The following is a 57671-nucleotide window of genomic DNA, read 5'->3' on the forward strand; positions in this document are numbered from 1 at the left end:
AATAGCCCGTGTTCTGCGCCCCGGCTGTGCAGTTCTCCCGTCCGGGTGGGACTCCCGGGGCCGAGGTCTCCCTGTCGCTATAGCCTGCTCCCGGGGGTAGGCAAACCCAATCCAGAAAGGAGCGAAAACCTGGTCATGGGGAGGCCGGGTTCACAAAAACTAACAGCTTGTTAGGTATTGTGAGCTTTTTTGAACCAGGTGAATGGGATATGTATGCCCGGTCAAGCGGAATAAAGACGGGGTGGAACAATTTCTGGTCCGGGCTGCGCAACGGCCTGGCCCCCATGCTGGGGAAGGAAATGCGGTCCCGCACCAGGGGCTGGCGGTCCCCGGCGCTGCTCACCCTGTACCTCGGCTTGCTCAGCGGGGGCACGGTGGCCTTTCTCTGGCTCAACCTGGAAAAAAGCAGCCAGATTTTCCCCCAGGTGGGACTATCCTTTTACGGTATCCTGGTTTTCGGCCTGGTGCTGCTGCTGGCGTTCATCGCCCCCGCCGTGTCGGCAAGCGCCATCAGCGGCGAGCGGGAACGGCGTACCTACGATTTGCTGCTGGTGACCAGGGCGTCGCTCACCGGCATCGTGCTGGGCAAATGGCTGGCTTCCGTGGCCTACCTGCTGTTCCTGGTGCTGGCGGCGCTGCCCCTGCTGGCCCTGGTTTATCTTTTCGGCGGGGTGCCCCTTTCCTCCATGCTCATGGCGGTGCTCATCTGCATGCTGACCGGGCTTGGTTACGGCGCCCTGGGGTTGTGCCTGTCCGCCCTGCTGAGGCGCAGCCAGGCCGCCACCATCGTTTCGCTGGTGCTGGTATTTCTGTTGATTTTCGGCACGCTGGTGGTGGCCGGTATCAGCGCCGGGGGCAACCCGTACGAGGGACCGCGCCCTTATCCCGGTGAGCCCGGTTTTCAGCCGCCGGGAGTACCCTGGTACGTGTACATGAGCCCGTTGTCCGCTTTGACGGACGCCCTGCCGGGCACCGGTGATATCACCCCGGGGGGCGGCATCCCCCTGATCAGCTCGGTGATGAACGAGTTGATGCGCCAGATCCAACCCGGGTACATGCGGGAATACGCCATGAAGATGGGCTATTCCCGCGGCTATGCCGGACCCGGCGCGGGGACGGAGGAAAAACCCGCCGGTATGGCGGCCTGGCCCTTCTGGGCCCGCTTCGCCCTGAACCAGGCGGTGCTGGCCCTCGCCGCCCTCGTCATTGCGGTGGTGGCCATCGCCCCCCGCAAGCCCTGGCACAGGGGTCGGGCCTTGAATAAGTAATAGCGGGGGATGATCGCGTGTTTAGAACAAGCGGTAAATTAAATCCGGGTGGCGGGCGGGGCCGCTGGCCCGGCCGGGAGCTGGCCCGGGCGCTCCGGCCGCTGGGCGACAGGATCTTCGCCCGTTACTGGGTGGAAAGCCTCCGGCTGGCGTTGTTGTGGGGGCTGGCTGTGTCCTGCGCCGCGCTGGCCTTGTCCTGGTTGTACCCGCTGTACCCGCCCGCCGCCGCGTTATTGGCCGGCGGGGCGGCGGTGCCCGTGGTGGCGGTGCTGCGCTTCCATCGTCGCCCGGACGCGCTGGCGGTGGTGCGCGTGGCGGACTTGCTGGGCGCCGGAGGCGCCGCCGTAACAGCTTACCGGCTGTTGGAAGCCGGCGCGACCGATGCCTGGTCCCGGGCTGCGGCGGCCGGGGGAATCAGCGCCTGCGCCGGGATTAATACGGATCAGCCCGGGGTTTACCCGGTAATCCCCCGGTGGCTTCCCTGGCGGGACGTGGCGCTGCTGGCGGCGCTGCTGTTGGTGATGCTGCTGGTGCCCAACCCGCTGGGTTCCTACTGGGCGAACGTCAAAGAGGAGCGGGAGGCGCTGGCCGCGGCGGCGGCAAAGACTAAAGCCACCGTGGAGCGCGTGCGTAATCTCAAGGTGAACGGAGAAAACGTGCTGCCCGAGCAAGTGAGGAAAGAACTGGCGGGACTGCCCCGCGAGGTAAAAAATGCCGGGGACCGGCGGGAAGCCGCCGACCGGCTGGAGCGGGCCCGCTGGCGGCTGGACGAGGCGCAGGCCGTCACCGGTACTTCGGCGCAGCGTGACTTGAGCCGGCTGGCCGCCGCCTGGGGAAGCATGAACGGGAAAGAGTGGCACAAGCTGGCCGGGGCGTTACAAAAAGGCAGCCGGGATGATATCCAAAAAGCGGTGCGGGATTTGACGGGGGCGCTGCAAAAGGCCGGGGCGGAAGAAAGAAAGCAAATTGCCGGCGTTCTGTTCAGCAGTGCCGCCGCGGTTGACGACCCCGCTTTACGGCGGGCGCTCCAGGAAGCCGCCGGGGCCGCGCTGGGCGGCGGTAACCAGGCGGCCGGTTCGGCCGCGGGCAACGGTGGTTCCGGGCCGGGTGGCGCGGAGATGGCCGCGGCGGCGGATGCGCTGGCCGGGGCGCTGGCGGGCATGGCCGAAGCGGCGGTAGCCGGCAACGCGCTGGGCGGCGCGTCAGCCAGCCTGGCCGCGCTGGCCGGTGGTCTGACCGGCGCCGGTGCAACCGGGGGAACGGCCGTGGCCGTCGGGAGCAGCGGTGGTTCCGGCGCCGGTAATACCTCCGCGGGCGCGGGGAATGGCGCCAATTCAGGCAACGGCAACGCGCCCGGCAGCGACGGCCAGGGCAACGGAGCAAGCGGCGACGGCAACGGCGGGTCCGGCAATTCCGGCGGAAAGGGAAACAACGGCAACAGCGGCACGGGCAACGGCGGCTTGGGCAGCGGCGGACCCGGGGCCGGGCGCACCGGGAGCGGCATGGATATGGTGTACACCCCGTTTTTACCGGACGCCGGCGGCGAGGAAACCCGGGTGCCGGGCCAGGTCCGGCAGGGTGAGCGGGGCAGTGCAATCGGGTTGAACCGGTCCCCCACCACCCTTGGGGCGGTGCGCCCCTATACCGAAGTATACGGTCGTTACCTGGCGGAGGCGCACGATTCATTGAGCCGGGCGCCTCTGCCGCCGGACATGGAAAACCTGGTCTGGCGGTACTTCAACGCCCTGAACCAGGAAGAGGGTGAAAAGTGAACTTCCTCCGGGACAAGCCCGGGGGTTTCATCCGGAAAGTTTCTCATGTCATTGGAACGCTGCCTGTCAAAGTGCAGATCTTACGCTTTCCTTGTGAGCTACATCCCGGCATTTACCGGGAGGCCCGGTCTATAGGTATTTACTTTCATTCTTACGGTACAAGGCCGTAGGTTTTCAGAGGCGGTTTTCGTTAAAAAAATACGAAGGGAGCGAAAGGAACTACCGGAGTACCACATGCAAGTTACGGGTAATCCTTTTCAGGGTTGTTTTGAGATAGGAGAGAGATAGTATTGAAGGAACAAGATGCACCGGTAATAAAAGAGCTGAATGAACCCGCTCCGGCGGTTTCCCAACCGGATCGTGAGGCTGTTGAGGCCGTCGAACGGGCCCTGGGGGACGTCACCCGGCGTTTACGGGAAATGGAGCAAGCTATCGGCGCGATGATCGTGGGGCAAAAAGAAGTTGTCCACCAGGTGCTGGTCGCCATGCTGGCCGGTGGTCACGTGCTGCTGGAGGGTGTGCCGGGCCTGGGCAAAACCGCGCTGGTGCGGGCGGTGGCCGGGGTGACGGGGTTGTCTTTCCGCCGCATCCAGTTCACCCCGGACCTGATGCCGGCGGACATCACCGGCACCCAGGTTTATGATGGGAAGATCGCCGGGGAGCCGTTCCGGTTTGCCCCCGGCCCCGTGTTCGCCAATATTCTGCTGGCGGACGAGATCAACCGGGCCACTCCCAAAACCCAAAGCGCCTTGCTGGAGGCCATGCAGGAGCGGACCGTGACCGTGGGGGGGACCAGCTACCCGCTGCCCAGGCCGTTTTTCGTGCTGGCCACCCAGAACCCGCTGGAAATGGAGGGCACCTATCCCTTGCCCGAGGCCCAGCTGGACCGCTTTTTGTTTAAAGTCAACGTGGACTTCCCCTCGCCGGAGGAACTGCTGGCCATCGGCGCACTGACCACCGGGGCCGAAGAGCCCGGCGTTAAAACGATCCTGCAGCCCGGCGAAATTGAATACTGGCAGGGGCTGGTACGCCGGGTGGTTGTGGTCAAGGACATCATGGATTACGCCGTGCGCCTGGTGCTGGCCACCCGCCCGGAAACTGCGGAGGCCATCCCCGGGGTGCGCCGGTTTGTCCGTTACGGTTCCGGCCCGCGGGGATTGCAGGCTTTACTGCTCGGCGCCCGGGCCGAAGCGCTGCGCGCGGGGCGCCCCGGTGCGGGCTATGAGGACGTGCGCAAGGTGGCCCGGGCGGCCCTGCGGCACCGCCTGATCCTGAACTTCGAGGCCGCCGCCGAGGGAATCACCCCGGACGACCTCATCGAAGAACTCCTCTCAGGGGTCAGGCCTTGAATAACTGTATTAACTATATAATCAAGATATTAAGATAAGCTTTAAGGCAACCAATTTGAGCCGTCAAATGCGGGACATATAATTGCGCTTGCGGTTGTTGGCATCCATTATTGTTGGAGCCGGGGCATTTGAAGGTTTTACAAGTATAACAGTAGCCGTGCCGAGTTGGATAAAAGCCTTACTGGAAGGTGACGCCAGGTGGATAAAAATTACCTGTTGGACCCCGGCCTGCTGGGGCGGTTGGAAAGATACAGGCTGGCGCGGCACCGTCCCGTACCGGACGGTCACGCCGGCCCAAGGCGCTCGCCCCGGAAGGGCGGTGGGGTGGAGTTTTCCGATTTTCGAGAATACACGGCGGGGGACGAGCTCCGGCGGGTCGACTGGAAGGCCTACGCCCGGCTGGGCCGGCTCTACGTGAAGGAATACCGGGACGAGCGGCAGGACTCGGTTCTTTTTATTATTGACACCAGCGCTTCCATGGACTGGGGCGGCGGGGACGAGCACAAGGGGCGCTGCGCCCTGCGCATTGCCGCCGGCCTGGGCGCCTGTGCCCTGATTGGAAACGACCGTCTGGCCGTGGTGGCCGGTTCCGGACCCGCGACGTCAAACGATATTGCCGGTGCCGGCGAAGAGGGAGGCACGGGGGATAACCTGGTTCGGGATTTTTCCGGCATACCGGAGGAATCCGGCAATGTTCACGAAAGCGCGGGTTCACGTGGTGACTTGCAGCTGGGAAAAAACACCCGTATGCGTGTATTTCCTTCCCGGGATGGAAGAAGGTATTTGCCCTTGCTATGGAGCTGGCTGGCGGAAGCCGCTTTCGGTGGAGGCACCGATCTGGCGGGATGCCTGCGGGCTGGACTTGCCGCCATGCCCGGCGCTGCAAACCTTTACGTTTTTTCCGACCTGCTGGATCCCCGGGGGGTGGAGGAAATGCTGCGCCAGGCGGCCGGCCGGGGATTGGCCGTCACCCTGCTGCAGGTGCTGGCGCCCGGCGAACTCCAGCCGCCGGGTGAGGGAGAGTGGACAATGGTGGATATGGAAACGGGGGAGCAGGTTGAAGTATCCCTCACCCCGGCGGCGCTGCAGGATTACGGCAGGCGCCTGGCGGGCTTTTTTGATGCGCTGGATCATAGCTGCCGGCGCTGGGGTGCCCGGCGGGTATTGATTGATAGCGGGCAACCGCTGCCCGAAATCCTTTTGCGCAACCTGCCCGCAAAGGGAGTGCTGACAATTACGGGAGGATAACCTTATTCAAGGCCTGACCCCGGAGGTGGGTGGAGTGGCGTTTAATCATCCCTGGTTGTTCTGGCTGGCGCTGACCCTGCCGGCCATACTGGCTTTATACATACTGCGGCCACGGCGCAGGCAAACCTTGATCCCCAGCACGATGCTGTGGCGGCCGGTGGCCGCCGACCTGGAGGCCAGTCGCCCCTGGCAGCGCCTGCAGTCCCGCCTGTTGCTATGGCTGCAACTGCTGGCGGCGGCGCTGCTGGTGCTGGCGGCCACCGGGCCGGTTTGGCTCGCCCCGGTTTCCTCCCGCAGTGCCATTGTGCTGCTGGACACCTCCGCCAGCATGCGGGCGGCCGAAGGGAACGGCACCCGGTTCGACCGGGCCCGGGCCGAGGTGGTGTCGCTGGCCGAGGGATTGCGGGGCGACGCCTCCATCACGGTGATTGCCTTTGACCGCGAGCCCCGGGTCCTGGTACGGGACGGCACGGACCCCGGTGAAGTGCGCCGGGCGCTGGAGAAAATCACTCCCTCCGCCTGTGCCGCCGACCCGGGCCCCGCTTTTTCGCTGGTCCGGGCCCTGGTGGAGCAGTACGACAACCCCCGGGTGGTGCTCGTGAGCGACGGGGGTTTTGAGCCGCCGGGCGACGCCGCCGTGGCGTTTGATTTTATCCCGGTGGGCGAGGGAGACGCCAGCGTGGCCATCGCGGCCCTGAACCTGCGCCCCGGGGATTCCGGGCAGGCTGCCCAGGTTATGGTGGTGAACCACGGCTCCCGCCCGGCATCGGGCACCGTCTCCCTGGCGACGGGGAATTACCCCGCGGGCAGCCGGAAATGGAAGCTCGGTCCGGGACAGGCTGAATACCTGCTGTGGCCCGATTTGCCCCGGGGCGTTACCGTGGCGGCGGAGCTGAAGCCGGATAACCCCGCCATGGACCTTCTGGAGCTGGACAACCGGGCCTGGGCGGTTCCGGCCAACCAAACCAAGCGCAGGGTTTTACTGGTTTCCAGCGGCAATCTATTTCTGGAGCGCGTGTTGACCTTAATGCCCCGAACGGAAGTTTACCTGGCCGACAGAGCGCGCTACGAGCTATTGTTGCAGGGCGCCTACCCGTACGACATTACCGTGCTGGACGGCCTGGCCGGGCCGGTGCCGCCCGGGGCCGCCCTGCTGGTCGATCCCCCGGCGGGCTCACCGGTGCCGGGGCTTACCATAGGCGCCGCCGTGGACCGGGTCCGGCCGGTGCCGCAGCCCGGCAGCCCGCTTTTGAAGTACGTGGACCTGGGCGGGACAAACATCAGGGACGCCCGGGCAATCCGGGCCGGCGCGGGTTGGACTGCGGACATCGTTTCGGGCAAGCACGTGCTGTTTGCCCACGGTGAAGCGGAGGGGCGGCGTATGGCCGTGTGGTCCGTAGACCTGCACCGTTCGGATCTGCCGCTGCGCCCCGCCTTCCCCGTATTGATGCAGAATACGCTGGACTGGCTGCTGCCCCCGGGGTTGGGGGTGCCGCAGCGCGTGCGGCCTGGCGACGAGGTGAAAATATTGCCCCCGCCCCGGGCCACGGGTATGACGGTGGAAAGCGACAACGGCGCGGCGTGGGAGCTGGCCCCGCCCTTTCCGCCCTCCCCCTGGACCCCCGGTGAACCCGGCTTGTACCGGCTGATTGCGTACCGGGAAGGCGGGAGCTCGGTGTACGAAATAGCGGTAAACGGTTATCACGCGGCGGAGGCCGACCTGCGGGTGCGCGACCCGCGCCGTCCCGAAGCCCCGCCGGGATCAGGGGAACAGGCGGGACGCGGGTCCGGGCGGGCGCTGCCCCTGGCCCGGTGGCTGGCTATGGCTGCCCTGCTGGTGATTATTGCGGAATGGGGGGTGACCAGTCGTGGGCGTTAGTTTTACCGATCCACTTTGGTGGTTGATCCTGCCCGCGCTGGGGCTGCTGGCCTGGTACCTCAGGCTGCCCTGGTTGCGCCTGGCCGGTTCGGCGATCCAGAAACGACGGGAGCGCAGGCGGCTTTATACCCGGCTGGCGCTGCTGGCGCTGCTGGTGGCGGCGCTGACCGGCCCCGGCCTGGTCAGCCTGATCCACCGGCAAGCGGTGGTGCTGGCCCTGGACAAATCGGCCAGCGTGGGCCCCGCCCTAAGCGAAGGGGAGCGGTGGATCAGGGAGACGCTGGCGGTCAAGCCCGGTGACGCCACGGTGGGTGTGGTCTCATTCGGCCGGCAAGCCCTGGTGGAGGAACCGCCCGGCAAGCGGCCCGATTTCTACCGCGCCGCCACCGACCCGGGCGAAGAGGCCAGTAACATCGGCGAGGCGCTGCGTTTCGCCCGGGCCATTATGCCCGGGGACGCCAGGCAGAGGGTGGTGCTGCTTACCGACGGCCGCGATACAGGTAACGGTGCCGTGGCCGCGGCCAGGGCGCTGCGCGCCGAAGGGGTGCGGGTGGACGTGGTGCCGGTGGGAACCGGCGCCGGCGCCGACATCCGGCTGGATGCCATGCACGTAGCCCCCCGGGCCCGGGTCGGGGAAAACACCGTGGTCGAGACGGTAATCCGTTCGGACGTTGCCGCCGCGGCCAGGCTTTTCCTGGAACGGGACGGTGAGCTGCTGGCCGCCCGGGATGTAAACCTGCGGCCGGGAGAAAACCGGCTGGCCATGCCGGTTCCCGCGGGCGATGCCGGTATGCACCGCTACCGGGTCCGGGTTATGACCGAAAGTCGCGCTATCGACGCCTTTGCCGCCAATAACGAGGCCGGGGGCGTCCAGGAGGTGGCCGGCCCGCCCCGGGTGCTGGTGCTGGCGCAGCGCGCCGGTGAAGCCCGGGCGCTGGTGGAGGCGCTGCACGCCTCCGGGCGGGTTGAGGTGGATGTGAAGGAACCGGGCGCGGCGCCCCGGGGCCTTACCGGCTGGGCCCGCTACCAGGCGGTTTTCCTGGTTAACGTGCCCGCCTTCAGCCTGGGCGAAGGGGTGATGCGCGAGCTGGAGACCTACGTGCGGGACGCCGGCGGCGGGCTGGTCATGACCGGCGGGCCGGACTCCTACGGGCCCGGCGGTTACGCCGGCACGCCGGTGGAGCGCGCCCTGCCCGTGCACATGGATATCAAGGGGCGGGGGGAACTGCCCTCGCTGGGCCTGGTGCTGGTGATCGACAAGTCGGGCAGCATGGATGCGCCGGCCGGTGGCGCCGCAAAGATCGCCCTGGCCCGGGAGGCCGCCGCCCGCAGTATTACGGTGTTGACCGAGCGGGACCGCGTGGGCGTGCTGGCCTTTGACAGCCTGCCCTGGTGGGTGGTGCCCCCGGGTCCGGTGGAGAACAAGGAGCACCTGCGCCGGCAGATCGGGAGCATCCAGGCCGGCGGCGGCACGGAAATTTACCCGCCGCTGCTCGCGGCCTACCAGGCTTTGCGGGACCTGCCCACCCGGGTGAAGCACATTATTTTGCTTACCGACGGTATCTCGGCCAGCGGCGGCGACTACCAGGCGCTGCTGGCCGACATGAGGTCGGCCGGGATTACGTTGAGCACGGTGGCCGTGGGTGCCGAGGCCGACGGCGGGATGCTGCGGGCTTTGTCCGAGCTGGGCCGGGGCCGTTTTTACGCCACGGCCGACGCGGATAGCATCCCGTCCATCTTTACCAAGGAGACCCTCATGGCCACCCGTAGTTTTGCGGTGAACGAGCGTTTTTATCCCCGGGTGGCGACAGCCGGCATACTGCTGAGGGGCATTGAGGCGGTGCCCCCCCTGGACGGGTACATTGCGGTTTCTCCCAAAGACCTGGCGGAAACCCTGCTGGTATCGCCCCGGGGCGACCCCGTGCTGGCGGCCTGGCAGTACGGGCTGGGCCGCGCGGTAGCCTGGACGCCCGACACGGGCGGGCGCTGGAGCGCCGCCTGGTCCACCGGAGATATTTTCCCGCGCTTGTGGGGGAACGTGCTCTCCTGGATTCTCCCCGCGGACAATTCCGGCGCGCTGCAGGTGCGGGCCGAAGTGGTTTCCTCCGGCACCACCGCGGGCGGGCAATTGTTGCAAATTGACGTGGAAGACTCGGGAAACTGGCGGGAGGTGCGCCATTTAAGCGCCCTGGTTACGGGACCGGACGGCGGTACCCGGGAGGTGCCGCTTGAGCCCGCCGGGCCGGGTCGTTACGAAGCCCGTCATGCAGTGGACAAACCGGGCGCCTACCTGGTCACCGTTACCGGGACGGGCAAAGACAATGGCCAGGTGCTGGGCCGCGGTGGCGCGGTGGCGCCCTACCCGCCGGAATACCGGGAAACCGGCGTGGACATGGACGCCCTTGAGGCCATCGCCAGGGCCGGGGGCGGCACCGTGTTGGAACAGCCCAAGCAAGCCTTTGCCGATAACCTGCCCCCGGTGCGGGCCCGGCGGGATTTAACCGCCGCTCTGCTGGCCCTGGCCGCGCTGCTCTGGCTGGGGGACGTGGCGGGGCGCCGCCTTGCGCTGGGGCAGGAGGAACGGGCCGTGCTGCGGCGTTTCGGGCTGCGGCTGCGGCAGCGGCTAATGCCCGGGCGAGCCCGGGATGGCGGGCAGCCCGCCTGGACCGGTGATACGCTGTCCCGGGTGCGGGATCTGCGCCGCCGCCGGGTTGCCGGGCCCGAAGGCGCGGCGGGCGGGGAAAAAGAGGGCGACCTTTCCAAGGCACCATTCGCCACATCCTCCGTTGCAAGTTACCGGACCCGGCCATCCCGGAGTGACTCGGCCGGGCCCGGAGCGGCGGCGCCGGGCCACGATGAAACCGCCCCCGGCCGGGCCGCCGGGCCGGAAAAAGCAACGGGGCAAGCCGGGCCGGGCGAAAATGCAAAAACCAGGCCGCGGGATACGGCGTCCCGCTTGTTGGACGCCAAGCGCCGCGGGTTTAAATAGTAACACCAGTATAGGATAAACAAAAGAGGGGGAGGCCATGTAAATGGTTTCCCCCTCCTACTCGATCCCAACGCCACCACTTAATTTTTACCGGGAGTTAACCCTGTAAAAACATCCATTAAATTAATATTTAAGCCCTGCAAAAGCGGGGAGGATAAAGTTTCCTTTTGGTTATATGTGCCGGCAATTTGCCAGTATTTTTCGCCGGGGGTAAGTATCTCGACCACCATACTATCGGGGTCGACAATCCAATATTCTTTTACTCCGTGGGTAAAATACAATCTGCTTTTTTCCACACGATCACGACTTGCTGTTGAGGGGGAAAGTATTTCTATAATTAAATCGGGTGCGCCGTCAACATGTTGTTCTTTAATAATGTCCAGGCGATCTTTTGCAATAAAAAATATGTCCGGTTGGGGTTTATCTTTTTCGGTTAGTAAAACATCGACGGGTGCATACATTACTTCGCCCAGTTTATTGCTTAGTACAAATTCCGAAATAATGCGGTACAATCTACCACTTATTCGCTGGTGGTATGTTTTAGGCGCTGGAACCAATATCAATTCACCCCCAATTAGCTCATACTGGTTATCGCCCTTTATCATAAGGTAGTCGTCGTATGTGTATAAACGGGTGATAGTTTCTGTTTGCACCATTAAAAACCCCCTTCCTTTAAAGTAACTATAACAGATGTATTATTATATTGGTAGTATTTTGGAGTACCGGTCACCCTAAACCGTTTTCCGCCATTTAATGAGGTAATGAACGGCAAACCAGAAAGAAACCGCCAGTAGTAAGTAAATAATGACGCCCGGGGCGGCACCTGTATGCCCGCTGTGGGGGAAAAACAACCGCATTGCCAGTGGCCCTCCGAGCAGGGTAAAACAAAGAGCCGTACCAAGTTTAAAGAACCACTCAAACTGCTCGAACACCAGCACTTCCCCGTTTTTCTCCAGGTGATTTTTGTTGAACAAATACTGGGTCAGCTGGTACAGGCCGCCGGTCAGAACCAGCAAAACCCCGTAAACCAGCGGCAGGTTTTGCTCGAGAAGAACATCATCCTGCATAATGTAGGTGGGCACGGTGAGCAAAAGGACAATATCGGTGTTCAAAAAAAGCGCGTGTCTGAACATTATGTTCCAGTAATTCAAATTAAACATGATTAATAAGGATAGACCCAGTGGAAAGTACAAAAATATCATTGCCAGTAACCCGTTGCCGAACGTTGTGCCGCTGATGCTGGAAATCGCCATGGTAAAAGAAAACACGAATCCCAAAACCAGTATGTTTCTTAACGCCCAGGCCCAGATGTCCGCGGCGTGAAAGGGGAATTCAATGCCGGGAACGGTCCATAACAGCAGGGTCATGATTAAAGCGTTGAGGCCAAAGATGGCCGCAATTTGCGTCCAGCCGTACATAAATTTATTGTAGATAATTTCGCGCCGGGAATAGGGCATGGCCAGCAGAAAATTAAAGGAGTTCAGGTCCCGCTCCCGGCCCAGCATGGTGGCCGCCAGCATGATGGTGATGAGAACCGAACCAAAACCGGCGCTCGCCTCGTTAAAAGATAGCAAGCGGGCGATATCATACATGCCGTAAAAGGTGTCCGCCATCTGGTGGTTGTTCATTCTTTGCCAGTCCAGATAGGTCAATATTTCCTTGATCAGCTTAAAGCTGGCGCCAAAGGTGATGTAACCGAAAAACGCGGCGGCCATTACCCAGCTGTTTTTGGATTCCTTCCAGAGCAGGGTCTTATTGGGCAATAGTTTGTTCCAACCCATAACCCATCCCTCCCATCCGGTAAATAAAGATGTCTTCCAGAGACATATCAATGGTTTCCAAAAGCAGGGGCCGGTACCGTTCAAGTTCTGCCATTACTCCACCGGGATTTTCCCGCACCACGATAGTATATACCCGGCCCCGCCGCTCAACTTTGAGAATGTTCGCTTGTTTGAGGAACTCTTCGGGCAGCGGCTCGTTCACGGCCACCTGGATTTTACGTACATTTTGCTTCATTTCTTCCAGACTTTCGTTAAACAACACCCGGCCGTTATGGATGATGCCGATCCGGTCGCAGATCCTTTCCAACTCATTAAGATTGTGGGTGGATATCAGGATGGTGGTCTGGCGATGGGCCACCTCGTCCACTAATATGTTTAACAACTGCCGGCGCAGCACGGGATCCAGCCCGGAGGTCGGTTCGTCCAACACCAGTACCGCCGGCGCGATGGACAGGTTCAACAGCACGGCCAGCCGGGTGCGCATGCCTTTGGACAGGTGTCTGACCCTTTTACCTTCCGGTAGTGGAAATAAATGCCAAAGCTCCTGAAACCGCTTTTCATCCCAGTTGACGTAGGTATTCCGGTAAAACTTGATCATATCCCGGACCTTGAAATGGGGGTAAAAGCCTTGATCATCGGCCACATAGCCAACGCGGGCTTTGATCCCGGGGTTCCGGTGCACGTCGTGGCCGTCGATGAGCACCCGTCCCCGGTCGGGCAGCAATATGCCCATGATGGTTTTAATCAGCGTTGTTTTGCCTGCACCGTTCGGCCCCACAAGGCCGAAGACGCTACCCGGTTGCACCTCGAAATCGATATTGTCAAGCGCCGGGTATTCCCCGAAGGTTTTGGTTAAGTGCTCCACCCGGATCAATTTTGCCCCTCCTTTATGTTTAATTCTTCCAGCAGTCGGGTTACCAGTTGGAGAATCTCCCCGTGTTTCATCCCCAGGTAATGGGCTTCCACCAAAATGTTTCTCAGGTTTTCTTTTAAAACGGTCAGTTTTTCCTTGTCTACGCTGGGTTTATAATTCAAGCTGACAAATGTGCCCTTGCCCCGCAGCGTTTCAATCACTTTTTGTCTTTCCAGCTCCTGGTAGGACTTTTGGATGGTATTGGGGTTGATCGTCAATTGTACCGAAAGTTCCCGCACGGACGGCAGTTTATCTCCCGGTTGTAAAATTCCTTTCAGGATGGCTTCCTTGATTTCCTGGACCAGTTGCTGGTAAATGGGCGTACTGCTGCGCTGGTCTATTTTAAACACCGCATCACCTCCCGGGATGTATTAGGTGTACTACATCAACTAATACACATATAGCATATCACAAACTTCAGGCTATGTCTATCATAATTTATTTGCCGGTAAGGGATTGTTTTTGGCTTGACTTGCCGGGTCAAAAGTTTTATTTTGGGGTGGAAAGCGGGGGGTGGAGAGATTGTGCCGGCTGCCGTTGCCGAAAAACCTGGTGAAGGCCCGGTTTGTGGATCGCAAGAACAGGTTTGTGGCCCTGGTCAATGTGGACGGCAGGGATGCCCTTGCCCACGTGCCCAGTTCGGGCCGGATGCGGGAACTGCTGGTACCCGGCGCCGCAGTTTACCTTGCCCCGTCCGGGGGGCCGGGGCGACGGACGGAGTTTTCGCTGCTGCTGGTGGATTACGGTGGAATCCTGGTATCGGTGGATTCCCTGCTCCCCAACCGGCTGCTGGACCACGCCTTCCGGCAGGGGGCGCTGCCCGGTTTTGAAAGATATACGGGCGTGCGGCGGGAGTTTCCTTACCGGGAGGGGCGGGTGGATTTTTTGCTCACCGGTAACAGAGAGCAATGCCTGGTGGAAGTAAAATCAGTGACCCTGGTGGAACAAGGGGAGGCGCGCTTCCCCGACGCACCCTCGCTGCGCGGGGCCAGGCACCTGGATGAGCTGGCGCTGGCCCGGCGCGAGGGATACCGGGCGGCGGTGATTTTTGTGGTGCAGCGGCAGGACGGCATTTACTTCACCCCCAACGACGGCACTGACCCCCGTTTCGGCCGGTCCCTGCGCCGGGCCAGCGGCGCAGGGGTGGAGATTTACGCCCTGGGGTGCCGGGTGGGGCTGAAGGATGTTGAAATTTATGGTGGCATACCTGTATTATTGTAGTCGAAATTCTCATCCTTTCCATAAGATTTATCGCTTGAATTCTATGAACTAAATGAATATCCGGTAGGGTGCTGTTTTTGACATTTGGGAAGTAAATAGGCTAAATTTTTAGATAATTAGCATACAATAGAGCTAAGACTATCCAAACGGGGTGTTTGAATTGATCAGAGACTTCTTGGATCGGGTGGAAAAAGAAGTAACGAGCCGGGATTACCGGGTTACCGGTATTGAGCTGGTTTGTTGCAACGAAAAGCGCAACAGGGTGCACTTGGTGGTTTCCGTAGCCCGGGGAGAGAGGCAGGAGATAAGGTTGCCGGTGTCGATTTCCATGGAAAACGTTCAGGCGGGCAACCTGTACCGGGCGGCGGGGTTAATTCTCCAGGCGGTGGATCTTGGCACGTGGGGCCCGCGTGATTTCAAACGGGTGCGGGATTCACTTTCGATAACGGCATAATACTTTTCACGGGGTCAGGCCTTTCCTAATTTCTTAACTCCATTATTTATATATATAAATTTTATAGTTAATATAGTTAAGACAGGCCTGACCCCAGAAACGAGGTGTTCCTAATGCTGGAGGACAAGCAGGTTATAGTTGAAATTACGGGCATCAATCATGACGGTGAGGGCGTGGGCCGGGTGGGGGGCGCCGTGGTATTCGTGCCCGGCACCGTCCCCGGGGAGCGGGTGGCGGTTCAAATCAGCGAATTGCGGCGGAACTACGCCCGCGGTGTGCTGCTGCAAATTCTCACCCCCTCGCAGCACAGGGAAGAACCAGCCTGTGGCTTATCGGCGCAATGTGGCGGCTGTAGTTTACAACACGTGGCTTACAAGGAGCAGTTGAGGCTGAAGACCGAACTGGTCAGGCAAAATTTGGCCCGCATCGGGGGTGTAGCCGGGGCGAACGTGCGGGAAATGATCGGCATGGAAGATCCCCGGCATTACCGCAATAACGTGCGTTTCAAGGTGCGCCGGCATTCCGGTGGAGTGGCCCTGGGGTTTTTTGCCCCGGAGTCGCACCGGCTGGTGGCCGGTATGGAAAATGACGGCGGGGATTTATGCCTGCTGGCCCACCGGGAACTTAACCGAGTTGCGACGGCGGTGCGGGAAATACTTGAAAACAGCCCGGCAGGCGTGGACCTGCCCGCGGAAGTCATGCTGCGACGGGGCGGCACCGGTGAAATCATGGTCGTGCTGGTGGGAAATAAGGGTGAGGCAAGGGGTTTTAATCATTTGGGCCTCCGTATTGCCGGCATCCCCCGGGTGGTGTCGGTAATGGCACTCACGCGCGCGGGTGGAAAAAAGCCGGGCGGCAGATATAAAGTGCTGGCCGGCAGGGATTACATCCTGGACGAACTGGACGGGTTGGTATTCCGGATTTCCGCGGCGTCATTCTACCAGGTCAACCCCCGGCAAACCGGGGTGCTTTACCGTCAGGCCCTGGAGTACTGCGCCCTGCGGGGCGGCGAGGAAGTTGCCGACGCCTACTGCGGGGTGGGCACCATCACCCTGTACGTCGCCCGTTACGCCGGTGCGGTGCGGGGATATGAGGTCGTGCCCCGGGCGGTGGAGGACGCCCGGGCCAACGCCGCCCTCAACGGGGCGAATAATGTCCGGTTTTTCCGGGGCGCGGTGGAACGGGTGCTGCCGGAACACGTTGCCGTGGGCTACCGCCCGGACGTGGTGCTGCTGGACCCGCCCCGCGCCGGCTGCCGTCCCGAAGTGCTGGACGCTGTGGCCAGAAGCGGGGCCCGGCGGGTGGTTTACGTGTCGTGCAACCCGGCCACCCTGGCCCGGGATATCGGCCGCCTGGCCCGATTGGGGTACGAATTACAGGAGGTGCAACCGGTGGATATGTTCCCCCATACCAGCCATTGTGAGGTCGTCGCGAGGATTGAGAGGGTGAAAGGCTGATAATTTTTATGGGATTTGCCCAAGATGCCGGGAAAGGGACGGAAGCAAAAACCAGTAAGTTCATAAAATTAAGGGCTGAGCCTATTTATCTAATAGACTCGGCCCTTATCCATCTCGCAGGATATTTTCTCAAATCTGTTGATTAAATATTAAAGTATGCTGTTTTTACCTGTTTTTCCTGCGGAATAAGATATTTTTAAGTGATTTCCACATCTTTTTAATGCTATTCATTAATTTCACCTCCTTGCTGGCACGGGCTATTTTTTCAAGTTCGACGTTAGTGCCCGTTGTAATTGGATTATTCGCATTTCCGGCATGCGCTTTGTGCCTGGTGCCCGCTCCTGCGTTTCTCCCAAATGGCATTGCAAACGGCTGCCCAATTTTTTGCCTTCCGGTCCAGGGATTCTGCTACAAGCCCTTCCAGCACCGTTTCGGCTCCCGGGTGAGTGGGACGGGCCCCCGACTCGGCCACGATTGCCCGCAGCGCATCCGGATTGTCGATAACCGGGCAGGGCCGCAGGTGATTTTCACAGAAGGGCTGGCGCTTTTGAAAGGAGGCGAATAAAGGTGACCGCAGGACTTCCAGCAGGGTCTTGTCCTTGATGTTGTCGACGGCGAAGTGGACGAAGGCGCAGGGCTCCACGTCTCCGGCGGCGTTGATGTGGAAATACCGCCGCCCGCCGGCGATGCAGCCGCCGGTCATTTCACCGTCGTTCCAGAAGTCGGCCAGCATGATCGGTTTGTGGGTGCGGATGTAAGGAATGCGCTCGGCCAGGTAGGCCCGCTGTTCCGGTGTCACCATCAGTTCCGGATCTGGATCCCGCCCGATGGGAATATAGTGAAAGAACCAGCCGTAAGTAACTCCTTTGTCGACCAGGAAGTCGATAAAGTCGTCGCTGGTGACTTCCATTACATTATCCCGGGTAACGGTAATCGACACCCCGAATATGACTCCCCTTTCCTTCAACAAGTCCATAGCACCTATTACTTTGTCAAAGGTGCCGGCGCCGCGGCGGGCGTCGGTGCGTTCCCGCCGGCCTTCCAGGCTGATGGCGGGTGACAGGTTCCCCACCTCCACGATTTTACCGGCCGCCTCCTCGTTGATTAGCGTGCCGTTGGTATAAACCATGAACGCCATGTCGCTGTGCTTACCGGCCAGTTCGAACAGGCGCGGGTAAACGAACGGCTCCCCGCCGGACATGACCGCCCAGTAAATGCCCAGTTCCTTGGCTTCGGTAAAGAGACGGTCCAACCTTTCGAAACTAAGCGAATTCTTTTTCGCGTACTTGCCGGCCCAGCAGCCCTCGCAAGCCAGGTTACAGGCGCCGGTCGGATCCACAAGGAAGAAGTTTGGTACATGTACCCCGTGTTTTTGCGACATCTGCGTCTGTTTTGGAATGCCGAAAATCATGGCGTTGATGAACCAGTTATAGATCAGGCGGTGCTTGATGTTGGGATGTGTCGCGACGAACAGCCGGTTGACGAAAGTCCGGATGGCCGGGTTTTGCCGGTAGGCCAGGGCTACCTGCTCCACCTGTTCCTTGTGTTCCTTCTTAATGGCAAGCAATTTTACCAGGTTGAGAATTTTCGGCAAGTTTACTTCGGGGTCTTTTTCGAGGTAGCCCAGAGCCTGGCGGAGGACCTGTTCCTTTACAAAGTTTTTGGCGAAGTCGAGATTTGCCGTTTTCCACTGCATTCCTCTGATACCTCCATATTAGTATAATTTTCTCTTCCTTTTGTGGTTGTTAAAGAAAAATTATATGCAGGGTCACCTCCCTGACGCGAGTTTAGTAAAGATGCACCCACATATCTTTGGGGTTTACCAATAAAACACAAAACGCCAAAAAGACCAAACTACTGCCCAAAAAAATTTTATATTGACCGTTCTAAAGCATCACTCAAAAATTTTACCAGCAATTTATTTTCTTTGGCGCTAAATTCAGAGATATATTTTTGGAGCCGGCCCACTTCATCGGCCAGCCGGCCGTTTATGACGTCATGCATATTTTTGACCGTTGCTCCCAGCACCGTGCCCGCGAACAGGCTCAGGATCAGTTCGGGCCTGAGGGCCGGCTGCAGCAGATTTTTTATCATTTTTACGGCTTTTGCACCCAGGTTTTGAACGTAAACAATCAATACGGCTATTATATATGTGCTGATTATTATCGGCGCCTCGGTGGCCGGCATCTCTTTCAGGAGGTCATCGATAATTTTTTTCGAGCCGTGCTTTTTAACATCTTCAAATATTTCGAGAAGTTTTTCCCGGGCAGCGTGCCATTCTTCCATGTGGTCGATTTCTTCTTTTTCTCTCAGGAATAATTCCCCGGCTTTTGGGGTTGGAAGAAATAGAAGAACCGAACGTCCCGAGTACCTTTCTTCACGGCTTACGGAATATTCGCTGCGCAAATAACCTTCTTTCTCCAGTTCCTTTAAGATATCGTATGCTGTCCACTTGCTGACCCCCAGCGCTTCGGCTACGGTGATATAATGTACGGGTGTACCGGTATTTTCGTATATTTTTTTAATCTTGTGTAAAAATTCTTTTCTTCGCCGGGTCAAAGTCATCTATCTCACTCCGGTTATAAATATTGCCCCAAAAGACCCAAAAATCTATGCATATAATAACCCGGTTTATAGAAACCTGTCAAGTGGGATTTACGGGTGCGTTGGGGACATTCCTCCGAAGGAGGTGTGTCCCCTTTCCGCCCCCGGTTCCGGTGTTCCATGCGGGTATTGGACCAATACGCGACAGGATTGACCGAAATATCGTCGAAGTAAATAATACAGTTTTAATAAATAAGTTACTATTCACCAAAACATTAGACTGCTGTGGTATTGTACATAAGCGAACTGCTTGCGTAGTAGCGGTAACAGCACCCGGCGAGCTTTGGGTAACCGGGTAGCGGAGCGAAACCAGCAGCCCACTGACAGGCTTTGATCTATCCAGGAGGGGGTTAAGATGGCAAGGAGTAGAAAATACGGCAAGACCTGGTGGGGCAATGCCTGGGTCGAAGCAATGGAAAGAATAGACCATAACACTAATCGCCTGCCCCGGGGGAGAAGTTATGCCAACGGCGGCAGGGTGAGTGAGATTAGTATAGACGTGTCGGGAAGAGTGCGGGCCAGGGTGAGAGGCACCCGCCCTACTCCGTACAAAATCGAGATCAAGCTTAAGGAATTTTCACGACAGGAAAGGGAAACTGCCGGAGCCATAGTATCCGGGGACCCGGCCCTGGCTGCCGAACTGTCTATGGGCCGGCTTCCTGAAAAAATCCTGCAGCTTTTGGAGAAAAATAATATTTACCTTTTACCGAAAACTTGGAGTGACATAACCGCCCACTGTTCCTGCCCGGACTGGGCCAACCCGTGCAAGCACCTGGCGGCGGTTTATTATATCATCGCCAACGAAATCGACAAGGACCCGTTAATCTTGTTCAAATTGCGTAATGTCGAGGCCCGGGAACTGATGCAGGAGGCAGGTTTTATCAATCGGGAGCCGGCGGCCGAACCCGCTTCCGCCCCGGCTGAAATGATGGCCGCCGGCGCGCCTGTTTTTGTGCCTTATCAAGAAGTTATTCCTTCCTGGCCGAAAAGCGGGGCAGCGGCGCAAAACACGGAACAGGCAGCACAGGCGGCGGGGGAAATACCTGTCGACTTAAGTGCCTTGGCTGACAGCAGGGAGAGCGAATCCATATTCGCTCTTCTGGACGACGCGCCCCTTTTTTACCCCGGTGGAGACTTTAAGACCCTGTTCTTAAAGGCTTATAAAAACATATCCAATTCCATGGCCAACCTTGAGCTGCTGGTGGAAAACCGCTTTTCCTTCAAGGATATGGCCTTTACCCTCATTTACCCTTCTACCGCTGAACTGAAAAAATTTTTGCTTGAAAACCACGGGAAGCAGCAGTTCCGGCAGGCAATTTCCGTTTTTACTACCTTGCTGCCTACTGCCGGAGAGGGAAAGATTGACCCCGCCTTTCAGTTTTCCCCGGCCGGGGAGGAAAAAATGTTGGATCTGCCCCTGGCGGCAGGTGAGAAAATAATCTTAAAAAGAAAAAAGGGCCTGCTGCTGCCGATGGGGGCTGTTTTAGATCTGTTCCTTTCCCTTCCCTTCAAACTGCCCGTTAACCGGACATCCCCCTGGGCGGATTTTTTAAGCGCGGCCACTGCAGTTGCCCAGGCGCTGGCCAGGTCGTTATCTTTTATACCGGTTTTGAGAAACTTGGATGCAGATAAGGCCGACACCGGCGGGTGGGGTAATTTTTATGTTGTTTACCGGCCTATGGACCGGTTCGGAAAATTGCGGCAGGTGGTGGAGTATCTCGCTTCAATAATGCCACCCGGCATGATCTTTTGCCGGAAGGAAAAGGGGATTCTGGACGGTCCCGCAGCCGTGGAGGAATTTCTTACTTTGGTCCTAACCCACCTGGTCAATCGCTTTGCCGGGGTTAAACCGGATGCCGGTGATAAAACGGCCAGGGCTTTTTTCTGCGGGGAGCCTTACTTGGTGGAAAAATTCGAAGAAGAACAAACAGCCAAAGCCATATCCGACTGGCTGGGCTGGCTCAACCTGCACCCCGCCGAAATTGCTCCGGTGCTTAAAATAGGATTGCCCCGCTCCGGCAGGGAAAAATTCACCCTTAAAGTGTATATCGAGAATAAAAATGACCCGCTGGCACCGGTGCTGCCGTTGAAAGAAGCGTTTTCCAACCAAGGGGAGCTGTACTCTTTGCCTGTTGCATATGTCCGCCGGGAAGTGGCCCGCCAATTGACCATTGCCGGGGAGCATATTCCCATCCTGAAAAAGCTTTTAAGCCATAAGGGAAATAAACAGGCCAACCTTTCCCCGTCCGCCCTGGCCGAGTTTGTCACCGGGGGACAACAGGTATGTTCCCTGCTGGGAATCAGGGTGATGATCCCCAAAGAATTGAAGCAAATGGCCGTACCCCGGCTGGCGCTGGCGGCCAGGAAGACGCAGGGTGATGAAAAATCCGTCTCCTATTTCAATTTGGATGAGATGCTGGAATTTGCCTGGCAGGTGTCCCTGGGTGATGTTACCATGACCGGGGAAGAATTTCGCCGGCTGGCGGAGTCTGCATCGGGTGTGGTGAAATTCAAGGAGCAGTACCTGCTCCTGAAACCGGAAGAAGTTGAAGGTATTTTAGCCAAACTGCGCAGCCCGGCGCCGCGCCTTTCCTCAATGGAGGTGCTGAGGGCCGCGGTTACCGGTGAGGCGGCGGGGGCGGTTTTCAACCCTGACCGGTTGTTGCGGCAACTGGTGGACGACCTGGGTGCGCCGGGGGAAGTCCTTTTGCCGGCGGGCTTGCAGGCCAACCTGCGCCCCTACCAGCAAAGGGGCTTTAAGTGGCTGTATCATCATGTCGTCAGGGGGCTGGGGTCCTGCCTGGCCGACGACATGGGCCTGGGCAAGACGCTCCAGGTGATCGCCGTGCTCTTAAAGCTAAAGGAAGAAGGGAGGCTTGTCAGGCCCGCCCTGGTGGTGTGCCCGACCACCCTCATCGGCAACTGGGTCAAAGAATGCAGCAAATTTGCTCCCTCACTGAAGGTGGCCGTCTACCACGGCAGCGGCCGCAGGTTGAACATCAAAGGCGTGGACCTGGTTATTACCTCTTATGGCGTCCTGCGCCGGGAAAGAGCTAAATTTCAAAGAAGTAAATGGGGTCTGGTGGTCGTTGACGAGGCCCAGAACATCAAAAACCCGGATAGTGATCAGACCAGGGCGGTTAAGTCCCTGGAGGCCGGGAGCCGTATCGCCCTAAGCGGCACCCCGGTGGAAAACAGGCTGATGGAGCTGTGGAGCATTTTTGACTTTATCAACACCGGTTATCTGGGCGGGCAAAAGGATTTTGTCGGCAACTACGCCCTCCCGATAGAGAAATACAGGGACAGGGAGAAAATCGACCGGCTGAAAAAAGCCACCGCTCCTTTCCTGCTGCGCAGACTTAAAAGCGACCGGTCTATTATCAAGGACTTGCCCCCCAAGGTGGTTAAGGAAGAAAACTGTTATTTAAGCAAGGAACAGGCGGCCCTGTACCAGCAGGTGCTGGAACAGGTGATGGGTGAGATAGAACAAAGCGAGGGCATCACCCGCAAAGGCCTGGTCTTTAAGTTGATGACCTCGCTCAAACAAATCTGCAACCACCCGGTGCAATATAGTAAAAAGGGTAAGGTTACCAGGGAACATTCAGGCAAGGCCGATAAAACGCTGGCCCTGCTGGAACAGATTGCAGCTGCCGGGGAAAAGGCCCTGCTTTTCACCCAGTACAGGGAAATGGGCGAACTGCTGGTGGAACTGATCCGGGAGGAGCTGCAGGTGGAGGCCCTTTTCTTCCACGGCGGTGTTCCCCGGCAAAAGCGGGACGCAATGGTGGAAAAATTCCAGGGGGACCAAGATGCCGCGCCAGTTATGGTGGTTTCCCTCAAAGCCGGAGGCACGGGGCTGAATTTAACGGCGGCCACCCACGTGATCCACTACGACCTCTGGTGGAACCCTGCCGTGGAAGACCAGGCCACCGATAGAACCTACAGGATCGGCCAGACCAGGACGGTGCTGGTGCACCGCCTGATCAGCCTGGGTACCTTTGAAGAAAAAATCAATGCCATGATGGCAGCCAAGAGGGAACTGGCCGAGCTGGTGGTTGCCGCGGGCGAAAGCAGCCTCAGCGAGCTTTCCAATGCGGAACTGAGGGAACTGTTCAGGTTGGAAAGCTGAAGACCGGCCGGCAGCTTATGTCATTGCCCAGCATACCCACCCCATGCCGGCAGAGGTCTTGGACCTGGCGGCGGTAAACCGGGTTATGCATATACCCCATCATCTACCCTTAAACCGTTTACGCAAGCAAAGCGGCTACCACTCCAACCAGGAAAATGCCGTCAAATACTCCGGCCCCGCCGATACTCAGGGCGTGGGTGCCCAACTCCCTGAACCGGGGGTAATTCAACAGGTCCGCGCCGATAAGGGTGCCCCAGACCCCGGAAATGTAAGCAACCGGGGCGGCGTTTTCCCCGGCAAGGATCAGCGCTGAAGCGGCGGCTACCAGCGGGGGGATAAAGGCCGGCAGGGTTATGCCCACTCCCCGTACCGGGCGCGCCAGAGCCTTTGCCACCGCGGCCACGACGGCTGTGGCAATGAGCGCCGGCAGAAAAGGCGCGCGCCCCAAAAGGTAAAGGCTGAAAATCACCGGGATTACAGCGCCGCCCACATTCACTGCAATGACCTGCTCCTGTACCCGTGGCGGGTAGTAAAAGAAAAATGGTAAGGAAAAGTGCTGTTGCTTGATAAGATATCTTTTTCGTACCGGGATGTTTATCACGCTGCCGATAATGGACAGGCTAAAAAGCAAAACCGCTCCCTCCGGTGATAACCCGAGCTTGGTAAAAGAGAAGGCGGCCACCTGGAAAAAAAGGATGAAAATGAAAAAAGGTAAAAGGAGTATAAGGAAAACGAGCCACATCAATGGCATAAGCAAACCTCCGTTTGATAATAAAAATTACTAATCGTCTAACATTATTTTATCATATCTCGGCATAATGCACCCACCTCTAAAGAGGGTGATGAATGCCAGCCACCTCGAGAAACAATACCTGATGGTGGGCAATGATGTGGAAAAGGACATCCTACCCGCCGCCGCTGCAGCATGACCAACTGCATTGTCCTTGACCCCTTTTCCTAGGACAGCATTGAAACGAGGCAGTATTTTTTACAAAAACAAATGATGCATATGCAGCTTTAAGGAAAATGCTGAAGCCTGGCAAGAAGAAGTTAAAGAGCGTGAAGCATGGGATCTAGAAATGAGGATGTCCATTGGGATGAAGATCAAAACCCCAGTACCCTTCATTGTCCCTTGCGACGGTATACAATACCCTTGAAGTATTGGCTAGAGCAGGGGAATTGCAAGAGATAAGGATAAAGGCAGATAAAAGGCATTTTGATCCGAACCCTGCCCCCCATGGCCATTTTTTATGCCGGATTTGCGGATCCATTTATGATTTGGATGCCGCTCCTTTGGAAATAGAAACTCCATTTAACATAAAGGGCTATCTGGTGGAAGAATATACACTTTATTTTTATGGGATTTGCCCAAGATGCAGGGAAAGGGACGGAAGCAAAAACCAGTGAGTCACTAAATAGAAGTAAGTGCAATTACCAGGGAGTGGTTAAAATGTAGGTTCTGATAATTTCAGGAAAAATAGTTTCAAAAAAAGTATTTTTGGAAGGGTGATCGCAACAAGACCTGTTGAAATCAAACCGAACATCTATTGGGTTGGCGGTATTGACTGGGATTTGCGTTATTTTCACGGCTACCTGACGCCCAGGGGAACCACCTATAACGCTTATTTGATTGTGGATGACAAAATTGCGCTGGTCGATACCGTAAAACACTACCTTTTGGACGAGATGCTTGAACGCATTAAAGTTATCGTGGACCCCGCAAAAATTGATTGACTCGCCGGTCAGCTATATTCCGGAAGAAAAACTGCTCCTGCCCAAAGAGGTTTTAAATTTTTCCAGGGAGATGGCCAGTAAGGTGACTGACCCGAAGTAAAAAGGGTTTTTGAACTCCTGTCGGACGAGGAGGAAAAACATTACAACGTTTTTGAAAAAATGATGCTGGAAATGAAAACATGCGGCCCGCCCGAGTATTATATGGATGAGTGAGTCTGACGGAGCTTAAGAAGAAGTTGACGGAGGGTGCAGGTAATTCTGTTTAAAAGGGGATTGTATGGTATGGAAAAATGGGTCTGTGAAGTTTGGCGGAATTAAAAAAACTTTTTGCCTGGAGAAACCGGATTTAATATTCAAACTTTTCAAGGAGATAAATGCTATGAAAAAATGGCGCTGTACAGTTTGCGGGTACGTCTACGAAGGGGAAACACCACCGGAAAAATGTCCTAACTGCGGAGCCCCGAAGGAAAAATTCGAGCTGTTGACCACCTCCGGCCCGGATCTTGTGGACTGGAATAAAATAGGTGTGGCGAAAGGCTCCGGTTTTGAAAAGGATTTAGACATGCAGTTCAGGGGAGAGTGCATGGAGGTGGGAATGTATATCGCTATGGCCCGCCAGGCCGAGCGGGAGGGCTATCCGGAGATAGCCGAAACAATGAAGCGGATAGCCTGGGAAGAAGCTCACCACGCAGCTCGCTTCGCCGAACTCCTGGGGGAAGTATTAAGCGAAAGCACGGAGGAAAACCTGAAAAGGTTGGTAGATGGCGAAGCCGGCGCCAACCGCGGGAAAAAGGAAATCGCCATCCGCTCTAAAAAGGAAGGACAGGACGCTATCCATGATGCCATTCATGAAGCGTGCAAAGACGAAGCCAGACATTGCATGGCTTTCTACGGTCTCTTAAAAAGGTACTTCCCAAAAGCTTAAAATGTTCAAAAAACCCAGGGCGTTAAATGGTGCCCCGGACTCTCTCCGCCAAGCCATACAAATCAAGGGGTTTCGCGATCTAACGTGAAGGTGAGTTCATAAAATTAAGGGCTGAGCCTATTTATCTAATAGACTCGGCCCTTATCCATCTCGCAGGATATTTTCTCCTGAGTTTATCAGTTCATAACGATTTTTGCCCATTTCGACCCTAAAAACCCAGCAAAATCAAGGCCAAAACTTTTTCGTCGAAAAAATTGTAGTGGCAATGTTGATATTCGAGATGCCCTTCACTGCTTGCACATAGCTAATTTTAGTAGTATAATCAAGCCATGTTTATCAAGATTACCAAATCAGGCCAACACGAATATGCTCAACTGGTGAAGTCCTACCGGGAAAACGGAACCGTCAAACATAAGGTTGTGTTAAATTTCGGTCGCCTGGACCAGATCGAGAACAATCCCAGCATCCAGCGCTTGGCCATCCGTTTACAGGAGTTGTCCAAGGTCAAAAACAGGGTTGATCTGGAGTCTTTCTCCGAAGCCCAAATCGCCAACTGGGGGTACATCGTTTACCAAAAAATATGGAAGGAGTTTGGCTTGGATAGGATTTTAACGGAGCTAAAAGAGTCCGGGAAAACCCGGTTTGACTTAAACAACGCCTGTTTTCTCATGGCCGTTCAGCATTTATTAGAACCGCGCAGTAAACTGGGCACCTACCATCATCAAGATCGTTATGCTCAGCTACCGCCGGTGGACTTGAATCACCTGTACCGATCCCTGGATTTTCTTTGTGACCATAAGGAAATGCTGGAAAAATATTTGTTTCAGAAAAATCGCCACCTTTTTAACCTGAAAGTGGATGTTGTTTTTTACGATGTTACCACCTTTCACTTTGAGAGCGTCAAGGCAGATACTTTAAAAGATTTCGGCTACAGTAAAGCCGGCAAATTCAATGAAATGCAGGTGGTGCTGGGCCTGCTCATGGACTGCGAAGGCCGACCCATTGGCTACGAATTATTCCCCGGGAGCACCTTTGAAGGGAAAACCCTGGAAGTATCCTTGGAAAAACTGGAGCAACGCTTTGGAATCCGCAGGGTGATCATTGTTGCCGACCGGGGCTTAAACAGTAAGTTTAACCTGAAAAAAATTGTCGATAAAGGGTACGGTTACATCGTTGCTTCCCGAATTAAAAACATGCCTAAAAGGATCCAGGAAGAGATTTTGGATACCGACGGGTATACCGAGTTGGACCCGGAAGAGAAAATTTGCTACAAAGTAATTGATTACACCAATCGGATGAAAGAGAACGGCAAAATATTCGAGTTGCCGGAAAAGCTGATTGTTACTTATTCTCCGACCAGGGCCAAGAAAGACCGGGCCGACCGGGAAAGGCTGATTGAAAAGGCCAAATCCCTTTTGGAAAACAAATCCCAGATTAAAGCCAGCAACAAGCGCGGCGGCAAAAAATACCTCAAAGGAACGGGCGAACTTGAGTGGGTTTTAGACCAGGAGGCCATTGCCAAAGACGAGAGGTTTGACGGCTACTACGGCATTCAGACCAGCGAAAAGGAGCTTGAGGTACAGGATGTCCTCGACGCTTACCATACCTTATGGAAGATCGAAGAATCTTTTCGCATCATGAAGAGCACCCTGGAAGTCAGGCCCGTTTTCCACTGGACAGAACCAAGAATCAAAGGTCACTTTGTGGTATGTTTTCTGGCTTTCCTTCTGGAAAGAACCCTGGAATTTCGGCTCAAAAAAGCCAATGTAGCAGCTTCTCCGGAAAAAATCCGGGAGGCGTTGAACTCGTTGGCCTTTGTTGAGATGGAAGTTGAGCAGAAAAAGTTTTACGTTAAAGCTAAAGGCACGGAGTTGAGCAATAAAATTTTACGGGCGCTACGGATTAAACCACCAAAAAATGTTACTCCTGCGGAGGAGCTGGTTCTGTAAAATAAAGGAATTTCTGTAGTGGCAATTTGCGCATTTTTATTTTTTTATTTTCAGGTTTTATGCGGGTTTGCGCTAGGTGAGCTGATAAAGTCAGGACAATGAAGCGGATAGCCTGGGAAGAAGCTCACCACGCAGCTCGCTTCGCCGAACTCCTGGGGGAAGTATTAAGCGAAAGCACGGAGGAAAACCTGAAAAGGTTGGTAGATGGCGAAGCCGGCGCCAACCGCGGGAAAAAGGAAATCGCCATCCGCTCTAAAAAGGAAGGACAGGACGCTATCCATGATGCCATTCATGAAGCGTGCAAAGACGAAGCCAGACATTGCATGGCTTTCTACGGTCTCTTAAAAAGGTACTTCCCAAAAGCTTAAAATGTTCAAAAAACCCAGGGCGTTAAATGGTGCCCCGGACTCTCTCCGCCAAGCCATACAAATCAAGGGGTTTCGCGATCTAACGTGAAGGTGAGTTCATAAAATTAAGGGCTGAGCCTATTTATCTAATAGACTCGGCCCTTATCCATCTCGCAGGATATTTTCTCAAATCTGTTGCTTGGATATTAATGACGCGAGTTTAGTAAAGAGATAGAGTTTGCCAAACGTGCGGTAAAGGATATTGAGCTGATTAAGCAGGCGGGATTAAAAGATGCGGTTCTTAAACTGCTTGAAGTCTTGAAAAATAATCCTTTTCAAAATCCACCGCCGTACGAGAAGCTGGTTGGAGACCTCAAAGGTGCATACTCCCGACGGATAAGCATCAAACACCGTCTTGTTTATGCGGTGGACAATGATAGGCATTGTGTCAGGATATTGCGGCTTTGGACACACTATGAGTGAGGGTAAGCATATCATAATCTACCCGTATTATATCAGATCATTGGGGACATTCCATCGTGGACATTCATACGTTGGGGACATTCCTTCGAAGGGGTGTATCCCCTTTCCGCTGAAGGTGTGTCCCCTTTCCTTAAATGAGGTGTATCCCCTTTCCACTAATAAAAGCCGGCTAAATACTTTGCTTAAGGTAGGGAAGGTTGCATTATGACAAAATCAGGAACTCCTATGCTTTATATGCTATAATTATACAAATGCATTACCAAAGGAATTGATTGATATGACTGCATCGTTACTCAAACCGATAGTCGAAACAAGCTACTTGAATGCGCAAAATGTCGGTCGCTACCGCTGCATCATGCGCTATTTTTATGAACAGCACCAGCGGTTGCGCTACTGGCTGAAACCGCAGGAAGTTCACGATGGAGTGACGGCTTTCGGTTTGCTGGAGGAAGATTACACCCTGGAACAGTGCCAGAAGGATTTAAACCAGCTGGTGGAGTGGGGCAATCTGGTGCCCCGCCACGACGGGGGCCGTTCAGCCACGGTGGAGGAATACCTGCGCAAAAAATTCCGTTACCAAATGACTCCCTACGCGGTGGAAATTGAGCGCCTGGTGGCGGGGCTGGAAAAAATTCGCGGCTACGGCGGTTCTCTGGAGCCGTCTTTGTTTGAGAGCATAGCTGAAAACCTGGACCGGTTGGAAAAGGCCTCCGGTCAGTTTCCGCCGGGCGAGGCGGTGGCACTGTGGGAAAAAATCTACGGTGATTTTATCAAGCTCACCGAGAATGCTTCCGACTATATCGCCAGCCTGCAGAGCACCAAGGTGGAAGAACTGATGCTGACCGAGGCTTTCTTAGCCTACAAGGACTCCGTGACCCGGTACCTGCAGGATTTTATCCAGGGGCTGCAGCGCCATGCTTACAAAATAGAGGCGGTGCTGGCCACCATGGACCCGGGCATAGTAAATACCTTCCTGGCCAATGTGCAGCGGGACCTGGCCGCCCGGCCCCTGTTGGACGAACCTGTAACCCCCGAAGAACAACTGGACCGGCTGCAGCAGGAATGGCAAAGCATGGTGCGCTGGTTCGCGGGTTACGAAAACGAGCCCAGCGACGTGTATTTCCTGGAGCAGACCACCAAGGACACCATCGCCCGGATCGTGCGCAACGCCCTGCGGATCCAGGAAAAGCACCGCCTGGGCGTCAGCCGTCGGCGAGAACTGGATTACCTGGGTAAATGGTTTTTCACCCTGGATGATATCAACGCATCCCACCGGCTGGCGGCTCATGTATTCGGCCTGTACCGCTGCCGCCATTTCCAGGGGGTGGACGAAAAGGGTACCGATAACGCCGACGTGTCCATGTGGCAGGCAGGCCCCAACATCAGGGAACTGCGTTCCCGCAGCAGAAAACGGCTCCGGGATACCGGCACCTGTTCCATCAAGGATCAGCGGGAGCGGCAGCAAAAGGCCAGGGAGAACTTTCTGCTGGCACAGCAAGAGGAAATGGCGGTACTGCAAGAATACCTGGCCAGGCGGGAAGTTCGGATCGCCGACCTGGACCCGGTATCCGCCAGGGATCGCTATTACCTGCTGTACTGGATCGGCCGGTGCATGGCCAATAAATCGCGACGGATATTAACCCCCGAGGGTATCGGGATCAGCCTGGAAATGCCCGCCGGGCGGGAAAGAGCCAGATTGGAATGCGATGACGGGGAACTGGACATGCCCAATTATTTATTGAAATTCAGCGCCGGAACGGGAGAGCGGTATGAGCAAAACGGGTGAGAGTGTTAAGGATATTCGCCAAAAGTGCATCCAGGCGTTGTTGAACCGCAACTGGATCACCAAGCAGGACGAGCCCGAGCTTTTCGAGTACATCAGGGCGCAGTACCAGGAACTGCGGGACTGGTTCGGCGAATACTGCGGTTTTGCTTTATTACTCAACAGGCAATTTGCCAAACTGGAAAAAGCGCCGGGGCAAGCGCAAACCTGGATGGGATTTGAAAGTTTTTCCGAACCGCGGGATTACGCCCTGTTTACCTATTGTCTCTGGTATTTGGAGGGCAAAAACGAAATGGATCAATTCCTGCTCACCGATATGGTGGAAGAAATCCGGGAATACCTGGCCGGCCAGGATGTTTTCCTGGATTGGACCCTGTATACCCACCGGTTGTCCATGGCCCGGGCGCTGAAGCAGCTTAAAGCGCTTGGTGTACTGGTGGCGGTGGACGGGGACGAGTCCGATTGGGCCAGATCGGGCCACGAACACAATGTGCTTTACGAATCTTCCTACCTGGCCCGTTATGTTTTACGCCGGTTTCCCCGGGACTTGACCACCTATGATTCCATTGCCGCATTTGAGGCGGGAACGTACCCCGATACCCCCGAAGGCCAGCTGAAAAAGCGCCGCCACCACGTTTACCGCCGCTTGCTGCAGGAACCGGTGGTATACGACTGGCAATGGAACGAAGATGAGCGTTATTACGTGCGCACCCAGCGACATACCATCCTGGAAAACCTGGCCAACTTTGCCGGCCTGGAAGGGCAGCGTTACCGGGAGGGGCTTTTGTTTTATTATCCCGAGACTTCCGGTGAAATGTATCTTTTTCCCACCGGGCGCGGGGTTTCGGATATTGCCCTGCTTCTGGCCGGTGAATTGCGGCGCATGCTGGCCCGCGACGAAGGTAACATCCATATCGAGGAAGGCGGACGCATCGGGCTGACCCTGGCTGAATTGGAGGGAATTATACTGAGATTAAAGGAAAAGTATAAAATGCTGTGGAGCCTGCAGCACCGGCAGGCCCGGAGCAGAGAGCTGGCGGAAGAAGTGCTGGCCCACCTGGAAGAATGGGGACTGGCCGGCCGGGAAGACGACGGGCAGGTATGGATTTACGCTGCTCTGGGGCGCTGGAACGGAGACTATGATGTTTATGGTGGGGATGAATGATGGCGGATCGCTGGCAGATGAACCGGGCGGGGATCATTAATTTCTGGTATTATGACGAGGCTGAATTTTACCTGGCCGGTGGCCGGTTGATTTTACGCGGGGCCAACGGTTCGGGCAAATCGGTAACCATGCAGAGTTTTCTGCCACTGGTGCTGGACGGGGATAAGCGGCCCTGGCGGTTGGACCCCTTCGGTTCCAAGGACCGGCGGATCGATTATTACCTGCTGCTGGAAGCCGACAGCGGTCATACCGACCGCACCGGTTACCTGTACTTGGAATTTTACCACCCGGCACAGGATCGCTACCTGACGGTCGGCATCGGCCTGCGAGCCCGGAGAAACAGCCCCAATTTGGGTTTCTGGGGTTTCGTCATTACCGACAACCGACGGGTGGGCCGGGATATTTTGCTTTACGAAAAAGATTACAGCCAGGGCCGGGAGGTGAAAATTCCACTGACCCGCGCCCAGCTGGAGGAAGTCATCGGCAACGGGGGGCAGGTGGTCACCGAGCAGGGTGAGTATAAGCGGTTGGTCAACAAAGTACTGTTCGGCTACGAAAAGATTGAATCCTTTCAGGAGTTGCTGGACCTTTTAATCCAGCTGCGCAGCCCCAAGCTGTCAAAGGATTTCAAGCCTTCGACCATTTACGAAATACTCACCGGGGCGCTGCCCGCCCTGCAGGAAGAAGAGCTGCGCCCGCTGTCCGAAGTGCTTGAGGACATGGATGAAATCAATGACCGGCTCAATGAACTGGCGGTGCACCTGATGGAGGTGGAAAGGCTGCACCGGGCATACAACAAGTATAACGAGTACCTGCTTTACAATGAATCCCGGTCATTGCTGCAGCAGAAAAAGCAGCGGGACGACCGGAAACGCGAGGCCGGCGAGCGCCGGAACATAGCCGCCAGCCTCGCCCGGGAGCTTGAGGAAAAAACCAGCGCCCGGGAGGAGGCCGACACTGACCAGGAACGGGCCAAAACCGAATACCAGACCCTGATTTCCAGCGAAGCGGTGGAAAAACGAACGGAGCTCAACCGCCTGCGGGCGGAGCAGGAAGATTTGCGCCGTAACATGAACAACTGCGCCGGACGCCTGCAATTTTGGCGGGACAAGCAAGCCCAAGCCCGGGAGGAACAAAAGACTTTAACCGGGCAGCGGGAGGCCCTAGCCGCCCGGCAGAACGATGTATTGCAGGATATGGAGGATCTGGCCCGGGATGTGGACTTTGGCTACCATGATACCTACCACCGGCGCTGGGACGGGGACGTTCCCGCTGACGGCTCCCTGTGGCCGGCCTGGGAGCGGGACGTGCGGGAGCACCAGGCGAAAATCGGCCGGGCCATCAAGTTGGCCCGGGAAGAAAGCATTTTAAAAACCCGCCGGGTGCAGGCCGAAAAAGATGCCAGCCAGGCCAGGGAAAAAAGAGAAGCGGCAGAAGATCATACGCGCAGGGAAGAGGATAAATTTGAACAGGCCCGCCGGGAACAGGAAGAAAAAATCTTCCACTGGCGCCGGCATCTATCCCGCCTGTCCCTGGCGGATGAGGACCTGCACCGGGTAATGCAGGCTCTGGCTTTATTCCCCGACGAACCATATGAAAATGTCCGAAGACCCGTTATGCAGGCTTACCACGCCGCCAGGGAGGCAATTACCGGAGATCGGATGGCGTGGCAAAACAAATTGCAGCAACATGCGGAGGAAAAAGACCGGTTGACCCGGGAATGGCAGCAGTGGAAGAACCTCCGGGAACCGGAGCCGCCCCGCAGCGCCGCCCGGGAGTATTCCAGGCAAAAGCGCCCCGGCGCCGGCGCGCCCCTTTACGCTCTGTGCGAGTTTAAACCGGAATTGACCGAGGAAAAAAAGGCGGCTCTGGAATCCACCCTGCAGCAAGCGGGGCTGCTGGATGCATGGGTGTCGCCGGAGGGTATCGGCATACTGGGCCCCAACGAAGAAGAAACCTGGTTAAAGCCCGCCCCCCAACTGCTGCGGGCAACCCTGGCGGATTACCTGGTGCCCACCTTGCCGGAAAACAGCGGTCTGACAGTGGAAATAATCGACGACGTGCTGCGCACCGTCTGCCTGGCGAGAGACGCCGGCAGACCAGGTGAAGCCGGTAAACCGGATGAAGCCGTGATCACCGGACAGGGTTACTTTCGCCTGGGCGCGCTGTGCGGCAAAGCCGCCATTAAAGAGCGGGCCGAGTTCATCGGCAAGGAGACCCGGCAGCGCACCAGGATGGCAGAGATGGCCAGGTTGGAAGGATTAATTGAGGAAGAGGAAAAAGCCATAGCCGCCTGCCGGGAGCAGCTGGATTTGCTGAAAGCGACAGCAGACCGTTTGGAAGAAGACATCAAAGCATTTCCCGGCAGCGAGATCCTGCAGGAGGCTCTACGCAGCCTGGAAAAAGCACGGCTGCGTCTGGATGCTGCCCTGGAGGAAGAACAAAGTAAAAACAGCTTCCTGCGGGAGGTCATCAAACAGCTGCAGGAGGCCACCGCCCGCCTGCACGAGCATATGGCGGGCTGGAACATCCCCCGTACCGAAAGTGACCTGGAACAAGCCGGGGAACAAATGAATGTCTACCGGGACCACCTGGGGGAATTGAAGTCGTTCTGGACGGAACATAAAAGCGCCCTGTCCGCTCTGGCGAGGGTGGAAAAAGACCTGGCGGAGGCCGGGGAAAACGTTGAACGCGAAGAATCGGAACTGGCCGGATTGCAGGAGCGGCTGCGGACAGTGCGGTATAAAATAGAGGTTTTCCAGCAGTTGCTGGAGGAATTGGGCATCGCTGATATTGACCGGCGGCTGCACAAACTGGAGCAGCAGCAAAAAGAGCTGGAAAAGCTGATCAAACAACTGGACGGGCAGGTAACCCAAATAAAAATCGACCTGGCCGTGGCGCTAAAAGAAGCCGAAGAGGCGGCCCGGCAACTGGAACAGGCGGAATCCGCCCTGAAACAGCAAACTGCCCGGTGGCTGGTGGAGTGGGACAGGCGCCTGGTGGCGGACTGGACCGAGGTTATGTTTGACCCGGCGGACAGGCCGGCTGTCTTCCGCGCTGCCGGCCAGGTTGACCAGCGCTACCGGGAGCGGTATGCCGGCAAAACGTATACCGAGCTTTCCGACCAGCTGCATGACGTGTTTCATAACACCCGCCAGGCGCTGCACGATTATGCCCCGGAAACGGTCACTGCAGATGACACTCACCGCCTGCTGGTACTGTTCACCAGGGACAGGCAAAACCCGGTGCCGCCGCACCTGCTGGTGCAGGAACTAAGAGAACTGGAAGAGGAACAAAAACATCTTTTGAGCCAGAAGGACCGGGAACTGTACGAGCAGATTATCCTGCACAGCGTGGGCAAGGCCATCCGCGACAAAATATACCGGGCCGAAAAATGGGTGCAGCAGATGAACGGTTTGATGCAGCAGCGGGAAACTTCCAGCGGCCTGCGCCTGCACCTGAAATGGGAGCCCCGGGCGGCGGCCAATGAAAAGGAACTGGATACCGCGCAACTGGTGCGGCTGTTAAAAACCGACCCCCGGCAGCTGCGGGACGAGCATATTGAGCAAATGATCGAGCACTTTCGTTCCCGTATTACCCGGGCCAAGCTGGAAGCCGACCAGCAGGACACCCTGCGCCAGTGGATTTTCCGCCTGCTGGATTACCGTCAATGGTTCAAGTTCACTCTGTATTACGAAAAAGGCGGGCAACCCCGCCGGGAATTGACCGACGCCCGGTTCAACGTGCTCAGCGGCGGTGAAAAGGCGCTGTCCATGTATATTCCGCTTTTCGCGGCGGCCAACTCCCGGTATAACGACTCCCGCCCGGAGGCCCCCCGGATCATTTGCCTGGACGAGGCCTTTGCCGGGGTGGACGAGGAAAACATGCGGGTCATGTTTGAACTATTGACCCACATGAGCTTTGATTACATGATGACCAGCCAGGTGCTGTGGGGCTGCTACGATACCGTGCCCAGGCTGTCTATTTATGAAGTATACCGGCCCCGGGACGTTGACTACGTTACTTTGATCCGCTACTACTGGAACGGCACCCGCCGGGTGCTGGTGGACGAGGAACTGGAAGATGAAACGGTGGAACAGGCCGGGTAGCATGTGGGGGTCAGGCCTTTCCTAATTGCTTAACTCTCTTATTCATATATACTAATTTTACAGTTAATATGGTTAGGACAGGCCTGACCCCCTGGGAGGACCGGGAAATGCAGGAATACTTCAGCCATAACTGTTTTCAAAAACTGTTTGACGCAATCGGCAAAAAGTACAGGTCGCTGGGCCGGGTGGGGGGCGCAGTAAAGTTGAACGGTCTCTCCCCGGAAGAGCGCGACGTGTTGTCAGGCTTTTTGGGCCGGGACTGCCGGGACCATGCCGAGGTCTCAGTCAAGCTGCGGGAAGTAAACGATATATTGCAGCAAAGCCGCTTCGATATTACCCTGCCGGAGTTTCTGTCTTTATATTTCGGTGCCGAGATTTTGCCCAATAAAGAGACGGCCCTTCTGGAGAGCCGGAAATGGTTCGCATTCTTTGCCGGGCTACAGGAGCAGACCCTCACCCCGGTAACCCGCGATTGGCTGGCTGAACTGGCCGCCGGTAGGGGGACGGGATACCGAACAGTTTTGGCCATGTACCGGCAAAATGAACTTGAGGCCGCGGAACTACTGAAAACCTGTGTTGATGCTATGGACCGGCTGGTGCAATACCCCGGCCGGCGGCAGCGGCTGCCCGTATTTGCTGCCCGGCTAACCGGCGACCCCCACGCCCTGGATGGTGATAGGCCGTTGGGCCGGCTTTTATTTTTCGGCCTGCATCATATGTACCGGCTTTCTGAAACTGAATACGGAGCGGAAAGAAGAAAGGTTCTTTTCAGCCGGGCGGGATTAGAGGAAGATGACGTGTCTTCCAACGTTATCGTGGCCGGATTGCGAGTACGCCCCGGGGATCCCCGGGAACCCGTGTTCACCACCTCCACCGCTACCGCCAGCCCTTTGCTGCTGCCTCTGCGCTTTGTGGAAAGATCTACCGGGTGGCTGCCGGCAACGGTTTACACGCTGGAGAACCCCGCCGTTTTTAGCGCTATCCTGGATTTTGCCGAAGGTAGAGCTGAAATTCCGGCCTTAGTCTGCACCAGCGGGCAGCCCAGCGTGGCGGCCCTGAAACTCCTGGATCAGCTTGTTGAGGCCGGGTGTACAATATGCTACGGTGGCGATTTTGATCCCCGGGGCCTGGAGATCGGCCAGCGGCTGGCTGAAAGGTACGGCGCGTCTTTTAAGCCCTGGTTTTTTGATAACACCGCTTACATGCAGGCGCCCAAAGGCGTCAAGTTGGCTTCGGAGCAGGTAAAAAAACTTGCCGGTCAGCGGGTATCATGGGACAGTAAGTTGATTGAATCCATGTTGCAGGTGGGCAAGGCAGTGTACCAGGAAGTACTGGTGGAGCGGATGATTAAAGATTTGTTTCGCTGAGGTAAAAAGAAAACCATTGAATTATATTTAACTGATTAAGCCTGTTATCCGTCTCATTTTTTAGTTTTATTCTTTATTCTCTTTAAATCCTAGATTGTGAGCGTTAAATCATTATTTGTATTTATGCTTAAAAGCTCTTTATTTACGGAACTGTCTGTTATTGCATAATAAGTACTTTGAATAGGATTTAATAAACCTGGAGGAGTATTCTCATAAGTAAAAAGAAACATTACATGCTTTTTATTCTTTTCGAGTTTTACACTACCTACTACTATATAAACGGTAGTCTCAGTTTCCCCACCTATCTGTTTAACCTCTATTGTTTCACCAGGTTCAACATCACCTTTATAAGAATCGCTGACTTTAATAATATACACAGTATAAATATCCTTAAAAGATGGTATTTCACCACCTGGAAACTATAAGACGGGCGAAAAGTAGTTTTGGTTCACGTTTTATTAAATAATTTAACAACTTATTACGACAATATTTGCGCAAAAGCCAGTAATTTAGAAGATTTGCCAGTCACCATTATTTCCGGAACATTTGCGTATTTTTGCCGTCTTTATTATAAAGAAGAGATTAGTCAATCAAGCAATAACCAAAGGAAGGAATATTATTATGAAACTAATCGCCGCCACAAAACTTTCCGTCATTCTGTTGCTAATAACGGCGTTATTTACTTTAGCTGGCTGCAGCAAGCCTTATGAATCTGACCAAACCGGGGATGTCGACCCCGTCCGACACGACAAGTCCACTGCAGAATCGCCACGCTCTAATAATGAAGCGTGGCGCGGTCAGGGGCGGTTGGCGTTTATCTGGCAAAATCGGCTTTACGTCTTAAACGGGGATGACGGTACGCTCACAAGGTTAAGCGACACTGGCCTGACCGGCAAACCGCAGTGGTCCCCGGACGGGGAATGGCTGGCCTATCTTGGTGACGACAACAAGCTCAGAATCGTTAAGGCGGACGGAAGCCGGGCACAAGAAGTAAACGGTTTGCCGTCACCGGTTCATTCCCTGGATTTCGCCTGGTCGCCCAACGCTGATGTGCTTGCCGTTACCACCAGTGTGGAAGGTGAAGGATTTTATTTGTTCCAGCCCGGGAAAACACCCCGCCAAATATCCCGGGGCAACACGCATATTTTCTCCTTTGCCTGGTCGCCGGACGGCCAAACCATAGCTTATGCAGACACGCTGCCCTACGACAAACAGGACCCCGGCAGCCGCAGTGACGCCCTTTTCGTTGCTCCAACTTATGGGGGAAAACCGTTCAGGTTGCATGTTGCAGAAAGTGCCGGGATAATACTCGCCGGTTGGTCGCCTGACGGTAAAGAGGTTCTGTTTTGGGTGACACCGGGGCATTCGGCATCCCTTATGGCTGACGGGCTATACCTATTCTCCCTGTCATTGGTCGGCGGCAAACCAAACCAAATAGCAACCACTCTTCTTTACCCCGAGTGGCTGTCCTGGTCCCCGGACGGACGGAAGCTTATGGCAGTTGCAGGGTCCGGCAGGGAAATCTGGCATAATAAATACCTGGTCGTCTATGATGCCAAAACAGGGAAATGCACAGAACTGCCCCGGCGGCCCGGTACAGTAACTTTCTACCCGGACTGGTCGCCGGACGGCACCCGCATCTCTTATTTACAGGCCGACGAACGGGAAGATGCCGGCGGCGTTGATTATGCAAACTGGAAAAAAACATGGTCCCTCTGGATAGCGGATGCCGACGGCGCCAATGCCCGGCGGCTGGATGAAGCCGGCACGGGAATCGACTATGCCCTCTGGTCCCGGGATGGCGCTCATATCGTCTATCTAAAAGATAATGCTGTCTGGCTGATCAATGCCAATGGCGGTAGCCCGGTCAGGATCGTAGATTTAATGCCGGGCCAAAAGGATCTGCAGCATTACTATGGTTATACTTCGTGGGCCGACCAATTGGCTTATTACCGGTAAGGAGTGATTTTGCACATGCCTGCCGCCGGCCTTTTGGAAACATAGGCCTAAAGCCTTGACGTATTTGCAGGTAGAGCCCCGGTTCCGGTGTTCCATGCGGATATTGAAGTTTTGCTTAAATGGTTATAACTACCAATAAAGGAGATGACCATTTATGCAAAACACAGCGGACAAAACCATCAAATGAAATGGAGAATTACTTCAAGTCGCTGGTAAGAAGGTATTTAAACGAAAATGTGGTAAAGCCGAAGTAACGGGAGATGCCTTTTATGAAACTACCCCATTTTTTCAGAACTCTTTTTCGAAATTATGTCTTTGACACCATTGACACTGAAAACCATTTTAAATTTATAATAAAAACCACTCTGGCCCGGGGTTCCTGGGAACAGATATTGTGGCTGTTTGAATACTACGGAAAGGAAAAGGTAAGTGAGGCATTTCTGGAGGACTATTATGGACTGCGGTCAATGCCGGAAAGTACGCGCAAGCTCTGGGAATTGATATTTGTTGAAAAGCCCGCGGTGGAAAAAGCCGCTACCCCGGTTGAGAAATGGCGCTGCCGGCGCAAGGCCGGACAGCGCAACGGCATCCGTTCAAGCGAGCCGGTGCTGCCCACGATTTCATCATAAAAATAAACAACCTATATTTGTCGACGGTATAAGTAATTGTCCCGCCCGACTCCACCTCACATTTTACCACGGCGGTCAAGGCCAAGCCGCCAAGTTGCATCATGTGGAAAGCAATCGATGACCACTCGGCCTAGGCTACCATGAGCTATGGAGGGGTGAAGGGCGTAAGTACTTTAATTGACAAGTTGACAACCGGCAGATAACCTGTTAAAGAAGTGTGTCTACTTTATCTAATGTTCCCCCGGGAGGTTTGTTAATTGTTACGGGCATGTGATGTGCATTTCGGACCCCCCTTTTTGCTGTTGCCGCGCCCGGCCACTCGGGCGCTCGCCAGGTAAAACCGTTCCGGCGAAAACGCCTGTCGCTCCCTTTAAAACAATGCCGCTCCCTTTTATCAGGAATTACAATCGCGTTACTCTTGCATGCTCCAGAGCCCGTGCAGGTTGCAGTAACACCTGGCCTTGAGATTTTCGTCATCCACTTTGAACTTTGCCTCCGGACTGTCACCGGGCTTTAAAAACTTCCTGTATACATTGCCTCCGGTAAGCACCTCAATCCATTCAATGTAATGTTCTTCCTCCATGGGATGCCTGACGCTGCCGACCTTGAAAACCACCTCGTCTCCTTCAATTACCATCACCGGCTTGTGCTTTTCCACGGATGCGTCAACTGTATTCTCCTGCAGTAATTCCATTAGTTTGTTGCAGCACACTAGGCTGCCTTTGCCCGCATGCAGCACCTCCACGATGTTGCCGCAAATGCCGCACTTGAAAACCTGGTTCAATTCGGTCATCTGATCTTGCCTCCCCAATTAATTTTAATAACAGTATAAAATATAAATAGCAAAGATTAAATTAAATTTAATGATGTCTTACATTTTTCTTAAAACCGAAAAAATCCGGGCGTCGCCCGGGTGGGAGAGGGTGTTGGTATGACAAAGGATATGTATTAAATAAATGAACGAGTCAGGATAAGCTATTTGACAATAGTTACCGGCACGTGAACGTTCCCAAGCACCTTGTAGCTGACGCTGCCCAGGACCATACCTCTCAGCGCCCCCATGCCGCGGCTGCCCATAATGACAGTGTCTATCCCGTGGTCGTTGACGTACTTGATAATTGTTTCCGCGGGATCGCCTTCCAGGATCTCGGTGCTGACTTTAACTCCTTCACGGGTAAATAGTTCCCTGGCTTTTTCCATGCTGGTTCCGGCCTGGGTGGAGGTAAAAGGATATACCACGGAAATCAGGCCAACCTTTACGCCCGGGCACTTTTTAGCCAGGCTCAAAGCATATTCCACGGCCCGCATGGAGTTTTCCGAGCCGTCCAGGGGTACCAGTATTTTCATAAACTTGTTCCTCCATCAATTTTATAGTAAAATTATAAGTGATTGAAATAACAATCACAATAGTTTTGGCAAAAAAAATTTTTGCCTTGCCGTCAATAAATAATTATAGTGCTGAACATAGCTTCTTGGACCGGGTGGAAAAAGAAGTAACGAGCCGGGATTACCGGATTACCGGTTTTGAGCTGGTTTGTTGCAACGAAAAGCGCAACAGGGTGCACTTGGTGGTTTCCGTAGCCCGGGGAGAAAGGCAGGAGATAAGGTTGCCGGTGTCGAGATTTCCATGGAAAACGTTCAGGCGGGCAACCTGTACCGGGCGGCGGGGTTAATTTTTCAGGCGGTGGACCTTGGCATAGCTAAATGCGTGTTATTATTATGTTGTCGTACATAACAGCTACGAAACCGGCCATCAATCGGGCGGCCGGTTGTTACAGGTTTTGTAGAAAATTTTCAGGAGAGATTGGGGGAACGGGCGAATTTCTGAAATGTTCCATATCACGCGTAACGATATAATCGGCGTTTACTCGTTTGGCGCATACCGAAAGCAAAGCGTCTTCATAATCCTCCATCGGTAATTCAAGAGCCTTCAGACACTCTCTGTGTCCAACATCAAGTACGCTGGTGATTTTCAGCAGCTTGTGGAGCATGTCCCTTGCCTCGCTTTCCCGCATATAGTGACGGCGGGCGATGTAGTAAATGTCGGTCACAATGTTGGATGTGATATACGCTTCTACCTTATCTTCGGCGGAAAGAAAAATAACTTTTGCCGCGGACGTGAAAAACGGTTCGCGTTTCGCAAGCATATCAAGGATGACGTTTGTGTCAATCAAGATTTTCATAGCGTTTGACCTTCTCCTCTTTCGCATCTTCTTTGGTAACCGTGCTCGGCAGGATGCCGATGAGGGACTTTGCGATGGCGACTTTATCTTCCTCTTCCGCTATCAGGCGGGCGATACGTTTTCCGTTTCGCGTAATGATTATGTCCTCTTTGCTGACAAGAGAGAGATAGCGCCCGATATTAGTTTTGAACTCAGATGATGAAACGATCATTAAAATCACCTCCGGTAATAGGATGTAATAGTTCAATGTTATTGTATGCAATATAACCATAAAAATCAATAAAAAAATGGTCAATATTTATGCTGGAAGGATGGTCTAAATCCTTGTCCGGTTTTTTCAGGGCGGTGGAACCACGTAGGCATACAGATACCCCGAGGCACGTGGAGTGTGTGGTATTGCTCAAAAGAATGCACAATGTGTAAGGTCTTGCTGTGCAAGACTTATCGGCTTTGGGGGGAATTGGATATGTTTCCGTGGACGGGGGAGGAAACAGCTTGTTGTTATTAAATGGATACTAAGGTAAATAGCTTTGGACTCCAAAACCCAGTACGTGGCGGTGTGAAATGCCACGGAGACCCTGCTGGTGCACATCAGCGGCATGTACTTCGCCGCCTATGACTTATCCATTTTATAGTAAAATTATAAGTGAATGAAATAACAATCACAATAACTCCGGGCTAAATTTTTTGTCAGGGGTGACTGGTAATTTATTAAAATATATTGACTTGAGGAAAAGTCTGTACTATATTAAGGTCAAGGATGGTCAAAGTCAAAGTAAGGGAACCAGGTTGGTATATATCGCGCGGAAGTGATGAAAAATACTGGTAATAAAGCATTATTCATTGGTATTAAAAATTTGCCACAAGGAGGTTGTGCAAATGGGAAAAACAGTAGGAATCGACCTGGGCACCACCAACTCGGTGGTGGCGGTGATGGAAGGCGGCAAGCCGGTGGTGATAGTCAACGCTGAAGGATCGCGCACCACTCCTTCGGTGGTTGCTTTCAAGGAAGACGGGGAAAGGCTGGTGGGCCAGGTGGCGCGGCGCCAGTCCGTGCTGAACCCCGCCAACACCCTGTATTCAGTGAAGCGGTTCATCGGCCGCCGGTACTCGGAAGTGGCGGAGGAAAGGGAACTGGTGCCCTATAAAGTGGTCCCCGGTCCCAACGACGCGGTTCGGTTTGAGGTTCGCGGCAAGCTGTACGCGCCGGAAGAGATTTCGGCCATGGTGCTGCGCAAGCTGGTGGACGACGCTTCCAAGTACCTGGGCGAGAAGGTTACCGACGCGGTAATTACCGTGCCGGCCTATTTTAACGATGCCCAGCGGCAGGCCACCAAGAATGCCGGTAAGATCGCCGGCCTGAACGTGCTGCGGATCATCAACGAACCCACGGCGGCGGCCCTGGCTTACGGCCTGGATAAAAAAGCCAACCAGACCATCCTGGTATTCGACCTGGGCGGTGGCACGTTCGACGTTTCCATCCTGGAAGTGGGCGACGGGGTATTTGAGGTTAAAGCCACCAACGGTGACACCCACCTGGGTGGTGATGATTTCGATAAGGCCATCGTGGACTGGATGGCCGGGGAATTTAAAAAGGATTACGGCATCGACCTGCGCAACGACAAGCAGGCCCTGCAGCGGCTGACTGAAGCGGCGGAAAAAGCCAAGATTGAGCTTTCCTCCACCCTGGAAACCCAGATCAGCCTGCCCTTTATCACCGCCGACGCGAGTGGCCCCAAACACCTGGAAATGAAATTGACCCGGGCCAAGTTCGACGACCTGACCCACCACCTGGTGGAGCGGTGCCGCGGGCCGGTCAAGGCGGCTTTGGCCGACGCCCGGCTCACCGAAAAGGACATTGACGAGGTGATCCTGGTGGGCGGTTCCACCCGGATTCCGGCGGTGCAAAGGCTGGTGCGGGAAATGACCGGCGGCAAGGACCCGCACCAGGGCGTCAACCCCGACGAAGTTGTGGCCGTGGGCGCGGCCATCCAGGGAGGCGTGCTGGCCGGGGAAGTCAAGGATGTACTGCTTTTGGACGTGACCCCGCTTTCCCTGGGTGTGGAAACCCTGGGCGGAATCATGTCTAAAATTATCGAGCGCAACACCACTATTCCCGTGCGGCGCAGCCAGGTATTCACCACTGCCGAGGATAACCAGCCCGCGGTGGATATCCACGTGCTGCAGGGCGAGCGGGAAATGGCCCGGGACAACCGCTCCCTGGGGCAGTTCAAGCTGGAGGGCATTCCCATGGCGCCCAGGGGCGTGCCCCAGATCGAGGTCACCTTTGATATCGACGCCAACGGCATTCTCAAGGTTAGCGCCCGGGACAAGGCCACGGGCAAGGAGCAGACCATTACCATTACCGGCTCCACCAGCCTCGACCAGGCGGAAATCGACCGGATGGTGCGGGAAGCCGAAGCCCACGCCGCCGAGGACAAAAAGCGCCGGGAGGAAGTGGAGGCGCGCAACGAGGCCGACACGCTGGCCTACCAGGTGGAGCGGCAACTCAAGGACCTGGGCGACAAAGTGCCGGTACACGAAAAAGCGCGTATCGAGCAATTGCTTGGTGACCTGAGGTCCGCGCTGAAGGAAAACGCGCCCGTTGATCGCATTCGCACCTTGAGCGGCGATCTGAGGCAAGCGGCCTACTCCCTGTCCCAGGCGGCCTACGGTCAGGCCGGGGCGGGAGCGGGCGGCTGCGCCGGCGGCACCTGCGGTGGCGGAACCGGAACTACCGGGACAGGAGGAAACAGGCGCGATGACGATGTGGTGGACGCCGAGTTCGAAGAGAAATAAAATTACGCCCGAAAGGGGGCAAGCCAATAGATGACGGCCATGGTGCGGGTAGCCGGAGGGTAGGTGATAGGTAATGGGAGTAACGTTTCAGGATTACTATAAAATACTTGGTGTTGACAGAAACGCAACGGACAAGGAAATAAAGGCGGCTTATCGCAAGCTGGCCCGCAAGTGGCACCCGGACCTGCACACGGGCAAGGCCAAGGAAGAGGCCGAAGAAAAGTTCAAGCAGATCAACGAGGCTTACGAGGTGCTGAAGGACCCGGAAAAACGGGCCAAGTACGACCGGCTGGGGGCCAACTGGCAGGCCGGCCAGGATTTCCGGCCGCCGCCGGATATGGACGGGTTTGAGTTTTACACCAACTTTGACGGTGGCGCCGGTGGCTTCAGCGATTTCTTTGAACTGCTGTTCGGCGGATCGTCCCCCTTCGGGCGGGCGGCCCGGGGACGGGCGGCCCACCGCGGCCCGCTGCGGGGCCAGGACGTGGAAAGCGAGCTGGAACTCACCCTGGAAGAGGCCTACCGCGGCGGGGAAAAAACCCTGCAGCTGTCCACCGGGGAACTCTGCCCGGCGTGCGGCGGCACCGGACACAACGACATGGCCTTTTGCCCGGCTTGCGGCGGAACCGGGGAAACCACCGCCACCAGGACACTGACGGTCAAGATTCCGCCGGGGGTGCGCGAAGGGAGCCGGATCCGCCTGAAAGGGCAGGGCGGCGAGGGTCTGAACGGCGGCGCCCGGGGCGATCTGTACCTGAAGGTGCGCCTGTTGCCGCACCCGGTGTTCAAGGTACTGGGTGAGGACCTGGAAACCGAAATTACCCTGCGGCCCGAGCAGGCCGTGCTGGGCGACCGGGTGACCGTGCCCACCCTGGACGGCCCGGTGACCATGAAGGTCCCGGCGGGCACCCGCTCCGGCAAACGACTGCGCCTGCGGGGCAAGGGACTGCCGCGCAGGGACGGCCGGGGCGATGAATACGTGCGGGTAAATATTGACATTCCGGAACACCTGTCGGCGGAAGAGGAACGGCTTTACCGGCAGCTGGCCGCGCTCAGGAAAGGGGTGTGAGGGCGGTGCGAAAATACTACATCCAGCTATATCGCCATACTCTGTCCGCGGGTGATGAAGACGCCTGGGTGGACGCAGGCGCCCTGGAGATTCACCCTGACCTGGTCCAACAACTGGAGGAATTCGGCATTGTGGAAATCAGGCGGGGGCTTATCCCGGCCAGCCAGGCGGCGCGGGTCCAAAAAGTGCTGCGCCTGCGCAGGAGCCTGGGGGTCAACCTGCCGGGGGCGGCCATTATCCTTGAGTTATTGGAAAGAATTGAACAACTGCAGGATGAAATCGAGCGCTTGAAGAGGAGGTGAATTCTGTAATGGATATCAATCGCTATACCCAGAAGTCCAGGGAAGCCCTGGCCGCGGCCCAGCAACTGGCTGCGGAAAAACATCACCAGGAGGTTACGGGCAAACACCTGCTGGCGGCGCTGCTGGCCCAGGAGGGAGGCATGGCGCCCCGCTTTCTGGAGCACGCCGGGGTCAACCCCGTGATGCTGACCGGCCAGGTGGAGCAACTGCTGAAAAAAATCCCGTCCGTTACGGGTTATGAAGGATCGATGTACCTGGGCTCCGGTTTGGCCAGGGCGCTGGCCCGGGCGGAAAAGGAAGCCCGGAATATGAAGGACGACTATGTCAGCGTGGAGCACCTGCTGCTGGCCCTGTTGGAGGACGGCGAGCCGGAAACCAGGGACACGCTGCGCCGGGCGGGGCTGACCCGTGACGCACTGCTGAACTCCCTGCGGGCGGTGCGGGGCAACCAGCGGGTCACCGGGGAAAACCCGGAGGACACTTACGAGGCGCTGGAACGCTACGGTCGCGACCTGACCAAGCTGGCCGCCGAGGGCAAGCTGGACCCGGTGATCGGCCGGGACAATGAAATTCGCCGGGTGATCGAGATTCTTTCCCGGCGCACCAAAAACAACCCGGTGCTTATCGGGGAACCCGGAGTGGGTAAAACGGCCATCGTGGAAGGGCTGGCCAGGCGTATCGTGGCCGGCGATGTGCCCGAGGGGCTCAAAGAAAAGCGCATCATCGGCCTGGACATGGGCTCGCTGTTGGCCGGAGCCAAGTACCGCGGTGAGTTCGAGGAAAGGCTGAAGGCTGTGCTGAAAGAGGTGCAGCAGTCCCAGGGCCGGATTATCCTGTTCATTGATGAGTTGCACACCGTGGTGGGCGCGGGCAAGGCCGAAGGGGCCGTGGACGCGGGCAATATTTTGAAGCCCATGCTGGCCCGGGGGGAACTGCGCACCATCGGCGCAACCACCCTGGACGAATACCGCAAGCACGTGGAAAAGGACGCCGCGCTGGAACGGCGCTTCCAGCCGGTGATGGTGAGTCCCCCGTCGGTGGAAGATACCATCTCCATCCTGCGCGGTCTGAAAGAACGCTACGAGGTGCACCACGGGGTGCGCATCCAGGACAGCGCCCTGGTGGCGGCGGCTACCCTGTCCGACCGCTACATTTCCGACCGCTTCCTGCCCGACAAGGCCATCGACCTGATGGACGAGGCTGCGGCCCGGCTGCGCACCGAGATCGACAGCATGCCCGCGGAACTGGACGAAATCACCCGGCGGATCATGCAACTGGAAATCGAGGAGGCGGCCCTGGGCAAGGAGAAGGACCAGGCATCCCGGGAGCGGCTGAAGAAAATCAAGGAACAGCTGGCCGGGTTGCGGAGCGAGGCCGACGCCATGAAGGCCCAGTGGCAGGTGGAGAAGCAGGCCATTTCCCGGGTACGCCAGATTAAAAAGGAAATTGAGGAAACCCGCCAGGAAATCGAGCGGGCCGAGCGTGAATACGACCTCAACCGCCTGGCGGAGTTGAAATACGGGCGGCTGAATGACCTGGAGCGGCGCCTGAAGGCGGAAGAGGAGCACCTGGCCGGCAAGCAGAAACACGGCATGCTGCTGAAAGAGGAAGTGGACGAAGAAGATGTGGCCAGGGTGGTCAGCCGCTGGACCGGCATCCCCGTGAGCAAGCTCATGGAGGGGGAAAAGGAGAAGCTGATCCACCTGGACGAAGAACTGCACAAGCGGGTGGTGGGCCAGGACGAGGCGGTGCGGGCGGTGGCCGACGCGGTGCTGCGCGCCCGGGCGGGTATCAAGGACCCCAACCGGCCCATCGGCAGCTTTATTTTCCTGGGGCCAACCGGCGTGGGCAAGACCGAGCTGGCCCGGGCGCTGGCCCAGGCGCTGTTCGACGACGAGCGCAACATGACCCGGCTGGACATGTCCGAGTACATGGAAAAACATGCCGTGTCCCGGCTGATCGGCGCGCCCCCGGGCTATGTCGGCTACGAGGAAGGAGGCCAGCTCACCGAGGCGGTGCGGCGCAAGCCCTACTCGGTGATCCTGCTGGACGAAATTGAAAAGGCCCACCCCGACGTGTTCAATATCCTGCTGCAGCTCCTGGACGACGGGCGGCTGACCGACGGGCACGGGCGCACGGTGAACTTCCAGAACACCGTGGTGATTATGACCTCCAACCTGGGCAGCCATGAAATCCTGGCCCAGCAGGAGCGGGGCGGCGACTTTGAGCGGATGAAAGAAAGCGTGCTGGGCATACTGCGCCAGCACTTCCGCCCCGAGTTTCTCAACCGGGTGGACGAAATCGTGGTGTTCCACGCCTTAAGCCAGGCCCAGGTGCGACAGATCGCCGGCCTGCTGCTGGAAAGGCTGGCCGGGCGGATTGAGTCCGGAACCGGAATCAGGCTGGAATGGGATGAGGCGGCACTGAATTACCTGGCGGGCAAAGGCTACGAGCCGGTATACGGCGCCCGGCCGCTGAAGCGCCTTATTCAACAAGAAGTGGAAACGACACTGAGCCGCATGATTATCAAAGGTGAAATTGCGCCTCGGGAAACCGTGGTGCTCAGCGCCCGGGACGGCAAATTGAGCCTTGCTAAAAAAACGTCTTGATCCACGGTGCGGGAGAGGTTGGCCAACACTTCTCCCGCATTTTATTATTCTACCGCTTCCTCAAAACCCCGTTTTTAAGCAGGGTCAAGAAGCAGGCGTAAAAGCTTTCCGGCCGAAAGCCGGTGGTTTCAGACCCGGCGGCTGGAAAATAAAAACCCCGGTTTACCGGGGCTGTCGCCAGTTGTTTACCCGCAACGGTTGCATCTATTTTCAGTGGATTCTCCCCACTCGTCCGTCAACTGCATTTTACTGACGAAGTCATCGCACGGCCTGCTGGAGGTTTCCACGGTTTGGCCGGTTTTCTGGCATACCGCCGTTTCAATACTCTTCCATTGTTTAAAATATAGGCAATCCTTACAAAGCATGATTTTTCACCTCTGCTTTGCCGCTTAAAATATCTGTTTCCCTTAAACATTATAAACAAAAACATGCTGGTATTCCAGTAAAAGTTTGAAAGGCGTATTGTATACATTAAAGGGGTGTGAAAGCCATGACCCCTTGCCTAATGGCGAAGCGCCAGATATAAGTACCGGTTTTTGCAGCGAAATCAAAAGTGAGAATGGTATAGAAGTTGGAGGTAAAAAAGAAAGACCCCGAGGTTGCTACGGGGTCAATTTTTGTGAGGAGGCATACAATATTGTATGTCACAAATCGATAATAGCATGAGAGTTTCCGGTTGATCAATGAAAAAAATATACCAAAAAGTTATCCGGCCATTTGCTCCATGGTCGGCTTTTTATTGGTCCTGGTCCAGATATTCATTTTGGCGGCCTCCCGGATCAATTCCTCGCGGAAATCGGGGTGGGCCAGTTCCACCAGCGCTTCGGCCCTTTCCCAGGTGGACTTGCACTTCATGTTGGCTATCCCGTATTCGGTTACCAGGTACATCACCATGGCGCGGGGCGTGGTCACCATGGTGCCCGGGCTGAGGGTGGGTTTGATGCGCGAGTGGATGACCCCGTTCTTGTCGGTATAGGTGGAAGGCAGACACAGGAAAGCCTTGCCGCCCCGGGACAGGTACGCCCCCTCGACGAAGTCCACCTGCCCGCCGGTGCCGCTGACCTGGCGCGTTCCGCTTGACTCGGCGGCCACCTGGCCGAAGAGATCCACCTCCATGGCGCCGTTGATGGATACAACTTTATCATTTTGGGCAATAATGTGCGGGTAATTGGTGTAATCCACCGAATATGAAGCGACGGCGGGGTTATTGTCCAGAAATTCGTATAGCCTTTTGCTGCCCAGGGCGAAGGTGAACACCATTTTCCCCCGGTCGATGTTTTTGCGCTTTCCGGTCAGCTTGCCCGCTTCCCACATGTCCAGGTAGGCGTCGCACAGCATTTCGGTGTGGGCGCCCAGGTCCTTCAGGTCGGACTGGGCGATCAGTTTGCCCAGGGCGTTGGGCATACCGCCGATGCCCAGCTGGATGCATGCCCCGTCCTCCAATTCATTCATCACCAGCGAGGCGATTTTTTGGTCCACCCCGGTGATGGGAATTTCGGGAATGGGCGGTACGTTCCAGTCGGCTTCCACGATCATGTCCACTTCCGAGATATGGACGCATTCGTTGTTTCCACCCGGTACCCGGGGCAGCTTGGGATTAACTTCGACAATCACTTTTTTCGCTATATTCAACACCGCCCTGGTAAAGGTGTTGGACAGCCCGAAGTTGAAATAGCCATGCTCGTCCATGGGCGAAACGGCGATCATAGCCACATCGCAGCGGGTGTAATTGACGTAACTGGGGCATTCCCGGAATAAAATGGGGATGTAGTAACATAACCCGTAATCGTGCACCCGCCGGTCAATCAACGTAAAGTGGCCGCTGTTGAAAATGAAGCTTTCCTTTTGCGGGTCGGCCAGTACCACCATGGGCGGCCCGTAAACCCTGGCTGCGGAGCGGATATAAACATTCTCCAGTTCACCCTTCCGCTTGGCCAGTGCTTTATCCAGTTCCACCACTTCGTTGGCGAAAGTGCCGTAATCCACCAAATCCCCCGATTTAATTATTTTTACGGCCTCGTCCGCCGAACAAAGCTTGGCCTTGTATTCATCAATATATCGCATGATTACCCCTCCCCAGGTAAATCGTTTTGATATATTCTAAAAGCAAAAATAGTACCAGGATTAAAAAAAAACTCGAAATTTCGGGTAATTCTAATGCTTAGAAAATTGAAAATTATACTGTCAATGCCTTTTTGTGTCCCGGTTTTGCGACACCGGGGGAAGGTTTTCATAACCAGTCCGGGGAGGGAAGATGGGTGTCGCAGGTGTCGCATTAAAGCTACACGGGTGAAAATATAATCGCAAAATTCAATCCAAGTTATCCAGTTTCCTGTAGAGCACGGACCGGTGAATACCCAATAGGCGCGCGGCTTCTTTTTTGTTGTGGCCTGTTGCGGCCAGCGCCTTTAAAATGGCGTTTCTTTCCGCTTCCCGCACCACTTCCGCCAGCGGCCTGACCGTTCCTCCCGCCGCAGTGCCCTGCAACTGCCTGTGCAGGCGCTTCGCCAGCACGGGGAAATCATCGGGGTACAGCACATCCCGCTCGCTCAGGTTGATTGCCTGCTCCAGGATATTTTCCAGCTCGCGCACGTTGCCGGGCCAGTCGTATTGCAGGAACAATTCCATTACCTCGCCCGTCACACGGTTAACCCTGGTGCCCAGCCGCGTGTTCAACTTTTTGATCAACTCGCCCGTCAGGAGGGGGATGTCGCTTTTGCGCTCGCGCAGCGGGGGCACCTGCAGCAGTACCACGTTCAACCGGTAATACAGGTCCTCCCGGAACTGCTGGGTTAGGATCATTTCCTCCAGGTTGCGGTTGGTGGCGGCGATCACCCTGACGTTCACCGGCACCGGCCTGGTGCCGCCGATACGCTCTATTTCCTTTTCCTGCAGTACGCGCAATAGCTTGGCCTGCATGGACTTGTCCATGTCACCGATTTCATCAAGGAAAATGGTGCCGCCCTGGGCAATTTCAAATTTACCCAGTTTGCCGCCCCTCTTGGCGCCCGTAAAGGCCCCTTCTTCATAGCCGAAAAGCTCCGACTCCAGCAATTCCGAAGGAATCGAGGTGCAATTTATTCGCACAAAAGCCCTGTTTCTCCGCGGGCTGGCATTGTGGATGGCGTGGGCGAACAATTCTTTCCCGGTGCCGCTTTCCCCGGTGATCAGTACGGTGGAGGATGTTTTGGATACCTTGAGTACTTTTTGCTTCAGTTTGAGCATGCGCTCGCTGTTGCCTATGATTTCGTCGACCTCGTACTTGGCCCGTCGTTCCCGGTCCAATTCGGCCCGGTAACTGGCCAGTTTTTCTTCGAGACGCTTAATTTTTTTGGCAAATTCCAGGGCCAACGACATTTCGTCCCTGAACATGCTTCGTCCCAGCACGCCAATGATTTGGCCGTCCCTGACAATGGGCAACCTGGTCACCGCCACCTGCTGGCCCCTGATCGACCACAGGTCGCCGTATTGCGGCTTGCCGCTTTTCAATACTTCCAGCAGCCGCGTGTTGGGTACCACATCGAGGATGGGCCGGTTGAGTATTTCTTCGGGTTTGAAGCCCAGGAATTCGGCGTAACCCTCGTTAATCAAGCGGATGATGCCCTGGTTGTCCACAAAAATGATCCCCTCGTGGGGTGTTTCTATAATCGCTTCCAGGATGTCTTCCCGGGTGAAGGAGCTATTATCCTTGCCGGTCATAACCTCGCCCCCCTTGCATTAACCTTTCGACATTGTCCGGTAAAGTCCTGCGCCGGGGCGGGCGCGCCGGTTATTTGTTGCGCTGCAACAGCACCCCGATCATCACCAGGGCGCCGCCCAGCAGCTGCCGGCCGCTCAGCGTTTCCTGCAGCAACCAGAATCCCAGCAGCGCGGTGGCTACGGGTTCAAAGGTGCTGATGATGGCGGTGCGCGACGCGCCGATTGCTCAGGCTGACCGTGGCCACAAGTACCAGTAGAATTCCCACTGCATCTCCGGCTGCTGCTTTTTTTCCGGTTTCACCGAGCTGGACATTGATTACCTCCACGCAAATGGTTTATAGTTAAAGAGACGAAAAAATAATTGAAAAACTTATCATGCCGGTCGTATTTTTTTTCAATACGGCTAAAACCCCGAATTGCAAGGAGGTCTCGGAAGATGAAAAGTTATCCCTCGGAAAAAAACGCCATGGGCACCATCAGGTACAATGAGGATGTGATCAAAGCCATGGTCGGCATGGCCCTGAACGAAATAGAGGGAGTGGCCGGCATGGAAGGTCGCGGGACGGGTAATATCCTCGGTCGCAAATACCTATCTCACGTAAATAAAATTGCCGTGGAGGAAAAAAGGGTTTCCTTGGACCTGTCCATTGTGGTTAAATACGGGCTGCCCCTGCGGGACGTCGCGCGGCAGGTTCAGCAAAAGGTGAAGGAAATCATCGAATCAATGACCGACCTGGAAGTGGGAGCCGTCAACATTACCGTGTCCGGTTTGGATTTTAACGAGTAGCCCGCCCGGTTGGAGCATGGTGTCTTCGCATAAAAAGATTGACCACCGGCCGTCCGGCACGTCATGGCACCGGAGCGGTTTAAAAAACCATGGAGACGGGGTTCCGTAAAAAGGAACCCGCTTCATGGTTTTTGTTTTTTAGCCGCACAAATAAATGTGAAAGGCGGAAAATTTGGCAAAAACAGGGGCATAAATGGCATCAATTGAATCAGAACAAATGTTTGGGAATTTGCACCCGGCTGGATTTGGGGGTAAATTGATACTTACCACGCACCAACGGTTGTCACCGTGCTGGATATGCTTACGAAAAGTGTCGAAAATTGCTTGGAGGTGATTAATTTGGAACATATCGGTAGTGTAGTGACCAGGGCCAGGCGGCGGAAAAAATGGAGCCAGCGCAAATTATCCCAGGTTACAGGGTTATCCAGGTCATATATTAACGACATTGAGCGGGGGCGCTGTACGGGTACCACCAGGACCTGGGTGGCGCTGGCCCGCGCCCTGGGTTTTTCCCTGGATGAGATTTTTCTGGGTGAGTGGCAACAACGGGAGCGCAGCCGGGAAGCCAGATAATTGCCCCGTGACGGGAGCATTACCGGGAAGTGAAGACGCCGCATGATAAACCGTGGCCTTGTGCCGCGGTTTATTCATGTCTGTCCAACAAAAAGCGGACGTTGATTCCGTATTATGGAATATATTTTGCTTGACCGAACGTATGTTTGGCATTAAAATAGTCTTGACCGGTTGAGATAAAGGCCACCCGGTTCCCGCCGGCCGCCCGTTAAACCGGTCCGGGCGTGCCGGGACAGGCAACCGGGGGAAAAGGAGGGAAGAACAGTGGCGGTTAATCGAGTTCCGACGGGTACTGTGTTGCGGCTGCAGTTTCAAACGGGGGTGGACGCCGGTGGCGACCCGGTTTATCGCAACAAGAACTTGAACAATGTGAAGCCCCAGGCGCTGGAACAGGACTTGTACAACGTGGCCCAAGCCCTGGCCCAGTTGCAGCAACACCCGCTGGTGGCGGTGCTGCGCATCGACAGCGCCAGGCTGGAAGAAACCGTTTAATTTATCACCAGTTAAATAAATAACCGGATAAAGGAGGTTGAAACATGACTGATACCACCAAAACCCTGCGCATGGTTTTTAGAAACCAGGCGGGTTCCAGCTACACCCTGAGCCTGGACGACCCAAGGGACACGCTCACCAGCGCCGAAATCGAGGCGGTCATGGATCAGATTATCGCTGCCAATATCCTGACCACCTCCGGCGGCGACCTGGTCAGCAAGTACGACGTCAAGATTATCGACCGGACCGTCAATGACTTGTACGACCCGGCGCAGTAAAAGAAAAAATACGGGGGAGGCAACTCCCCCGTAATCCATCAAAAGGGGGATGTTATGGAACAAATACTGGAACTGGTGGCCAATACCGGCTTTCCCATTGTTGTGGCGGCTTACCTGCTGGTGCGGATTGAAAGCCGGCTGGACAATCTGTCCGTCAGCATCGGGGAACTGGCCCGGGCGGTAAGTGAAATGCGGGAGGAAATTTGACATGGGCGGGCGCAGTTATATTATCGTGCACCATACCGGGGCGGAGGAGAGGGACGCCGGGCAGGTGCGCCGGTATCACCTTTCCCTGGGCTGGCGGGACGTGGGGTATAATTTCATCATCGAGCGGGAAGGGCGGGTGGTGGAAGGGCGCCCGCTGGACGTGCCCGGCGCGCACTGCCGGGCGGGGGACATGAACAGGCGGAGCATCGGGGTGGCCCTGATCGGTGACCTGGACTGCCGCCCGCCTACATGGATGCAGGCGGAAGCCCTGGCGGCCCTGTTGCGAGAGCTCATGGCAAAGCACCGCATCCCGCCCGCCCGGGTGCTGGGCCACCGGGAAGTGGCCGGCGCCGCCACCGCCTGCCCCGGGCGATTCCTGGACCCGGCGGCGCTGCGTCGCATCCTGGATGGCCCGGCGGCGCCGGAACCGGCTGCCGTCATGGTGACGGTACCACGGGCCGGTGATACGGCTCCGCCGGAGCCTGACGCCGGGGCCCTCTGGCGGGTGCAGGCCGGCGCTTTCCGGAGCAGGGAGGCCGCCGAGCGGCAGGCGCGAAAACTGCGCGGCCTGGGCATCGACGCGCTGGTGGTGTCGCCGGTTACCCCGGGGCGTGGGGCGGAAGAGATTCGATAACCGGCTTTATAAGTAATAGACAGGCGTAAGAAACGCTTGTCTTTTTTTAGTATTGCAAAAAAATGAAAAGAGGCTTTTTCGGTGGTGAAAGATTTTTGTTGCAATAATTTTTATAGGCACTTTCGGATGTAGCCATTTTTTTGTTGAAGTTGGTTGCTTTGTTATAAAAAATGTTATAATTTTTTTATGACAAGTGAGGAACCGGGGAGGCATGCATGATGAAACTAAATTTCAGCTTTAGAAAAGGTGCAAAAAAAGAGAGAAAACAGGATTCCAAGCAAAATATCGAAAAAAGCACCGGGAAAGAGGCAACAACAAGAATTCGGAAAGGGATGAAAATAGGTACCAAAATCAGCCTGGGTTTTTTGATCATGCTGGTTTTAATGCTGGTCCTGGGGGGTAATACCTATCGCGCGCTTACGTCCACCAAGGCGGATATAGACGCCGTGGATATCGCCAACCGGAGACTGCTTCTGGAAATGAAAATTCAACATACATTCAAGGACGGGGTGGCCGCTGTCAGGGGTTTTATTGCTTTCAAGGATGAAAAGTTGTTTCAGCAGTTTGAGAAGGACATTAATCATGTGCTGGAAATGGAAGACCAGTTGCTTCAACTGGCTGAGCAGGATAAAATAAACGATATTAAAGACCTCAAGATGATTACCACACAATACAAAACCAGTGTGCAGAACAGGTTAACGCCCGCGGTGAAGGCATACTATGAGGCTCTGCGCTCGGGCGACCAGGCGCAAATTGAAGCCAAATACAATGACATGTATCTCGCCGCGTCTGGCCTAAATCCCATGGCGGATCTCATTTCACGTCTACTGGAAGAACTTGTGCAGAGCAATAATGAGATTGTTCAGAGCTCATTGCTTTCAACAAAAGAGGAAGCAAACAGGGTGATCACGGTTTCACTGGTAATGGCCATTGCGGCCGTTATCACCGGCTTGCTTTTAACCGTGACGCTCACCAGAATGGTGCGCAACCCCATCTTGCAGATGGTTGCCGGAGCCAATCAACTGGCCCGGGGGGATTTTACCGGGGATATCGTTGTTAAGTCAAAAGATGAAATCGGCGAGATGTACCAGGCCTTTAAAACAATGAAGGGCAATTTTAAAGATGTGCTGCTCGGGATTCAGGACGCATCGGGTCAATTGAACGCAGCGGCCCAGCAACTGGCCGCCCAGGCCCAGCAAACGTCGGCGGGGGCCGCTGAAACGGCCTCCACCATGAACGAGATTGCCGGCACGGTGGACAACCTTTCGCAAATTACCGAGGAGGTTTCCCGCCAGGCCGGTTTAGCCTCGGAGCACGCCGATAAAGGATACCAGGGCATAGAAATGGTTACCGGCCAGATGCGTGAGATTACGGCGGCTGCATTACAAGTCAACTCGGCTATTAGCGCTTTGAACGCGGCTATTGGTAAAATCAGCCAGTTTATTGAGGTTATCGGCAATATAGCCGGGCAAACCAACCTGCTGGCTCTCAACGCCGCCATTGAAGCGGCAAGGGCGGGCGAAGCGGGGAGAGGGTTTGCCGTTGTGGCGGAGGAGGTCCGCAAACTTGCCGAGCAGTCGGCGCAATCCGCCAAGGAAATCAGCCAGCTGATTGCGGAAATCCAAGTGCAATCGGAACAGGCCGTGCAGGCTATGGCTAACGGAAGCGCCAGGGTGGAAGAGGGCAATAATATTGTCGGCGAAGTTGGGCAGAGATTCTCGGACATTATTAATGCCGTGCGTGAGCTTTCCGTCCAAATTCAAGACGTCGCCGCTTCCGCCCGGCAGGTAACCGCGGGAGTTCAGAACGTCGCGGCAACGACGCAGCAACAAACCGCGGCCATGGAGGAGGTACATGCCGCCACGGAGGACCTCAACCGGCTGGCGGAGGGGCTGAATGAACTGGTCCGGAAATTCAAAATATGATTGAAATGGTGATTTGCCCGGCTTTGAGGAAAAAGCCGGGCATTTAATTGTAATCGCGCGCTGCTTTGGTTTGAAATATTTACCTCTGCACCCGCAGCTTTTCTCCCAGGGTGGTAAAGTGTTCCAGCCAGGTCCGGGCTTGTACGTCGCCCTGCCCGGCCTTTTTCTGCACCTCCGGGTACACGTTTTGCGCCAGCCTGTAATAAATGTTTTGCACTTTCCACAGGTTCACCTCGAAGGGCAGCGAGCGGGCCAGGCCGGTCACCGCGTCCAGGTGTTTGAGCAGGGTGAGGTTCGCGGGGTTACCAAGCAGCCCCGCCGCCATTTTTTCCAGGGCCTGCTCCAGCACGTAGCCCAGGCTCGTGCTGTCGAGCTTGACCTCCAGCATTTCGGCCTCCTTCAGGAAAGCGGAGATTTGCTCCAGGTCCGGCTCCTCTTGCCCGAAAGCCCTCCGCAGGCTGGTGTTCAGGTAAAAGTCGGCGGCGCAGTGCAGGGCATGGGGCAGGGGGACGTCCAGGTCCTTTAAAAACCGCATCAACCAGGCGTTGTGGTCGTAAATTTTCCGGAAATCCGCCTCCAGTTCCGCCAGGGTGGAGTCGA

49 protein-coding genes and 2 pseudogenes (1 of these 51 running past the window's edge) are annotated in these 57671 nt (G+C 55.9%); 34 read left to right on the forward strand and 17 right to left on the reverse strand.

Translation table 11 applies throughout. The features are described from left to right. Positions 1-209: 209 nt before the first annotated feature. The 6 genes from IT084_RS12380 to IT084_RS12405 all read left to right on the forward strand — a co-directional run bounded on the left by IT084_RS12380 (position 210) and on the right by IT084_RS12405 (position 10505). Complete coding sequence (locus tag IT084_RS12380; protein WP_195713213.1) at positions 210-1268, forward strand: ABC transporter permease; 1059 nt, start codon at positions 210-212, stop codon at positions 1266-1268. Between the two features lie 17 nt (positions 1269-1285). Next, entirely contained in the window at positions 1286-3040 is a 1755-nt protein-coding gene (locus IT084_RS12385) for a hypothetical protein (protein ID WP_195713214.1), read from the forward strand. A gap of 290 nt (positions 3041-3330) precedes the next feature. Then, positions 3331-4389, forward strand: a complete 1059-nt coding sequence (locus tag IT084_RS12390; RefSeq protein ID WP_243276949.1) for a MoxR family ATPase — start codon at positions 3331-3333, stop codon at positions 4387-4389. 198 nt (positions 4390-4587) lie between these two features. Continuing rightward, complete coding sequence (locus IT084_RS12395; protein ID WP_195713215.1) at positions 4588-5637, forward strand: DUF58 domain-containing protein; 1050 nt, start codon at positions 4588-4590, stop codon at positions 5635-5637. A 34-nt stretch (positions 5638-5671) separates the two neighbouring features. Then, entirely contained in the window at positions 5672-7516 is a 1845-nt protein-coding gene (locus IT084_RS12400; RefSeq protein WP_195713216.1) for a BatA and WFA domain-containing protein, read from the forward strand. Further along, entirely contained in the window at positions 7506-10505 is a 3000-nt protein-coding gene (locus IT084_RS12405) for a VWA domain-containing protein (protein WP_195713217.1), read from the forward strand. The genes IT084_RS12400 and IT084_RS12405 overlap by 11 nt, the downstream gene beginning before the upstream one ends. An 80-nt stretch (positions 10506-10585) precedes the next feature. Here the strand turns inward: IT084_RS12405 and IT084_RS12410 are convergent, their stop codons facing one another. From IT084_RS12410 to IT084_RS12425, 4 genes are all read right to left on the reverse strand, one after another. Further along, complete coding sequence (locus IT084_RS12410) at positions 10586-11161, reverse strand: Uma2 family endonuclease (RefSeq protein WP_195713218.1); 576 nt, start codon at positions 11159-11161, stop codon at positions 10586-10588. 75 nt (positions 11162-11236) lie between these two features. Then, complete coding sequence (locus tag IT084_RS12415) at positions 11237-12286, reverse strand: ABC transporter permease (protein ID WP_195713219.1); 1050 nt, start codon at positions 12284-12286, stop codon at positions 11237-11239. Next, a complete protein-coding gene (locus IT084_RS12420) occupies positions 12258-13151 on the reverse strand; it encodes an ABC transporter ATP-binding protein (RefSeq protein WP_313885475.1) in 894 nt (297 codons plus the stop codon). Before IT084_RS12420 ends, IT084_RS12415 begins: the two co-directional genes overlap by 29 nt. Before the next feature lie 5 nt (positions 13152-13156). Beyond that, complete coding sequence (locus IT084_RS12425) at positions 13157-13549, reverse strand: GntR family transcriptional regulator (protein ID WP_195713221.1); 393 nt, start codon at positions 13547-13549, stop codon at positions 13157-13159. 163 nt (positions 13550-13712) lie between these two features. On the opposite strand from IT084_RS12425, the gene sfsA reads away from it, so the two are divergent. The 3 genes from sfsA (at position 13713) to rlmD (ending at position 16331) form a co-directional block, all read left to right on the forward strand. Then, positions 13713-14420: a DNA/RNA nuclease SfsA gene (sfsA, locus tag IT084_RS12430; protein WP_195713222.1), complete on the forward strand. Its 708-nt coding sequence runs from the start codon at positions 13713-13715 to the stop codon at positions 14418-14420. A gap of 160 nt (positions 14421-14580) precedes the next feature. Further along, positions 14581-14874 (forward strand): hypothetical protein, encoded by a 294-nt coding sequence (locus IT084_RS12435; RefSeq protein ID WP_195713223.1) that lies wholly within the window; start codon positions 14581-14583, stop codon positions 14872-14874. A 113-nt stretch (positions 14875-14987) separates the two neighbouring features. After that, positions 14988-16331 carry a 23S rRNA (uracil(1939)-C(5))-methyltransferase RlmD gene (rlmD, locus tag IT084_RS12440; protein ID WP_195713224.1) on the forward strand — a complete coding sequence of 448 codons (1344 nt, stop codon included), beginning with the start codon at positions 14988-14990 and terminating at the stop codon, positions 16329-16331. A gap of 298 nt (positions 16332-16629) precedes the next feature. Here rlmD and IT084_RS12445 read toward each other — a convergent pair whose 3' ends face one another. After that, entirely contained in the window at positions 16630-18027 is a 1398-nt protein-coding gene (locus IT084_RS12445; RefSeq protein ID WP_195713225.1) for a radical SAM protein, read from the reverse strand. Positions 18028-18203: 176 nt separating this feature from the next. Continuing rightward, on the reverse strand, positions 18204-18896 hold the full coding sequence (locus IT084_RS12450; protein WP_195713226.1) for a LexA family transcriptional regulator: 693 nt from the start codon (positions 18894-18896) through the stop codon (positions 18204-18206). Between the two features lie 394 nt (positions 18897-19290). Between IT084_RS12450 and IT084_RS12455 the strand changes: the two genes are divergently transcribed. Continuing rightward, positions 19291-23064 carry an SNF2-related protein gene (locus IT084_RS12455; protein WP_195713227.1) on the forward strand — a complete coding sequence of 1258 codons (3774 nt, stop codon included), beginning with the start codon at positions 19291-19293 and terminating at the stop codon, positions 23062-23064. 118 nt (positions 23065-23182) lie between these two features. Here the strand turns inward: IT084_RS12455 and IT084_RS12460 are convergent, their stop codons facing one another. Next, positions 23183-23695: a DUF1614 domain-containing protein gene (locus IT084_RS12460; protein ID WP_243276950.1), complete on the reverse strand. Its 513-nt coding sequence runs from the start codon at positions 23693-23695 to the stop codon at positions 23183-23185. A gap of 494 nt (positions 23696-24189) precedes the next feature. Here IT084_RS12460 and IT084_RS12465 point away from each other — a divergent pair, with 494 nt between their 5' ends. From IT084_RS12465 to IT084_RS12510, 10 genes and pseudogenes are all read left to right on the forward strand, one after another. Next, on the forward strand, positions 24190-24471 hold the full coding sequence (locus IT084_RS12465) for a transcriptional repressor (protein WP_195713229.1): 282 nt from the start codon (positions 24190-24192) through the stop codon (positions 24469-24471). A gap of 102 nt (positions 24472-24573) precedes the next feature. Beyond that, positions 24574-24795, forward strand: a pseudogene (locus tag IT084_RS12470) (FprA family A-type flavoprotein); the annotation flags it as partial. A gap of 382 nt (positions 24796-25177) precedes the next feature. Then, the gene (locus IT084_RS12475; RefSeq protein ID WP_195713230.1) at positions 25178-25723 is read left to right on the forward strand and encodes an NADH peroxidase; all 546 of its coding nucleotides are present in this window, start codon (positions 25178-25180) and stop codon (positions 25721-25723) included. A 329-nt stretch (positions 25724-26052) separates the two neighbouring features. Further along, positions 26053-27672, forward strand: coding sequence for an IS1634 family transposase (locus IT084_RS12480; RefSeq protein WP_195713231.1), 1620 nt, complete (start codon positions 26053-26055; stop codon positions 27670-27672). Positions 27673-27773: 101 nt separating this feature from the next. Beyond that, positions 27774-28040 (forward strand): annotated as a pseudogene (locus IT084_RS12485) (NADH peroxidase); the annotation flags it as partial. A 210-nt stretch (positions 28041-28250) separates the two neighbouring features. Beyond that, positions 28251-28502, forward strand: coding sequence for a Txe/YoeB family addiction module toxin (locus IT084_RS12490; protein ID WP_195713272.1), 252 nt, complete (start codon positions 28251-28253; stop codon positions 28500-28502). Positions 28503-28779: 277 nt separating this feature from the next. Then, complete coding sequence (locus IT084_RS12495; protein ID WP_195713232.1) at positions 28780-30288, forward strand: TIGR02677 family protein; 1509 nt, start codon at positions 28780-28782, stop codon at positions 30286-30288. After that, complete coding sequence (locus tag IT084_RS12500) at positions 30272-31450, forward strand: TIGR02678 family protein (protein ID WP_195713233.1); 1179 nt, start codon at positions 30272-30274, stop codon at positions 31448-31450. Before IT084_RS12495 ends, IT084_RS12500 begins: the two co-directional genes overlap by 17 nt. Beyond that, positions 31447-35559 carry a TIGR02680 family protein gene (locus IT084_RS12505; protein ID WP_195713234.1) on the forward strand — a complete coding sequence of 1371 codons (4113 nt, stop codon included), beginning with the start codon at positions 31447-31449 and terminating at the stop codon, positions 35557-35559. The genes IT084_RS12500 and IT084_RS12505 overlap by 4 nt, the downstream gene beginning before the upstream one ends. A 107-nt stretch (positions 35560-35666) precedes the next feature. Next, positions 35667-36926, forward strand: coding sequence for a TIGR02679 family protein (locus tag IT084_RS12510; RefSeq protein WP_195713235.1), 1260 nt, complete (start codon positions 35667-35669; stop codon positions 36924-36926). An 89-nt stretch (positions 36927-37015) separates the two neighbouring features. Here IT084_RS12510 and IT084_RS12515 read toward each other — a convergent pair whose 3' ends face one another. Next, positions 37016-37303 carry a hypothetical protein gene (locus tag IT084_RS12515; RefSeq protein ID WP_195713236.1) on the reverse strand — a complete coding sequence of 96 codons (288 nt, stop codon included), beginning with the start codon at positions 37301-37303 and terminating at the stop codon, positions 37016-37018. Positions 37304-37547: 244 nt separating this feature from the next. Here IT084_RS12515 and IT084_RS12520 point away from each other — a divergent pair, with 244 nt between their 5' ends. Together IT084_RS12520 and IT084_RS12525 are read left to right on the forward strand one after the other, a co-directional pair. Further along, positions 37548-38885: a PD40 domain-containing protein gene (locus IT084_RS12520; protein WP_195713237.1), complete on the forward strand. Its 1338-nt coding sequence runs from the start codon at positions 37548-37550 to the stop codon at positions 38883-38885. 269 nt (positions 38886-39154) lie between these two features. Then, positions 39155-39514, forward strand: a complete 360-nt coding sequence (locus IT084_RS12525) for a DUF6922 domain-containing protein (RefSeq protein ID WP_195713238.1) — start codon at positions 39155-39157, stop codon at positions 39512-39514. A gap of 412 nt (positions 39515-39926) precedes the next feature. On the opposite strand, the gene IT084_RS12530 is transcribed toward IT084_RS12525, so the two are convergent. Together IT084_RS12530 and IT084_RS12535 are read right to left on the reverse strand one after the other, a co-directional pair. Continuing rightward, entirely contained in the window at positions 39927-40307 is a 381-nt protein-coding gene (locus IT084_RS12530; RefSeq protein WP_195713239.1) for a desulfoferrodoxin, read from the reverse strand. Between the two features lie 182 nt (positions 40308-40489). After that, on the reverse strand, positions 40490-40861 hold the full coding sequence (locus tag IT084_RS12535) for a universal stress protein (RefSeq protein WP_195713240.1): 372 nt from the start codon (positions 40859-40861) through the stop codon (positions 40490-40492). A gap of 125 nt (positions 40862-40986) precedes the next feature. Here IT084_RS12535 and IT084_RS12540 point away from each other — a divergent pair, with 125 nt between their 5' ends. Continuing rightward, on the forward strand, positions 40987-41187 hold the full coding sequence (locus IT084_RS12540; RefSeq protein WP_195713241.1) for a hypothetical protein: 201 nt from the start codon (positions 40987-40989) through the stop codon (positions 41185-41187). 99 nt (positions 41188-41286) lie between these two features. On the opposite strand, the gene IT084_RS12545 is transcribed toward IT084_RS12540, so the two are convergent. Together IT084_RS12545 and IT084_RS12550 are read right to left on the reverse strand one after the other, a co-directional pair. Further along, positions 41287-41697 carry a PIN domain-containing protein gene (locus IT084_RS12545; RefSeq protein ID WP_195713242.1) on the reverse strand — a complete coding sequence of 137 codons (411 nt, stop codon included), beginning with the start codon at positions 41695-41697 and terminating at the stop codon, positions 41287-41289. Next, on the reverse strand, positions 41681-41908 hold the full coding sequence (locus IT084_RS12550) for a type II toxin-antitoxin system Phd/YefM family antitoxin (protein WP_195713243.1): 228 nt from the start codon (positions 41906-41908) through the stop codon (positions 41681-41683). The genes IT084_RS12545 and IT084_RS12550 overlap by 17 nt, the downstream gene beginning before the upstream one ends. Positions 41909-42576: 668 nt before the next feature. On the opposite strand from IT084_RS12550, the gene dnaK reads away from it, so the two are divergent. The 4 genes from dnaK to clpB all read left to right on the forward strand — a co-directional run bounded on the left by dnaK (position 42577) and on the right by clpB (position 48476). Continuing rightward, positions 42577-44496 carry a molecular chaperone DnaK gene (dnaK, locus tag IT084_RS12555; RefSeq protein ID WP_195713244.1) on the forward strand — a complete coding sequence of 640 codons (1920 nt, stop codon included), beginning with the start codon at positions 42577-42579 and terminating at the stop codon, positions 44494-44496. 73 nt (positions 44497-44569) lie between these two features. Continuing rightward, entirely contained in the window at positions 44570-45565 is a 996-nt protein-coding gene (locus IT084_RS12560; protein ID WP_195713245.1) for a DnaJ C-terminal domain-containing protein, read from the forward strand. 5 nt (positions 45566-45570) lie between these two features. Next, positions 45571-45867, forward strand: a complete 297-nt coding sequence (locus IT084_RS12565) for a chaperone modulator CbpM (protein ID WP_195713246.1) — start codon at positions 45571-45573, stop codon at positions 45865-45867. A gap of 8 nt (positions 45868-45875) precedes the next feature. After that, positions 45876-48476, forward strand: a complete 2601-nt coding sequence (gene clpB, locus IT084_RS12570) for an ATP-dependent chaperone ClpB (protein ID WP_195713247.1) — start codon at positions 45876-45878, stop codon at positions 48474-48476. A 185-nt stretch (positions 48477-48661) separates the two neighbouring features. Here the strand turns inward: clpB and IT084_RS12575 are convergent, their stop codons facing one another. The 4 genes from IT084_RS12575 to IT084_RS18240 form a co-directional block, all read right to left on the reverse strand. Next, a complete protein-coding gene (locus IT084_RS12575; RefSeq protein ID WP_195713248.1) occupies positions 48662-48841 on the reverse strand; it encodes a hypothetical protein in 180 nt (59 codons plus the stop codon). 340 nt (positions 48842-49181) lie between these two features. Continuing rightward, complete coding sequence (locus IT084_RS12580; RefSeq protein WP_207744571.1) at positions 49182-50540, reverse strand: acetyl-CoA hydrolase/transferase C-terminal domain-containing protein; 1359 nt, start codon at positions 50538-50540, stop codon at positions 49182-49184. 246 nt (positions 50541-50786) lie between these two features. After that, positions 50787-52175: a sigma-54-dependent Fis family transcriptional regulator gene (locus tag IT084_RS12585; RefSeq protein ID WP_195713249.1), complete on the reverse strand. Its 1389-nt coding sequence runs from the start codon at positions 52173-52175 to the stop codon at positions 50787-50789. Between the two features lie 70 nt (positions 52176-52245). Then, positions 52246-52398 (reverse strand): EamA family transporter, encoded by a 153-nt coding sequence (locus tag IT084_RS18240; protein ID WP_195713274.1) that lies wholly within the window; start codon positions 52396-52398, stop codon positions 52246-52248. A gap of 213 nt (positions 52399-52611) precedes the next feature. Here IT084_RS18240 and IT084_RS12595 point away from each other — a divergent pair, with 213 nt between their 5' ends. The 7 genes from IT084_RS12595 to IT084_RS12625 all read left to right on the forward strand — a co-directional run bounded on the left by IT084_RS12595 (position 52612) and on the right by IT084_RS12625 (position 57071). Next, positions 52612-52962, forward strand: coding sequence for an Asp23/Gls24 family envelope stress response protein (locus IT084_RS12595; protein WP_195713250.1), 351 nt, complete (start codon positions 52612-52614; stop codon positions 52960-52962). A 339-nt stretch (positions 52963-53301) separates the two neighbouring features. Next, on the forward strand, positions 53302-53535 hold the full coding sequence (locus IT084_RS12600) for a helix-turn-helix transcriptional regulator (protein WP_195713251.1): 234 nt from the start codon (positions 53302-53304) through the stop codon (positions 53533-53535). 264 nt (positions 53536-53799) lie between these two features. After that, the gene (locus IT084_RS12605) at positions 53800-54027 is read left to right on the forward strand and encodes a DUF1659 domain-containing protein (RefSeq protein WP_195713252.1); all 228 of its coding nucleotides are present in this window, start codon (positions 53800-53802) and stop codon (positions 54025-54027) included. Positions 54028-54071: 44 nt separating this feature from the next. Further along, a complete protein-coding gene (locus IT084_RS12610; RefSeq protein ID WP_195713253.1) occupies positions 54072-54305 on the forward strand; it encodes a DUF2922 domain-containing protein in 234 nt (77 codons plus the stop codon). 54 nt (positions 54306-54359) lie between these two features. Further along, on the forward strand, positions 54360-54512 hold the full coding sequence (locus tag IT084_RS12615) for a YvrJ family protein (protein WP_195713254.1): 153 nt from the start codon (positions 54360-54362) through the stop codon (positions 54510-54512). A gap of 1 nt (position 54513) precedes the next feature. Then, entirely contained in the window at positions 54514-55146 is a 633-nt protein-coding gene (locus tag IT084_RS12620) for an N-acetylmuramoyl-L-alanine amidase (RefSeq protein ID WP_195713255.1), read from the forward strand. Positions 55147-55361: 215 nt separating this feature from the next. Beyond that, positions 55362-57071, forward strand: coding sequence for a methyl-accepting chemotaxis protein (locus IT084_RS12625; protein ID WP_243276951.1), 1710 nt, complete (start codon positions 55362-55364; stop codon positions 57069-57071). A gap of 79 nt (positions 57072-57150) precedes the next feature. Here IT084_RS12625 and IT084_RS12630 read toward each other — a convergent pair whose 3' ends face one another. Beyond that, a protein-coding gene (locus IT084_RS12630; RefSeq protein ID WP_195713256.1) for a DUF3536 domain-containing protein crosses the window boundary here: on the reverse strand, positions 57151-57671 show its 3' portion. It continues 1909 nt past the right edge of the window; 521 of the gene's 2430 nt are visible here — the last part of the coding sequence; its start codon lies off the right edge, out of view — the gene reads right to left on this strand; it ends in the stop codon at positions 57151-57153.

It is taken from the genome of Desulfallas sp. Bu1-1 (assembly GCF_015594625.1).
Lineage (GTDB): Bacteria > Bacillota > Desulfotomaculia > Desulfotomaculales > Desulfallaceae > JADNRQ01.

Bases quoted from the DNA above. Each gene is read 5' to 3' on its own strand.
- IT084_RS12380 (WP_195713213.1), top strand. From the start codon at position 210: ATGTATGCCCGGTCAAGCGGAATAAAGACGGGGTGGAACAATTTCTGG.
- IT084_RS12410 (WP_195713218.1), bottom strand. From the start codon at position 11,161: ATGGTGCAAACAGAAACTATCACCCGTTTATACACATACGACGACTAC.
- IT084_RS12415 (WP_195713219.1), bottom strand. From the start codon at position 12,286: ATGGGTTGGAACAAACTATTGCCCAATAAGACCCTGCTCTGGAAGGAA.
- rlmD (WP_195713224.1), top strand. From the start codon at position 14,988: ATGCTGGAGGACAAGCAGGTTATAGTTGAAATTACGGGCATCAATCAT.
- IT084_RS12445 (WP_195713225.1), bottom strand. From the start codon at position 18,027: ATGCAGTGGAAAACGGCAAATCTCGACTTCGCCAAAAACTTTGTAAAG.
- IT084_RS12450 (WP_195713226.1), bottom strand. From the start codon at position 18,896: ATGACTTTGACCCGGCGAAGAAAAGAATTTTTACACAAGATTAAAAAA.
- IT084_RS12455 (WP_195713227.1), top strand. From the start codon at position 19,291: ATGGCAAGGAGTAGAAAATACGGCAAGACCTGGTGGGGCAATGCCTGG.
- IT084_RS12475 (WP_195713230.1), top strand. From the start codon at position 25,178: ATGAAAAAATGGCGCTGTACAGTTTGCGGGTACGTCTACGAAGGGGAA.
- IT084_RS12480 (WP_195713231.1), top strand. From the start codon at position 26,053: ATGTTTATCAAGATTACCAAATCAGGCCAACACGAATATGCTCAACTG.
- IT084_RS12495 (WP_195713232.1), top strand. From the start codon at position 28,780: ATGACTGCATCGTTACTCAAACCGATAGTCGAAACAAGCTACTTGAAT.
- IT084_RS12500 (WP_195713233.1), top strand. From the start codon at position 30,272: ATGAGCAAAACGGGTGAGAGTGTTAAGGATATTCGCCAAAAGTGCATC.
- IT084_RS12505 (WP_195713234.1), top strand. From the start codon at position 31,447: ATGATGGCGGATCGCTGGCAGATGAACCGGGCGGGGATCATTAATTTC.
- IT084_RS12510 (WP_195713235.1), top strand. From the start codon at position 35,667: ATGCAGGAATACTTCAGCCATAACTGTTTTCAAAAACTGTTTGACGCA.
- IT084_RS12520 (WP_195713237.1), top strand. From the start codon at position 37,548: ATGAAACTAATCGCCGCCACAAAACTTTCCGTCATTCTGTTGCTAATA.
- IT084_RS12525 (WP_195713238.1), top strand. From the start codon at position 39,155: ATGAAACTACCCCATTTTTTCAGAACTCTTTTTCGAAATTATGTCTTT.
- IT084_RS12530 (WP_195713239.1), bottom strand. From the start codon at position 40,307: ATGACCGAATTGAACCAGGTTTTCAAGTGCGGCATTTGCGGCAACATC.
- IT084_RS12535 (WP_195713240.1), bottom strand. From the start codon at position 40,861: ATGAAAATACTGGTACCCCTGGACGGCTCGGAAAACTCCATGCGGGCC.
- IT084_RS12545 (WP_195713242.1), bottom strand. From the start codon at position 41,697: ATGAAAATCTTGATTGACACAAACGTCATCCTTGATATGCTTGCGAAA.
- IT084_RS12550 (WP_195713243.1), bottom strand. From the start codon at position 41,908: ATGATCGTTTCATCATCTGAGTTCAAAACTAATATCGGGCGCTATCTC.
- dnaK (WP_195713244.1), top strand. From the start codon at position 42,577: ATGGGAAAAACAGTAGGAATCGACCTGGGCACCACCAACTCGGTGGTG.
- IT084_RS12560 (WP_195713245.1), top strand. From the start codon at position 44,570: ATGGGAGTAACGTTTCAGGATTACTATAAAATACTTGGTGTTGACAGA.
- clpB (WP_195713247.1), top strand. From the start codon at position 45,876: ATGGATATCAATCGCTATACCCAGAAGTCCAGGGAAGCCCTGGCCGCG.
- IT084_RS12575 (WP_195713248.1), bottom strand. From the start codon at position 48,841: ATGCTTTGTAAGGATTGCCTATATTTTAAACAATGGAAGAGTATTGAA.
- IT084_RS12580 (WP_207744571.1), bottom strand. From the start codon at position 50,540: ATGCGATATATTGATGAATACAAGGCCAAGCTTTGTTCGGCGGACGAG.
- IT084_RS12585 (WP_195713249.1), bottom strand. From the start codon at position 52,175: ATGACCGGCAAGGATAATAGCTCCTTCACCCGGGAAGACATCCTGGAA.
- IT084_RS12595 (WP_195713250.1), top strand. From the start codon at position 52,612: ATGAAAAGTTATCCCTCGGAAAAAAACGCCATGGGCACCATCAGGTAC.
- IT084_RS12610 (WP_195713253.1), top strand. From the start codon at position 54,072: ATGACTGATACCACCAAAACCCTGCGCATGGTTTTTAGAAACCAGGCG.
- IT084_RS12615 (WP_195713254.1), top strand. From the start codon at position 54,360: ATGGAACAAATACTGGAACTGGTGGCCAATACCGGCTTTCCCATTGTT.
- IT084_RS12620 (WP_195713255.1), top strand. From the start codon at position 54,514: ATGGGCGGGCGCAGTTATATTATCGTGCACCATACCGGGGCGGAGGAG.
- IT084_RS12625 (WP_243276951.1), top strand. From the start codon at position 55,362: ATGATGAAACTAAATTTCAGCTTTAGAAAAGGTGCAAAAAAAGAGAGA.